Here is a 55,988-nt window from a genome sequence, read left to right on the forward strand (position 1 = left end):
CCCGCTGGGCGGCTCCCGTCAGGCGGTGACGGCTCGCGGCGCGCGCGCCAGGTAGCCGAGCAGGAACGCGGCGAGGGCTGCGACGGTGACGACCGCACCGGCCAGCGGCACCGCCACCGGACCGCCCGCCGCCAGCGCCAGCGTGCCGATCGGCGGGGCGATGGCGATCCCGACGTACATCGCGGTGGAGTACCACGAGAGGGCGAGCGCCGCGTTCTCCGGCTCCACGTGCACCAGCCGGTGCTGCACCGGGATGGCGATGGCGAACGCCGCGACGCCCCAGAGCGCGAAGACCACGACCGACGCGACGAACGACGCCTCCGTCGCCGCGAGCACGACCAGGGTGACCGCCTGCGCGGCGAGCGCGAACGTCGCCACCGCCCTGCTCCCGAACCGGTCGGTGAGCGGGCCGGCCACCGCGTTGCCCGCGACACCGGCGACGCCGTAGGCCAGCAGCAGGACCGCGAGCAGGGTCCCCGATCCGCCGGTGGAGGCGTGGGTCACCGCCGCCGAGAAGATGTAGACGATGTTGAAGCCCGCGATCATCAGCAGCGTGGTGGCGAGAGGGGCGACGATCCGCAGGTCGGCGAGCGGCGCGAGCCGCCGCCCCAGCGAGACCGCCGGCGGGACCGGCACCCCGTGCACCAGCAGCGGGATGGCGACCACGAGCACCGCGGCGAGCGCCACGATGCACCACAGGGCGAACCGCCAGCCGGCGAGTCCACCGAGCGCGGTTCCGAGCGGCGACCCGACCGCGGTCGCGAGAGTGAACCCCGCGCCCACGATCGCCAGCGCCTGCCCGCGCTTGCCCGGCCGGGCGAGCGACGCGGCGGCGGCGGTCGCCGTCGGCACGAGCGCGGCCCCGCCGAGGCCGGAGAACGTGCGGCCCGCGATGAACACGGTGAGGTTCGGGGCGAGCGCGGAGACGGCGGTGCCGAGGGCGAAGACCCCGAGGCCCGCGGCCATGAGGCCGGCGCGGGGAACCCGCGGCAGCAGGATGGAGACCGCCGGGGCGGCGACGGCCACGACGAGGCTGTACGTGGTGATGGACCAGCTGACCTGGGTAGGGGTCGCCCCCAGCCCGGTGGCGACGCGGGGCAGCAGCCCGGCGATCACGAAGGCGTTCGTGCCGACCACGAACAGCGCGAGTGCGAGCACCAGCAGCGCGGGGAGCGTCCTGCGGTACGATTGTTCGACGGATGTCATACCGTTAAGGTACGACTATTGTTCGATGATTGTCAAACAATTGGTGCGCATGACCGACTACCCCACCCCCGACATGTCCGAGGTCCAGCTCGTGGATGTGCTGCGCGCGGTCGGCGACCCCATCCGGCTGCAGATCGTGCGCGTGCTCGCCGACGGGCGCCCGCATCCGAAGACTCTCACGGAGTGGGGCGTCGACGTGCAGAAGTCGACCATGGCGCACCACTTCAAGGCGCTCCGCGAGGCCGGCGTCACGCGCACCATCGTGTCCGGCCGCACGCACGAGATCCAGCTGCGGCGCGACGAGCTCGACGCCCGGTTCCCCGGGCTCGTGGAGGCGCTGCTGCGAGGCTGACGACCTCAGCCGAGGGCTTCGTCGAGCTTCTGCTCGAGCTCCTCGAGGTCGAAGTAGTTGTTCACGACGATCACGTCCGCGTTGGTGCGGCCGATGCGATCCACCAGCTCGGGAGACGTGAGCACGACCTGGGCGTTCGCCGCCGCCTCCGTGATGTTGGCGGCGTCCGACGCGGTCACCTCGGCGTCGATGCCCAGCCGGTCGAGGACGCGCTCCGCGTTGACCTTCAGGATGCCCGACGTCCCGACGCCGACGCCGCAGATGGCGACGATCTTCACCGCGCCGTCTCCTCCTCGGTCAGCGTGAGGATGCGCTGCACCTCCGCGACATCGGTGGCCGCCGCGAGCGCCGGGATGGCCTCCGGGTCGTTGAAGACGTTGGCCAGCTCGGCCACGCTCGTCACGTGCGCCTCCGGCGTGGAGACGGCGAGACCGAGCACGACGGAGACGGGGTCGTTGTGGGGGTGACCGAAGACCACCGGCTCGTCCAGCGTGACGACGGACAGGCCGTCCGCGTTCACGTCGGGCCCCGGACGGGCGTGCGCGAGCGCGAGCCCCGGAGCGATCACGATGTACGCGCCGAACTCCTCGATCACCTGGATCATGCGCTGCCCGTACCCCTGCTCCGTGGCCCCGGAGCGCGCCAGCGCCTCCCCCGCCAGCTCGACCGCCTGGCGCCAGTCGACGGCGTGCGCGCCGACGGTGATGGCGGAATCAGGCAGCGGTGGCAGTGACATGAGTTCAGCGTAACGCCCGGTGGGTCAGGAACCCTCGAAACCTGCTGTGATGATCTCGGCCAGCTCTTCGCGCTCCTCGAGCGGCAGGAACGCGCCCGCGGCGGCGTTCAGCTGGAAGATCTCGAGGTCGGTCCGGTCGTACGCGAAGGCGTCCGCCAGCAGGCTCAGCTCGCGCGTGAGGGTCGTGCCGCTCATGAGCCGGTTGTCGGTGTTCACGGTGACCCGGAAGCCCAGCTGGTAGAGCAGGTCGAACGGGTGGTCGAGGATGTCGTCCCCCCAGGCCGCGATGGCGCCCGTCTGCAGGTTGGAGGTCGGGCTCGTCTCGAGCGCGATCTCGCGGTCCTTGACCCACTGCGACAGGGAGCCCAGCGTGACGTAGGTGTTCTCGTCGTCCTGGCGCTCGATCGTGATGTCCTCGGCCAGGCGGACGCCGTGGCCCAGGCGCAGGGCACGGCCGTCGAGGAGCGCGCTGCGGATGCTGTCCAGGCCGTCGGCCTCCCCCGCGTGCACGGTGGCCGGGAAGAACTCCGAGGCGAGGTAGTCGAACGCCGCGCGGTGGTTCGACGCCGGGAAACCGGCCTCGGGGCCGGCGATGTCGAAGCCGACGACGCCGCGGTCGCGGTGGCGGACGGCGAGCTCGGCGATCTCCAGGCCGCGGTCATTGTGACGCATTGCGGTCACCAGCTGGCCGACGCGGATGCGCCCACCGGCGCTGCGCACATCCTGGATGCCCTGCTCGATGCCCTCCTGCACGGCCTCCACCGTCTCGTCGAGCGAGAGCCCGCGCGTGAGGTGCTGCTCGGGGGCCCAGCGGATCTCGCCGTAGACGACGCCGTCCTCGCCGAGGTCCTGGACGAACTCGCGGGCGACGCGGCTCAGACCCTCACGGGTCTGCATGACCGCGGTCGTCAGGTCGAACGTCTTCAGGTACTCCACCAGCGAGCCGGAGTTCGACTTCTCGCCGAACCAGCGGCCCAGCTCCGCGGGGTCCTGCGCCGGGAGCTCGACGCCGGCCTGGTCGGCCAGCTCCAGCACGGTCGCCGGGCGGAGCCCGCCGTCGAGGTGGTCGTGGAGGGAGACCTTCGGAAGCGGACGGATCTCCGTGCCGTCGGCCAGCTCGTACTCGTTCCAGGCGTCGCTCATGGGATTCAGCCTAGGCGATGCGGTCGGCGATCAGCGGGCCGCGCTCGAAAGGGGTCCCTGCGGGCGCGATGCGGTACGCGCCCTGCAGCGCCTCCAGCGCGCGCTCGAAGCGGGCGGGCTCGTCGGCGGACAGCGTGAACAGCGGCTGGCCGGCGCGGACCTCGTCCCCCGGCTTCGCGTGCAGGTCGATGCCCGCGGCGTGCTGCACCGGGTCCTGCTTGCGGGCGCGGCCGGCGCCGAGGCGCCAGGCGGCGATGCCGAACGGCAGCGCCTGCTGCTCGACCAGCACGCCGTCGCTGTCGGCGACCACGGTGTGGGTCTCCTTGGCCACCGGGAGGGCCGCGTCGGGGTCGCCGCCCTGCGCGCGGATGACCTCGCGCCACTTGTCCATCGCGCGGCCGTCCTTCAGCGCCGCCTCGACGTCCTCGTCCGGGCGCCCGGCCAGCGTCAGCATCTCGCGGGCGAGGGCGACCGTCAGCTCGACGATGTCGGCGGGGCCGCCGCCGGCGAGCACCTCGACGGACTCACGGACCTCGTTCGCGTTGCCGATCGCGAGGCCGAGCGGCACGTTCATATCGGTCAGCAGCGCGGACGTCGCGACCCCGGCATCCCGGCCCAGCTCCACCATGGTGCGGGCGAGTTCGCGCGAGCGCTCGATGTCCTTGAGGAACGCTCCGGAGCCGAACTTCACGTCGAGCACCAGCGCACCGGTCCCCTCGGCGATCTTCTTGGACATGATCGAAGAGGCGATCAGCGGGATGGCCTCGACCGTCCCGGTGATGTCGCGCAGCGCGTACAGCTTGCCGTCCGCCGGGGCGAGACCCGAACCGGCGGCGCAGATGACGCCGCCCTCGTTGCGCAGCTGGGCGAACATCTCCTCGTTGCTGAGGTTGGCGCGCCAGCCGGGGATGCTCTCCAGCTTGTCCAGCGTCCCGCCGGTGTGGCCGAGGCCGCGGCCGGAGAGCTGCGGAACGGCCACCCCGAAGGTCGCGACCAGCGGCATCAGGGGCAGCGTGATCTTGTCGCCGACGCCTCCCGTGGAGTGCTTGTCCGCGGTCGGCTTGCCGAGCCCGGAGAAGTCCATCCGCTCGCCCGAGGCGATCATCGCGAGCGTGAGGTCCTTGATCTCGCGGCGCGTCATCCCGTTGAGGAAGATGGCCATCGTCATCGCCGACATCTGCTCGTCGCCGACGTACCCGCGGGTGTACGCATCCACGAGCCAGTCGATCTCGGCGGTGCTGAGCTCGCCGCGGTCGCGCTTGGTCCTGATCAGGTCGACGGCGTCGAACGCCTCGACCTCTCCTGCAAGATCGGTCACGAAGGTGTTCCTGTTCAGTCGTTCTCGTGCTCGGCCGCGTAGGCGGCGAGCTGGCGCGGCCCGAACGCGTCGGGCAGCACCTGGTCGATGGTGCGGATGCCGGAGACCGTCTCCAGCAGCATCCCCTCGGCCGAGTGCTCGTACAGCAGCTGGCGGCAGCGGCCGCACGGCATCAGGATGTCGCCGTCGCCGTTGACGCAGGTGAAGGCGACGAGGTGGCCGCCCCCGGTCATCGCGAGCGACGAGACCAGTCCGCACTCGGCGCACAGCGTCACGCCGTAGCTGGCGTTCTCGACGTTGCAGCCGCTGACGATCCGGCCGTCGTCGACGAGGGCCGCCGCACCGACCGGGAACTTCGAGTACGGGACGTACGCGTGGTGCATCGCCTCGGTCGCGGCGACGCGCAGCGCCTCCCAGTCGATCGCGTCGCTCATGCCTGCGGTTCCACCCCTGTCGCTCATGACTTGATGTACGGCTTGCCGTCGGCGGCGGGCGCCCGCGAGAGCCCGACCAGGCCGGCCACCGCGAAGATCGTCACGACGTACGGGAGCATGAGCATGAACTCGCTGGGCACCGGCGAGCCGATGATGCCGAGCACGTTCTGCAGGTTGGAGGCGAAGCCGAACAGCAGCGCCGCGAGGGTCGCCCGGATCGGGTCCCAGCGTCCGAAGATCACGGCCGCGAGGGCGATGAAGCCCTGACCGGCGGTCATCTCCTTCGAGAAGGCGCCGACCGATCCCAGCGTGAAGTACGCGCCGCCGAGCCCGGCGACGGCACCCGCGAGGGAGACGTTCCAGAACCGGGTGCTGTTGACGTTGATGCCCACGGTGTCCGCGGCCTCCGGGTGCTCGCCGACCGAGCGGAGGCGGAGGCCCCAGCGGGTCTTGAACAGCCCGAACCAGACCGCGAAGATCGCGATGTACATCAGGTACTCGATGATCGTCTGGCGGAACAGCACCGGGCCGATGATCGGGATGTCGCCGAGCACCGGGATGGGCCACTCCGGCAGGCGCGGCGGGTGGTTGAGCAGCTGCGGGTCGCCCGCGAGCACGGTGGAGTAGAGGAAGCTGGTGAGGCCGGTGACCAGCACGTTCAGCACGACGCCGACGATCACCTGGTCGACCAGGTACTTGATCGAGAACGCCGCGAGCACGAACGACACCAGCACACCGGCGATGAGCGCGGCGAGGAGGCCGACGACCCAGCTGCCGGTGAGCGTCGCGGTCATCGCGGAGACGAACGCTCCGGCGAGCAACTGGCCCTCGATGGCGACGTTCACCACACCGCCACGCTCGGAGATCACGCCGCCCAGGGCGCCGAACACGAGGGGCACGGAGAGGCTGATCGTGCCCAGCAGGAGCCCGGTGACGGGAACCGGCAGCTCGCCCGACCCCGCCCAGGCGAGGAAGGCGAACATGAACAGCGCGGCGAAGACGATGACCAGCCAGATCGGCGTCTTGCGGGCGCGGTACGAGTAGTACGCGCTGAGCGCCGTCAGCACGATCAGGAGGATGGTGACGATGGTCGTCGTGACGAAGGTGTCGACGGTGAGGTTCGCCAGCTTGATCGCGTCGGAGGTCTCCGAGAAGCGGAACGTGCTCTCTCCGTGCCGGGCGAAGCCGAAGAACAGCACGATGCTGATCACAACGAAGACGGCGAGGGCGATCGGGGCCTTCCAGGACCGGATCTCCGCCTTCTCGAGGACGATCGGCGACGAGTCGGGGACGACGGGGGCGGTGGTGGTCACTTGGCCTCCACCTCCTTCGTGACGATGGGACCCGGTCTCCGGGGCGCGCTCCCCGGCTCGGGCAGACGGAAGATCACGCGCACCAGCGGCGGCGCCGCGACGAAGAGGACGATGAGCGACTGCAGGATCAGCACGATGTCGATCGGGATGTCGTTGGCCGCCTGGATGGTGTAGCCGCCGGCCTTCAGGGCTCCGAAGAGCAGGCCGGCGATGAAGACGCCCCACGGCCGCGAGCGGCCGAGCAGCGCGACGGTGATCGCGTCGAAGCCGATGCCCGCATCCACACCGGAGCTGATGCCCGCCGGGAACACGCCCAGCGCCTGGCTGGCGCCCGCGAGGCCGACCAGGCCACCGGCGATGAGCATCGCGTAGACGTAGATGTTCTTGACGTTGATGCCCGCGACGCGTGCTGCGTTCGGGTTCTCGCCGACCGCGCGGAAGCGGAAGCCGAGGCCGGACCGGTTGATCAGCCACCACACGAACACCGTCGCGGCGATCACCAGGATGAAGGCCCAGGTGAGGTTGTACTGCTCGCCGAACAGCGGCGGGAACACCGCGTTCGGGTGCACGGCCGGCGCCTTCGGGTTGTTGGAGCCCGGCGCCTGCAGCAGCCCCTGCGTGCGCAGCATGTAGGCGATCAGATAGAAGGCGATGTAGTTGAGCATGATCGTGACGATCACCTCGTGCGCGCCGGTCCTCGCCTTCAGGAGGCCGACGATGCCGGCCCAGATCGCGCCGCCGACGATGCCGGCCACGATCGCCAGCACCAGGTGCACGACGGGGGGCAGGTCGAACGAGAAGCCCACCCAGGCGGAGGCCGCGGCGGCGATCAGGATCTGCCCCTGGCCGCCGATGTTGAACAGGCCCACGCGGAACGCCAGCGCGACGCCGAGGCCGCTGACGATCAGCGGGGTGGCGAACGTGAGCGTGTCGGTGAGCGGCCGGATGCCCGCGGAGAACGTCGGCCGGCGGAAGTTGTAGATCGCGCCCTGGAACATCGACACGTAGGCGTCGGACACCGAGGTCCAGATCGCCGAGAACGTGTCCCCGGGCCGCGCGAAGAAGTACCCGGCGGCCTTCTGGACGTCCGGGTCGGTGACCGCGATCAGCACGGCTCCGACGACCAGCGCCAGCACGACGGCCAGCACCGAGATGATCACCGGCCCGCTCATGATGTCGCGGACCGCCCTGCTCCAGCGCGAGGGCTCCTCGCCCCGGCCGGACGCGGGGGCCGGGGCTCCCGGCTCGACGGGCTGGGCCGGCGCGGTGTCGGTCCCGGTCATGCTGCTGCTCCTGCCTGCTCCGGCGACTCGCCGGCCATCATCAGGCCGAGGACGTCACGCGACGTGTCCCCCGGCACGATTCCTACGATCCCCCCGCGGTACATCACGGCGATCCGGTCGGCGAGGGCCGCGACCTCGTCGAGCTCGGTCGACACCACGATCACCGGGACGCCGGCGTCGCGGGTCTCGACGATGCGCTTGTGCACGAACTCGATCGATCCGACATCCAGACCGCGTGTCGGCTGCGCCGCGACGAACAGGCGCAGTTCGCGGCTGAGCTCACGGGCGAGCACCACCTTCTGCGCGTTGCCGCCGGAGAGCCGGCCGACCTTCGTGTCGATGGACTGGGTGCGCACGTCGAACTCGCGCACTTTCTCCTCGGCGAAGTCCTTCAGGTACGAGAACTGGATGTTGCCGCCCTTGACGAACGGATCCCCGGTCGACCGGTCGAGCATCAGGTTCTCCTGGATGCTGAACTCGCCGACCAGCCCGTCCTCGTTGCGGTCCTCCGGCACGAACCCGACGCCGGCGTCGAGCACCTTGCGCACGCTGTGACCCTGGATGGGCGTGCCGTCGAGGAGGATCTCGCCCTGCACGCGCGGCTGGAGGCCGATGATCGCCTCCGTCAGCTCGGTCTGCCCGTTGCCCTGGACGCCCGCGATGGCGAGGATCTCGCCGGCGCGCACCTCGAAGCTGACGTTGTTGACGACCAGCTGGCCGATCGGGTCGATCACCGAGAGATTCTTCACGACGAGTGCGGGGTCGCCGGGGGTGGCGACCTCCTTCTCGACCGTGAGCGAGACGGCGCGGCCGACCATCATCGAGGCGAGCTCGACGTTGGTCGCGGTCGGCTCGGCCTCGCCGATCACCTTGCCGAGGCGGATGACCGTGATGCGGTCGGCGACCTCACGCACCTCGCGGAGCTTGTGGGTGATGAAGATGATCGCGGTGCCCTGCTCCTTGAGCTGGCGCATGATCGCCATCAGCTCGTCGGTCTCCTGCGGGGTCAGCACAGCGGTCGGCTCGTCGAAGACGAGCACCTTGGCGTCCTGCGAGAGCGCCTTGATGATCTCGACGCGCTGCTGGACGCCGACCGGAAGGTCCTCCACCAGGGCGTCCGGGTCGACGTCGAAGCCGAACCGGGCGGAGATCTCGCGCACCTTCGCGCGGGCCGCGTTCAGGTCGAGGCGGCCGCCGAACTTCGTCTGCTCGTGGCCGAGCATGACGTTCTCCGCGACCGTGAAGACGGGGATGAGCATGAAGTGCTGGTGCACCATGCCGATGCCGGCCTTCATCGCGTCACCCGGACCCGCGAACCGCTGGACGACGTCGTCGAGCAGGATCTCGCCCTCGTCGGCCTGGTAGAAGCCGTAGAGCACGTTCATCAGGGTGGACTTGCCTGCGCCGTTCTCACCGAGCAGGCAGTGGATCTCGCCGGGTTCGACCGTGAGGTCGATGTGGTCGTTGGCGACCAGGGCACCGAACCGTTTGGTGATGCCGCGGAGTTCGAGCTTCATTCGGGTGGGTTCCTTCTCTTACTCGCCCGTGGGGAGCGCAGCGCCTTGTGGAGCACAGAGCCGTGTTACGGAGAGGGGCACGCGGAACGGCTGGTGGCCTCGTCGCGCCTCCTCACCCTACCTTTCTGCACATATGTCAGTGTGTGCTCAGATGAGCATCCCGGACAAGTGCGGAACGCAACGGGGAGGCCAGCCGTGGCTGACCTCCCCGTCGATGCGTTCTGGTCGCTGATTACTGCTTCGGCGACGAGGGCGACGTGACCTTGATCGAGCCGTCGATGATGCCGGCCTTGATCTTGTCGAGCTCGCCCTGCAGACCCGAGTCCACCTTCGACTCGAAGTCATGGAACGGCGCGATGCCGACGCCGTCGTTCTTCAGCGTGCCCACGTACGGGGTCGCGTCGAACTTGCCCTTGGCGGCCTGCGTGACGACGTCGTTGGTCGCCGGCTTCATGCCCTTCATGACCGAGGTGAGGAGCAGGTCCTTCACGGTCGGGTCGGACTCGTAGACGTCGGCGTCGACACCGATCATCGCGATCGGCTTGCCGGAGTCCTTGATCGCCTGAGCGGCCGACTGGTAGATCGGGCCGCCGACCGGCATGATGACGTCGGCGTTCTGGTCGATGATGCCCTGAGCCGTGTTCTTCGCGGTCTCGTTGGCGTCGAAGCCACCGGTGAAGGAGCCGTTCTGCTTGTCGACGTCCCAGCCGACGACCTTGACGGACTTGCCCTTCTGGTCGTTGAAGTACTTCACACCGTCGGCGAAGCCGTCCATGAAGATGGTGACCGTGGGGATCTGCATGCCGCCGAAGGTGCCGACGATGCCGGTCTTCGAGTAGCTGGCGGCGGCGTAGCCGGCCAGGAACGCGGCCTGGGCCGTGTCGAAGATGATCGGCTTGACGTTCTTCGCCTGGATCTCGTTGTCGTCGATGATCGCGAAGTCGACGTCCGGGTTCGCCTTCGCGGCCTTCTCCGTCGCGTCCTTGAGAAGGAAGCCGACCGTCACGACGAGGTTGCAGTTCGCGTTGACCATGCTGTCGATGTTCGGAGCGAAGTCGTTCTCGCTCTTCGACTCGGCCGACTTGTACTTCACGTTCAGCGACTTCGCGGCCTGCTGCAGACCCTCGTAGCCGAGCTGGTTGAACGAGTGGTCGTCGAATCCGCCGGAGTCGGAGACCATGCAGGGCTGGAAGTCGCTCTTCGCGGCGCCGCCGGACGAGCTGTCCGACGGGGCAGCCGAGCACGCGGCGAGCAGCGACATGACGCCGATCGCCGCCAGGCCGACGAGGCCGGCCTTACGGGCTGTGATTGTCAAGGTGATTCCTCCAAGATGCGTAGCCGCGCGGGTAATCGCAGGCTTCTGCGGTTCACGTTACCGAATGTGACGAACCACTCCGTTCGAAAATCCGGCTTCTTCATGCAAGCGTTACAAACGCTCACCCGGTTGGCACGTGCTCATTCGAGCGGGCTGTCACCCGTTCGGGAGGGGCCGGTTCAGAGCCAGCCCCGCCGCTTGAAGATCGAGTACAGCAGTCCGCTGAGGCCGACCATCGCGAGCACCGCGAGAGGGTAGCCCAGCGGCCACTCCAGCTCCGGCATGTGCGTGAAGTTCATGCCGTAGATGCTCGCGATCAGGGTCGGGGCGAACAGGATCGCCGCCCACGACGAGATCTTCTTGACCTCCTCGCCCTGCCGGTGGCTCGAGTGGGCCAGCCGGGTCATCTCCTCGTTCTGCCGCTCCGACACCAGCGTGGAGTTCACGGTGAGGATGTCGCGCAGCAGATAGCGGAACCCGTCCACCCGCTCGTTGACCTGGGTGAGGTGGTCGGCCACATCGCGGAGGCGCCGCTCCAGCTCCTGCGTCACCCCGTACTTCGCCGACCCGCGCTCGAGCGCGAGCATGACGGCCGAGAGGGGATGCGTCGCCCGCTGGAAGTCGATGACCTCGCGCGACAGCTCGTAGATGCGCCGCGACACCAGGGCGTCGCCGCCGAACACCTGCGTCTCGATCTCGTCGATGTCGTTGGCGAGACCGGCGACGACCGGGCTGTACGCATCCACGACGGCGTCGATGATCGCGTACAGGATGGCCTGCGGGCCGAGGGCGAGCAGCTCGGGCTCCCCCTCCATCCGCTGCCGCACGTGCGAGAGGTCGGGCGACTCGCTGTGCCGGACGGTGATGACGAAGTTGCGTCCGACGAAGAGGTGCAGCTCGCCGAAGTCGACCTCCTCGGGCGCGTCCAGGTAGTTGGCCGCCTTCAGCACGACGAAGAGCACGGTGTCGTACCGTTCCAGCTTCGGCCGCTGGTGGGCGACGATGGCGTCCTCGATCGCCAGCGGGTGCAGGTTGAACTCCTCCGACAGCGAGAGCAGCTCCTGCTCGCTCGGCCGGTAGAGGCCGATCCAGGCGACGCCGCCGGGGGTGCGGTCGAGCGCCGTGTAGGTCTCGGCGAGGGTGGTCGGCGAGGCGACCCGCACGCCGTCGGCGTAGATCGCGCTGTCGACCATGCTGCGCCGGCCGGGCGCGAGGTCGGTCTGCTGCCGCGCGACCGAGGCGGATGGAGGCTCGGCCCGGCGGGTCCTGGTCACGAAGGGCATGGGGATGCCGCGTCGATTCATGTTGGCCATCGGTCACCTCCGAGGGTCGCGAGAGTGCAAGGCGGGCGGCCCGCTGGGGCCACCTAACTGTACGCTCCCACCCCGCTGACGGCACTCAGGATGACGCGCTCGTAGTGACCGGTGAGCTCGCGGCAGATCACGTCCCAGCTGCGGCCGAGCACGGCCCGGCGTCCGGCTTCGCCCATCCGGCGGCGCAGCGCTCCGTCGTGGACGAGCATCGACACCGCCGCGCGGAGCGCCCGGTCGTCCGACGGCGGGAAGAGCAGCCCGTCGACACCGTGCTCGACGAGGTCGATCGGGCCGCCCGCCCGCGGGGCGACCACCGGGAGCCCGGAGGCGTGCGCCTCCTGCACCGTCTGACCGAAGGTCTCCTCGGAGCCCGTGTGCACGAACACGTCGAAGGCCGCGTAGGCCGCGGCGAGGTCGTCGCCGCCCAGCCGGCCGAGCCAGTGCACGTTGACGCCGCGCAGCTCGCGCGCGACCGCATCCCGCGACGGGCCGTCGCCGACGATGGCGACCGAGACGCCGCCGATCCCGCGCAGGGCCCGCAGCCGCTCCACCTGCTTCTCGGGGGCGATGCGGCCGACGTAGCCGACGACCGTCTCGCCGTCCGGCGACAGGCGCTCCCGGAGCGCGGCCGCCGCGGGCGTCCTCCTCTTATTGGGGTGGTAGCGCTCGAGGTCGACGCCGCGCCCCCAGCGGCCCACCCGGCTGACCCCGGCCGTGCGGAGGTCGTACTCGCTCGCCGCGGACGGAGCGAGCGTCAGGTCGGCGCCCTCGTGCACCCAGCGCACGTACTTCCACGCGATCGCCGAGGTGACCCCGAGGCCGTTGCGCCGGGCGAAGCCCGCGACGTCGGTCTGGTAGATCGCGACGGACGGGACGCCGAGCCGGTTGGCCGCGGCGATCGCCTGCGCGCCGAGGAAGAAGGGGGACGCCGCGTGCAGCACGTCCGGCCCGAACCCCGAGAGGATGCGCTGCACCTGCGGGCTCGGCAGCCCCACCGGGAACTGGCGGTAGGCGATCGACGGCACCTGGTGGATGCGGAAGCCGGCGTACTCGGCCGGGGCGCCCGCATCCGGGCAGATCACGATCGCCTCGTGACCCTCGGCCGCGAGGTGGTCCAGCACCCGCAGCACACTCGTCGTGACCCCGTTCACCGTGGGGAGGAAGCTCTCGCTGACCACCGCGACCCGCATGGCCTCACGCTAGGGTCGGCCGGTGTCGCGACTGTGAACGGCCGGTGTCCGGCACCGCTCGGTATCCTTTCGGCATGACGCAGCAGCGCAGGATCACCCAGGGGCCTCCCATCGACCGCTTCTACAGCGTGATCCCGGCCGGAGGCATCGGCTCCCGGCTGTGGCCGCTGTCGCGCGCGGACGCGCCCAAGTTCCTCCACGATCTGACCGGTTCCGGCCAGACGCTGCTCCGCGACACCTGGGACCGGCTGGCGCCGCTCTCCGGGGAGCAGCGCATCATGGTCGTCACCGGGCGCGCGCACCGGCTGGCCGTCGAGCGCCAGCTCCCCGACCTCGCCGACCCGAACGTCGTGCTGGAGTCGGAGCCGCGGGACTCGACCGCCGCGATCGGCCTGGCGGCCGCCATCCTGGAACGCCGGGAGCCCGGTGTGATCATCGGCTCGTTCGCCGCGGACCATGTCATCAAGAACCTGCCGCTGTTCCAGTCGGCCGTGCGCGAGGCCGCGGCCGCCGCGGAGGCCGGCTACATCACGACCATCGGCATCCGGCCGACGGAGCCCGCGGTCGGCTTCGGCTACATCCACTACGGCGACCGGCTGGAGATCGACGGCGCACCCAGCGCCCTGGCGGTGGACTCCTTCAAGGAGAAGCCGGACCTGGAGACCGCCGAGCGGTACCTCGCGAACGGCTCCTACCTCTGGAACGCCAGCATGTTCATCTCGCGCGCCGACCGGCTGCTCGAGGAGATCGGCCGCAACAAGCCGCAGCTCCACGCCGGGCTCCTCGAGCTCGCCGAGGCGTGGGACGACCCCGCCACCCGCGGGCCGGCGGTCGACCGCATCTGGCCGGGCCTGGAGAAGATCGCGATCGACTACACCGTCGCGGAGCCCGCCGCCGCGGCCGGCCGGCTCGCCGTCATCCCCGGCTACTTCGACTGGGACGACGTGGGCGACTTCGCCTCGCTCGCCAAGCTCAACTCCGGCGGCCGCAAGTCGGACCTCGCCATCCTCGGCGAGAACGCCCGCGTTCTCGCGGACTCGTCGAGCGGCATCGTGGTCAGCCAGAGCGGCCGGGTCATCAGCCTGATCGGGGTGAAGGACATCGTGGTCGTCGACACGCCCGACGCCCTGCTCGTCACCACGAGCGAGAACGCTCAGCGCGTGAAGTCGGTGGTGGATGCGCTGAAGATCACCGGGTCCACCGACGTGCTGTAGACCGGTCGGTCAGTCGACGACCGACGGGCCGTTCTGGATCTCCTGGACCAGCCGCGAGATCTCCTCCTGCGGCAGCTCGATGCCCGTCTCCGACAGCCGCTGCTTCAGCAGCCGCTCGCTGTCCTCCGACCCGCGCAGCTGCATGTCGGCGCGCACCTGCTCGACGATGCCCGCCACCTTCGACTGGTCGCTCGCATCGGTGGCGCCCTGCATGATCGGTTCGTCCTGGCTCATGGGGTGGACGGTACGCCCGGAGCCTCCCGGCGTACAGGCCGGGTTATCTCGACATCGAGATAACTGAGGTCACCCTAAGAGGCGTCCGATGCGCACGCGGCATAGACTTGCGCTGCGCTCACCGCGCCCCGATGAAGCGAATCGCAACCAGGGAGGGTTGTCCCGTGTCAGACCAAGCGACAGGGACGCTGCAGCCGGCCAAGACCCGGCCCGGCGGCACACTGTACCGAGGCCGCGAGGGGATGTGGTCGTGGGTCCTCCACCGCATCACCGGTGTGGCCATCTTCTTCTTCCTTCTCGTCCACATCCTGGACACGTCGCTCATCCGCGTGAGCCCCGAGGCCTACAACGCGGTGATCGGCACCTACAAGAACCCGATCATGGGATTCGGCGAGATGGCGCTCGTCGCGGCGATCATCTTCCACGCCTTCAACGGCATCCGGATCATCCTGATCGACTTCTGGAGCAAGGGCGTCAAGTACCAGAAGGTCATGTTCTGGATCGTCCTCGCCCTGTGGGTCATCCTGATGGCCGGCTTCGTGCCGACGCAGCTCATCCACATCTTCTCGGAGGTGAACTGACGTGACGACCATCGAGGCGCCGCGCACCCCCGCCGCCCGTTCCTCCCGTGGCAAGAACTGGGAGAAGTGGGGCTGGATCTACATGCGGTTCTCCGGCCTGATCCTGGTGGTCCTGATCTTCGGCCACCTGCTCATCAACCTGGTGCTGGGCGACGGCGTGAAGCAGATCGACTTCGCCTTCGTGGCCGGCAAGTACGCCACCCCGTTCTGGCAGGTCTGGGACCTGCTGATGCTGTGGCTCGCGCTCATCCACGGCGGCAACGGCATGCGGACGCTCGTCAACGACTACGCGTACAACCGCGTCGTCAACCGCATCCTCAAGTGGGCCATCCTGGCCGCGGTGGTGGTGCTGATCGTGCTCGGCACGCTCGTGATCTTCACCTTCGACCCCTGCCCCGCCGGCGCTGCGGCCTCCGACCTGCCGTCGTTCTGCCCGGCGCGCTGAACGAGCCCACGATCCTGACCCAGCGACGAATCGACACGGAAACCCTGTGACATCAGAAGCCATTGAATCCACCGTCATCGACGGCGTCCACTACCACGAGTTCGACATCGTCATCGTCGGCGCCGGCGGCGCCGGGATGCGCGCGGCGATCGAGGCGGGCCCCCACGCCCGCACGGCCGTGATCTCGAAGCTCTACCCCACCCGCTCGCACACGGGCGCGGCGCAGGGCGGCATGGCCGCGGCGCTCGCGAACGTCGAGGAGGACAGCTGGGAGTGGCACACCTTCGACACGGTGAAGGGCGGCGACTACCTGGTCGACCAGGACGCGGCGGAGATCCTCGCCAAGGAGGCCATCGACGCGGTCATCGACCTCGAGAACATGGGCCTGCCGTTCAACCGCACACCCGAGGGCAAGATCGACCAGCGCCGCTTCGGCGGCCACACCCGCGACCACGGCAAGGCGCCGGTCCGCCGGGCCTGTTACGCCGCCGACCGCACCGGCCACATGATCCTGCAGACGCTGTTCCAGAACTGCGTGAAGCTCGGCATCAACTTCTTCAACGAGTTCTACGTGCTCGACGTGATCATGAACGAGGTGGACGGGGTCCCCCAGCCCGCCGGCGTCGTCGCCTACGAGCTGTCCACCGGCGAGCTGCACGTCTTTCACTCGAAGGCGATCATCTTCGCGACCGGCGGCTTCGGCAAGATCTTCAAGACCACCTCCAACGCCCACACGCTGACCGGCGACGGCGTCGGCATCATCTGGCGCAAGGGGCTGCCGCTGGAGGACATGGAGTTCTTCCAGTTCCACCCGACCGGCCTGGCCGGCCTGGGCATCCTCCTCACCGAGGGCGCCCGCGGCGAGGGCGCCATCCTCCGCAACGCGTCCGGCGAGCGGTTCATGGAGCGCTACGCCCCGACCATCAAAGACCTCGCGCCGCGCGACATCGTCGCCCGGTGCATGGTGCAGGAGGTCGCGGAGGGCCGCGGCGCCGGACCGCACAAGGACTACGTGCTGCTCGACTGCACGCACCTGGGCGCCGAGGTGCTCGAGACCAAGCTCCCCGACATCACGGAGTTCGCCCGCACCTACCTCGGCGTCGACCCCGTGGTCGAGCCGGTCCCGGTGATGCCCACCGCGCACTACGCCATGGGCGGCATCCCGACCAACACGGCCGCTGAGGTGCTGCGCGACAACACGACGGTCGTCCCCGGCCTCTACGCCGCCGGCGAGTGCGCCTGCGTCTCCGTGCACGGCTCCAACCGCCTGGGCACGAACTCGCTGCTCGACATCAACGTCTTCGGCAAGCGCGCGGGCAACAACGCGGTCGAGTACGTCAAGACCGCCGAGTTCGTCCCGCTGCCGGAGGACCCGGCCGGCGCGGTCCGCAGCATGATCGGCGACCTCCGCGGCTCCACCGGGACCGAGCGCATCGCCGCCATCCGCAAGGAGCTGCAGGACGAGATGGACCGGAACGCCCAGGTGTTCCGCACCGACGAGTCCCTCGCCAAGGTCACCGAGACCATCCACCAGCTGCGCGAGCGCTACCGCAACGTGCAGGTGCAGGACAAGGGCAAGCGCTACAACACCGACCTGCTGGAGGCCGTCGAGCTCGGCTTCCTGCTCGACCTCGCCGAGGTCGTCGTCTACTCCGCGCGCAACCGCAAGGAGTCCCGCGGCGGCCACATGCGCGACGACTTCCCGAAGCGCGACGACGAGAACTACATGAAGCACACGATGGCCTACCTCACCGGCGACCCGCACTCGTCCGATGCGGCAGACCACATCACGCTCGACTGGAAGCCGGTCGTGGTGACCCGCTACCAGCCGATGGAGAGGAAGTACTGATGTCGAACGCCGTGCTCGAGACTCCCCCGGCCCCCGAGGCCCCGGTCGAGTCGTTCACCGTGACGCTCATTATCCGCCGTTTCGACCCGGATGTGGACAGCGAGCCGCGCTGGCAGGACTTCGACGTCGAGCTGTTCCCGACCGACCGCATCCTCGACGCCCTGCACAAGATCAAGTGGGAGCAGGACGGCTCGCTCACCTTCCGCCGCTCGTGCGCCCACGGCATCTGCGGATCCGACGCCATGCGCATCAACGGCCGCAACCGCCTCGCCTGCAAGACGCTGATCAAGGACCTCGACATCTCGAAGCCGATCTACGTCGAGGCGATCAAGGGCCTGCCGCTCGAGAAGGACCTCATCGTCGACATGGAGCCGTTCTTCGAGTCGTACCGCGAGGTGCAGCCGTTCCTCGTCGCCAACTCCAAGCCCGAGAAGGGCAAGGAGCGCGTCCAGTCGGTCGCCGACCGCGCCCGCTTCGACGACACCACCAAGTGCATCCTGTGCGCCGCGTGCACCTCGTCGTGCCCGGTGTTCTGGACCGACGGCCAGTACTTCGGCCCGGCCGCGATCGTCAACGCGCACCGCTTCATCTTCGACTCGCGCGACGACAACTCGCAGGTGCGCCTCGACATCCTCAACGACAAGGAGGGCGTGTGGCGCTGCCGCACGACCTTCAACTGCACCGACGCGTGCCCCCGCGGCATCCAGGTCACGCAGGCGATCGCCGAGGTGAAGCAGGCCATCATGCGCGGCAAGCGCTGATCGCCCCGACCTCCAGATAGAGAGCCCTGAGCGCATGCGCGCTCAGGGCTCTCGTCATAGAAGTCGGAGTGGCATCGTCTTTCACAGTGACACCGCGAGGAGAGCCTCGCCGCCTCACCTAAGGAAGACCGCCATGCCCTCAGCCCATGACTTCGTCCTGACCACGGACCACGAGACCGGACGTCGTGTCATCGCGTCCGCCCTCGAAGGTCAAGGATTCACCGTCTCGCAGACTCCGACGGGAGGATTTCTGGCTAGACGCGGCAGCACGGCGATGACCGTTCTGCTGGGTGGATGGGCGGGAGACCGGTTCCAGGTGTCGTTCGTGGTCGATTTCTTCGTGGATGGTGAGAACCGGATGGTCGCTCGCCTCAACCGCGACATGACGTCCGGCGCGCTCAAGGGCGGCGCCATCGGAGCGGCAAAGGTGAACTCGGCCTTCCAGGAGACCGCGAACGCACTCCACGCAGTCCTGCACGGTAACGCCATGCTCCTCGCGAGCCAACCGCGGTGACTCGGGGCCAATCGCCCGAGGTACGCGGCACTCGCGGTTCGTCGCGCTGCATCTCCGAGGGGCGCGGCCGCTCGCTATCCTGACGGCGTGGCCAAGAAGTCCCGAGGCGAGCCCTCCCCGCCGGACCCGGAGCTTCAGCGCGCCGCGGGGAACGTGGAGGCGGGCGCCGACGAGTCGCTGAAGGAACGCCTGGTGGAGCGCGCGGATCCGCTGGTCCGCCGGTTCGAGCGTCCCGTCGCCCGGGTCTCGGGGTGGGCCAAGTGGGTGAAGGCGCTGCGACCGTACCGCGTGTACATCAACTACTCGTACTCGGACGGCAACCTGCGCGCCGCCGGGATCGGCTACCAGTCGCTGTTCGCCGTGTTCGCCGCCGTCTGGGTCGGCTTCTCGGTCGCGAGCTACTGGCTCTCCGGCAACGAGGCGGTGTTCGACGCCCTCATCGCCCTGATCAACCGCGCGGTGCCCGGCCTCATCGAGACCAGCGCCACCGTCGGGGTGATCCCGCAGGAGCAGCTGCGCAACGCGTCCTCCTTCGGCTGGACGGGCGTCATCGCCGCCATCGGACTGATCTGGACCGCGATCGGCTGGCTCTACTACACGCGGCAGGCGGTGCGCGCGGTGTTCCGGCTGAGCCGCGACACCACCAGTTACGTGCTCCAGAAGGTGCGCGACCTGGGCCTGGCGCTGGTCTTCGGCGTCCTGTTCTTCATCTCCGCGCTGCTCACCATCGTGAGCACGCAGGCGCTGACACTCCTCCTCGACCTGACCGGGCTCTCGTCCGACTCGTTCTGGACCAACGCCGTCGCCCGTTTCTCGGGTCTCGTCGTGTCGGTCGCGCTCAACATCGTGACCCTGGGGGCGATGTTCCGGGTCATGTCGCGCGTCGCCATCCCGTGGCGCAACCTGTTCTTCGGCGCCTTGCTCGGCGCGCTCGTGCTCGCCGGGCTGAGCGCCCTCGGCGGCCTGCTGCTCCGCGGCGCCTACAGGAACCCGCTGCTGGCGACCTTCGCCGTCTTCATCGGTCTGCTGCTCTGGTTCAACCTCATCTCGCGCGTGATCCTGTTGTCGGCCTCGTGGATCGCGATCGGGATGTTCGACCGCGGTCTCTCGCCGCGCGCCGTCACACCGGAGCAGGCCGCGGCGGAGCGCGCCGCCGCCGAGCACGAGGCACGCGTGCTCGTCGCCCGGTCGGAGCTGGCGCAGGCGCAGGACGAGCTGGCGACGGTGAGCTGGTACGCGCGCCTCCCGGCGCAGCGCCGTGTCGCGCGGGCGGAGCAGCGGCTCGACGACCTCCTCGACGGCGACCCGCTCGGCCGATCCGGTGTCGCCGGCCCCCGGTAGGCTGGAGGCATGCCCACGAGCCCCCTGCGCATCGCGACGATCAACGCCAACGGCATCCGTGCCGCGTTCCGCAAGGGCATGGGATCGTGGCTCGAGGGGCGCGACGTCGACATCCTCGCGATCCAGGAGGTGCGGGCGTCGACGGAGGACCTGCAGGGCCTCCTCGGCGAGGAGTGGGATGTCGTCCACGACCCCGCGACGGCCAAGGGCCGCGCGGGCGTCGCGATCGCCAGCCGGCACCGCGCGTCCATCCACCGGGTGGAGCTCGGGCCGACCGACTTCGACAGCGCCGGGCGCTGGCTCGAGGCCGACTACGAGGTCGACGGCACGGTGGTCACCGTCGTGAGCGCCTACGTGCACTCCGGCGAGGCCGGCACCGAGAAGCAGACCGAGAAGTACCGCTTCCTCGACGCGATGGAGGCCCGGCTGCCCGAGCTGCAGAAGCACAACGAGCTCGCGGTCGTCATGGGCGACCTCAACGTCGGTCACCGCACGCTCGACATCCGCAACTGGAAGGGCAACGTCAAGCGCGCCGGCTTCCTGCCGGAGGAGCGCGCCTACTTCGACCGCTTCCTGGGCGCCGAGGGCGAGGCCGGGTACAACGACGGCGCCGGGCTCGGCTGGGTCGACGTCGTCCGCAGGCATGCGGGCGAGGTCGAGGGGCCGTACACGTGGTGGTCGTGGCGCGGCAAAGCGTTCGACAACGATTCGGGCTGGCGCATCGACTACCAGCTCGCCACCCCCGCCCTCGCGGCACGAGTGAAGGACGTCGCGGTGGACCGCGCGGCCGCCTACGACGAGCGATGGTCCGACCACACCCCCGTGGTCGTCGACTACGCGCTCTGACGGCATCCCGCATCCACCCCTCACACTCTCGAAAGCAGATCATGACAACCAAGCCCCGCCTCTACTCGGGCATGCAGCCCTCGGCCGACTCCCTGCACCTCGGCAACTACATCGGAGCCCTCCTGCAGTGGAAGGAGCTCCAGAGCAGCCACGACGCCTTCTTCTCCGTCGTCGACCTGCACGCCATCACCGTGTCGCAGGACCCGGAGGAGCTGCGCGAGAAGACCCGCCGGACGGCCACGCAGTACATCGCGGCCGGCATCGACCCGGACGCCTCCACGCTCTACGTGCAGTCGCACGTCCCGGCCCACGCGCAGCTGGCCTGGGTGCTGAACACGATCACCGGCTTCGGCGAGGCGTCGCGCATGACGCAGTTCAAGGACAAGTCGGCCAAGCAGGGCTCCGAGGCGACCTCGGTCGGGCTGTTCGCCTACCCGGTGCTCATGGCCGCCGACATCCTGTTGTACGAGACCGAGGTGGTCCCGGTCGGCGACGACCAGCGCCAGCATGTCGAGCTGACGCGCGACCTCGCCGAGCGGTTCAACAGCCGGTTCGGGCAGACATTCGTCGTGCCGCAGGCGATGATCCTGAAGGACAGCGCCCGCATCTACGACCTGCAGAACCCCGAGTCGAAGATGTCCAAGTCGGCCGAGTCCGGCGCGGGCATCGTGTGGATGCTCGACGAGCCTGACGTGACGCGCAAGAAGATCATGCGCGCCGTCACCGACACCGACGGCGTCGTGGCGTTCGACCGCGAGGGCAAGCCCGGAATCTCCAACCTGCTGAGCATCTACGCCGCCCTGACCGGCCGGTCGATCGAGTCCATCGAGCTCGAGTACGAGGGCAAGGGCTACGGCGACTTCAAGAAGGGGCTCGTCGAGGTCGTGGTGGAGGAGTTCGCCCCCGTGCGGCAGCGCGCGCTCGACCTGCTGGCCGACCCGGGAGAGCTCGACCGCATCCTGGCCGTCAACGCCGACCGGGCGAGCGAGGTGGCCGAGGCCACGCTCGAGCGCGCGTACGAGCGGGTGGGCTTCCTCCGCCGGGGCCGCTGATGCCGCATCCCGTCGAGCTGCGCGGCGACCGGGTCGTGCTGTCCACACCCACGGAGGCGGACATCGACCGCATCGCCGAGGTGTGCAGCGACCCGGCCATCGCGCGCTGGACGACCGTGCCCGCCCCGTACCTCCACCGGCACGCGGTCGGGTTCGTGACGAAGGTGGTCCCGGACGGCTGGGCGAGCGGACGGGTCTGCACCTGGGCGGTCCGCGACGACGCAGCGCTGGTCGGCATGATCAGCATCGGCGACATCCACGGGCACCAGGGCGAGATCGGCTACTGGCTTGCACCCGAGGCTCGCGGCCGCGGCGTGATGTCGGAGGCCGCGCGCCTGGTGATCGACTACGGGTTCGCCCCGGCGCCGCAGGGTCTCGCCCTGCAGCGGATGGTGTGGCGGGCGCTGGTCGGCAACGCCGCCAGCGCCGCGGTCGCGCGCCGCGCCGGTTTCCGCTGGGAGGGCGTCGTGCCGAAGGGCGCCGAGCAGCGCGGCGAGCGGTTCGACGAGTGGCGCGGCAGCATGGGTCGGGACGACCCGCGGCAGCCCGCCGGCGACTGGCCGGACGTCTCCTTCGTCCAGGCTCCGCTGTGACGGCGGCGACACCTCCCCGGGTCGTGCTCTTCGATCTGGACGACACGCTGTTCGCGCACCGGGCGGCGGTGGAGTCCGGCATCCTCCGCTACGCCGAGACGCTCGGCGCTCCGTACGGCGCGCTCGAGGCCGAGGAGCTGACCTCCATCTGGCACGACCTCGAGGAGGAGCACTACCACTCCTACCTCGCCGGCCGGCTCGACTTCGAGGGCCAGCGCCAGGCTCGCGCCCGTGACTTCGCGGCCCGCCACGGTGTCGCGCTGACCGACGAGCAGGCCAGCGCCTGGTTCGCCGACTACTTCGAGCACTACGTCGCGGCGTGGTCGCTGCACGACGACACCACCGCCGCCCTGGATGCGCTGGAGCGCGCCATCCCCGGTGTCCGCTTCGGGCTCATCACCAACGGCGACCTCGCGTTCCAGCGCCGCAAGGTGGAGGCCGTCGGCCTGGATGCGCGGATGGAGCACCTCATCGCCTCCGGCGAGCTGGGCGTGGCGAAGCCCGACCCGGCGATCTTCCGGGCCGCCTGCGCCGCCTTCAGCGTCACCGAGGCAGAGGCGGCCTACGTCGGCGACCGGCTGCGGACGGACGCCATCGGCGCCGCTCAGGCCGGGCTCACGGGCGTGTGGCTGAACCGGCGCGACGCGGTGCCCTCCCCGGACGACGAGAGGGATGCGATGCTCGCCGGCGTCAGCACGATCCGGTCGCTCGACGAGCTGGCGCCGCTGCTCGCCTGAGCGGACGGCGAAGCGCCGCCCGGCGAGGCCGGACGGCGCTTCGTGAGGCGGACTGCTCAGGCGTTGCGGACGTCGTCGTCGACCCAGTCGAAGGTCTTGGTGACAGCCTTCTTCCAGAGCCGCAGCTGACGCTCGCGCTCCTCCGGCTCCATGTTCGGAGTCCAGCGGCTGTCCTCCTGCCAGTTCTTGCGCAGGTCGTCGAGGTCCGACCAGAAGCCGACCGCGAGGCCCGCGGCGTACGCTGCGCCGAGCGCGGTGGTCTCGGCGACCACCGGACGCACCACCGGCACACCGAGGATGTCGGCCTGGAACTGCATGAGCGTGTTGTTGGCGATCATGCCGCCGTCCACCTTGAGCTCCTGCAGGTCCACGCCGGAGTCCGCGTTGACCGCGTCCAGCACCTCGCGCGTCTGGAAGGCCGTGGCCTCCAGCACCGCGCGGGCGATGTGACCCTTGTTGACGTACCGCGTGAGGCCCACGAGGGCGCCACGCGCATCCGACCGCCAGTACGGCGCGAACAGGCCCGAGAACGCCGGCACGAAGTACGCACCGCCGTTGTCGTCGACGGTCTTGGCAAGGTCCTCGATCTCCGGCGCGCTGGAGATGATGCCGAGGTTGTCGCGCAGCCACTGCACCAACGAACCGGTGACAGCGATCGAGCCCTCGAGCGCGTAGTGCGGAGCGTCGTCGCCGAGCTTGTAGCCCAGCGTCGTCAGCAGACCGTTCTTCGAGTGGACGATCTCCTCCCCCGTGTTGAAGATGAGGAAGTTGCCCGTGCCGTAGGTGTTCTTGGACTCGCCCGGATCGAACGCCGCCTGACCGAACGTCGCGGCCTGCTGGTCGCCGAGGATGCCCGCGACGGGCACCTCGCGGAGCAGGCTGGACGACTCGACCTGGCCGTAGACCTCGGACGAGCTCTTGATCTCCGGGAGCATCGACTTCGGCACGCCGAACGCCTCGAGGATGTCGTCGCGCCAGGTCAGCGTCTCGAGGTCCATGAACATGGTGCGGGACGCGTTGGTCACGTCGGTGACGTGGACGCCGCCGTCGGGACCGCCGGTGAGGTTCCAGAGCACCCAGGCGTCGGTGTTGCCGAAGAGCAGGTCGCCCGCCTCGGCGCGCTCGCGCGCTCCTTCGACGTTCTCGAGGATCCAGGTGATCTTGGTTCCGGAGAAGTAGGTCGCCAGCGGGAGGCCGACGATCGACTTGAAGCGCTCGACGCCGCCGTCGGCGGCGAGCCGGTCGACGATCGGCTGGGTGCGGGTGTCCTGCCAGACGATGGCGTTGTAGACGGGCTCACCCGTGTTCTTGTCCCAGACCACCGCGGTCTCGCGCTGGTTGGTGATGCCGACCGCCGCGATGTCGTGGCGGGTGAGGTCGGCCTTGGAGAGCGCCTGGCCGATCACTTCGCGGGTGTTGTTCCAGATCTCGACCGGGTTGTGCTCGACCCACCCTGCCTTCGGGAAGATCTGCTCGTGCTCCAGCTGTCCGGTCGAGACGATCGACCCGGACTTGTCGAAGATGATCGCCCGGGTGCTGGTCGTGCCCTGATCGATGGCGACGACGTAGTCGGCCATAGGTAACTCCTTTGTTCTTTGGGGGTGGAACGGGAAGGGGCCGGCGGGATTCCTCCCGGCCGGCCCCCGGTGTCACTTGAGGATGGGGAGCAGGAGAAGCGCGAGCCATCCGGCGAGGAGGCCGCCGATGATCGGTCCGACCACCGGGACCCAGGAGTACGCCCAGTCGCTCGAGCCCTTGCCCTTGATCGGGAGGAAGGCGTGGGCGATGCGCGGACCGAGGTCACGGGCCGGGTTGATGGCGTATCCGGTCGGACCACCGAGGCTGGCACCGATGCCGACCACGAGCAGGGCGACGGGCAGAGCGCCGAGGGCAGCGAGTCCGGCTGCCTGACCGGGCTGGTGGCCGAAGGCGATCACCACGAAGACCAGCACGAAGGTGCCGATGATCTCGGTGACCAGGTTCCAGCCGTAGCTGCGGATGGCAGGACCGGTCGAGAAGACGCCCAGCTTGTTGGCGGGGTCGGGCTCCTCGTCGAAGTGCCGCTTGTACGCCAGGAACGTCAGGACGGCGCCGATGATGGCACCGATCAGCTGAGCCAGGATGTACAGCAGCACCGTGATGAAGTTCACCGGCACGAGGGTGCCCGCCGCCGCGGAGCCGAACGCCTTGGCGCCGTTGGCGACGAGACCGAGCGTCACGGCGGGGTTGAGGTGCGCACCGGAGTTGTAGGCGACGATCACACCGGCGAAGACCGCGAGGCCCCAACCGAAGTTGACCATCAGGAACCCGCCGTTGAAGCCCTTGTTCTTGATGAGGGCGACGTTCGCCACGACACCGGTACCGAGGAGGAGCAGCATCGCTGTGCCCACGAGCTCGGACAGGAAATCTACACCGATATTGTCCACGTTGACCTTCCAGTTGTTCAGTTGACGCGCACCCTGTTGTGCGTTCTGGTGTGGTTATCGTCAGGGTGAGCCCTTGAACGCTATTGCGGTCGCGCTCGCCTTGACAAGAACCGTGTCATGCACGTTCGTGCATTATCGAACAGCCGCGGCTTCGCTCCCGTCCCCCGACTTGAGCTGCACCCGATGGGCGTCGGCGAGGTCCGCTACGAACGAATCTTCCTCCTCCGCCCGCTGGTTTGGCGACCATCCGAGCGCGTTTGCCGCGATTTCGCCGATCTCGTGCACCAGAGCGGGTGTCACGGAACCGGTGAAGGCCAGGCTGGTGCGCCGCAGGAAGAGGTCGCCGAGGTGCACCACGTGCTCCGAGCGCACCAGGTGGTCGATCTCCGCGCGGGAGTATCCGGGGGCGGCGGCGAGCGGTGCGTCCTCCCCGTCCCAGCCGGCGATCGCATCCAGCACGAACGTGGCCTTGGTGCCGTACCGGTTCAGCAGCACGGCAGCGCGCTCGGCGCCCACGTCCGCCCCGTAGCGGGCGATCCAGTCGCGCTCCGTCTGCGGGGTGGTCGGGAAGCCCGCGCCGCCGCCGATCGGCAGGCCGAGGGTCTGCACGGTGCGCTTCACTCCGAGGGCGTCGAGGGTCTCGTTCGCGAGGTGCTCGCTCAGCGCACGGAAGGTCGTCCACTTGCCGCCGACCAGGCTCAGCACGGTGGTGTCGCCGAGGCCGGCGATCGTGCCGGGCACGATGCGGTAGTCGCGGGAGACGAAGCCCGGCGCGGTGTCGTCGTGGTGCGGGAGCGGGCGGACGCCGGAGAAGGTGTAGACGATCTGCTCGCGGGTGACCGGGATGCCTGGGAAAACGTGCGCGACCAGTTCGATGAAGTAGTCGATCTCGTCCTCGGTGATCACCGCGCGCTCCGACATGTCGGCGTCGATGTCGGTGGTGCCGACCATGACCCGGCCCTTGAGCGGGTAGATCAGCACGATGCGGCCGTCGTTGTTCTCGAAGAACATCTCGCGGCCCTTGCACGCCTCGAGCAGTTCGCGGTTGTCGAGCACGATGTGCGAGCCCTTGGTGCCGCCCATGTAGCGCGTCGCGGATCCGAGGGCCTCGTTGGTCAGGTCGGTCCACGGTCCGGAGGCGTTCACCACGACGTCCGCGGTGATGGCGAACTCCTCGCCCGTCTCGCGGTCGCGGACGAGCACGCCGCCGTCGCGGGTGCCGATCGCCTCGACGTAGTTGACGGCGCGGGCGTGGGGGCCGGCGGCGAGGCCGTCGGCGAGCACGTCGAGCGCCAGGCGCTCCGGGTCGTGCACCGAGGCGTCGAAGTAGGTGGCGGTGTATTTGAGACCCGGGTTGAGCGCCGGGAGGATCTCGAGGGACTTCTTGCGCCCGTGGAAGCTGTGCCGCGGCACCGAGCCTCCGTCGCGCGAGAAGGAGTCGTAGATGGTGAGGCCGGTCTTGATGAGGAACGCGCCGCGCTCCTTCGGCTTCCCCTGCTTGTGCGTGAGGAAACGGAGCGGGGCGGCCAGGATGCCCGAGAAGGTCGAGAAGATCGGGATGGTCGTCTCGAGCGGCTTCACGTAGTGCGGGGCGATCTTCAGCAGGCCGTTGCGCTCGGTGACCGACTCCTTGACGAGCCGGAACTCGCCGTTCTCGAGGTAGCGGATGCCGCCGTGGATCATGTGGCTGGAGGCCGCCGACGCGCCGGACACGAAGTCGTTGCGCTCGACGAGGACGACGTCGACGCCCTGGAGCGCCAGGTCGCGGAAGGTGCCGAGGCCGTTGATGCCGCCGCCGACGACGAGCACCTGTGCTCGGGGGCGTTCGCGGAGGCGCTGGACCTCGGTGCGGGTGTTCGACTTCGTCGTCACGATTCTCTCCTGTGCTTCTGTCTTGCGGATGCCGTGTGGTTATAGTCTTCGTGGCAGCACAACTTCGATCAAGCGCCCTGCACATACGTGCAGCACCGGATCGGTCCCGAGAAGCCGTCACACCGAAGAAGGCCCCCCAATGCCCCAGCCCGACACCGAGCACCTGCCCGAGAAGGTCCGCGATGCCCTCAAGGCCGGCCACCTCTATTACATGCAGGACCTGACGATGGAGGCGATCGCGCACGAGATGCACACGTCGCGCTCGTCGGTGTCGCGGCTGCTCAGCTATGCGCGCTCGTCCGGTCTGGTGACCATCCAGATCGCCGAACCGCACGAAGGTGCAACGCGCATCCAGCAGACGATCCACGAGCGCTTCGGCATCGCGGCGCACATCGTCCCCATGCCGAGCGCGATCAGCGACGTCGACCGGCTGGAGCGCGTCGCGATCTCCGCCGCGCGCATCCTCGACCGCTTCATCGACTCCAACCAGACCGTCGGCATCGCCTGGGGCTCGACGATGAGCGCCCTGAGCCGGCACCTCATCCCGAAGGAGCTGCACAACGTCGAGTTCGTGCAGCTGAACGGTGCAGGCAACACGTACACGACGGGCGTGCTCTACGCGTCGGAGATCCTGCGCCGGTTCGGCGACACCTACTCGGGCACGATCCAAGAGTTCCCCGTCCCGGCGCTCTTCGACGACCCGCAGACGAAGATCGCGATGTGGCGCGAGCGCAGCACCCGTCGCATCCTCGACATCCAGGAGCGGATGGACGTCGCGCTGTTCGGCCTCGGCTCGCCGTTCTCGGAGGTGCGCTCGCACGTCTACGCCGGCGGGTACCTCGACCAGGCCGACTACGCGTCGCTGGACGACTCGGGCGTCGTGGGCGACGTCGCGACCGTGTTCTTCCGCGAGGACGGCAGCCACCACGGCATCCCTCTGAACGAGCGGGCCAGCGGCCCGGACATCGACCTCATCAAGCGCGTGCCCCGCCGCGTCTGCATCGTGTCGGGCCCATCGAAGGTGCACAGCCTCCGGGGCGCCCTCGCCGCCGGGCTGATCACAGACCTCATCGTCGACGAGGGGACCGCCCGCGCCCTCGTGCAGCTGACCCAGCCGGTCGCCCCGGCGGCGGAGGCCGCAGAGGCGGCCTGACCGCGCTCCTACGCCGCCGCCCGCCGTCATCCGGCGTCGCACGACGCCCGGGAATAGTCGGCGCGCGTGCGCGTTGATCTAGACTCGACAACGAAATACGTGCTCCGGGGTCGGTGAGAGTCCGAACCGGCGGTGATAGTCCGCGAGCGGTGCGCCCAGGCGCCCTGCTGAGCCGGTGGAATTCCGGCACCGACGGTAATGCGTGCAGGCGACAGCCCTCGCGCTCAGTCCGGATGGGAGGAAGCACGGTGGGCGGCTCACGCGAGCCTGCGCCCACGCGACCCCGGCGACACGTCTCGACGAGAGACAGGATGGCAACCGGATGACGTGGGACGCCGCAATGCGCACGGCGCTCGAACTCGCCGCCAACGGGCCTGCGACGGGCGTGAACCCGCGCGTCGGCTGCGTCCTCCTCGACGCCGAGGGGGGCATCCTCGCCGAAGGCTGGCATCGCGGTGTCGGCACGCCGCACGCCGAGGTGGATGCGCTGAGCAAGCTGCCCGAGGGCGGAGCCCGCGGCGCGACCGCCGTCGTCACCCTCGAGCCCTGCAACCACTGGGGTCATACGGGCCCCTGCTCCGAAGCGCTCATCGCGGCCGGCGTCTCCCGCGTGGTCTTCGGCACCGACGACCCCGGGCACCACTCCGGCGGAGGCGCCGAGCGCCTGCGCGAGGCCGGCGTCGAGGTGGTCGCGGGCGTGCTGCGCGACGAGATCGACGTCTTCCTCGGCGACTGGCTGACCGCCGCCCGGCTCGGCCGCCCGTACATCGTGGTCAAGTGGGCGAGCAGCCTGGACGGCCGCGCGGCGGCCGCGGACGGCAGCAGCAAGTGGATCACCGGAGCGGCGGCGCGGCAGCGCGTGCACGAGCAGCGGGAGGCGTCCGACGCGATCGTGGTCGGAACCGGCACGGTGCTCGCCGACGACCCGAGCCTGACCGCTCGGGGCGACGCCGGCGAGCTGATGGGCACGCAGCCCACGCCCGTCGTCATCGGCACCCGCGCGGTGCCCAAGGACGCCGCAGTCTTCTCGCACCCGAACCCGGTGGTCTTCGAGGGGACGCACGACCTGCACGAGGCCGTCGCCGACCTGCACCAGCGCGGCTTCCGGCGGGTGTACGTCGAAGGCGGGCCGACCCTCGCCAGCGCGTTCATCGCCGCCGGCCTCGTCGACGAGTACGCGATCTACCTCGCCCCGACCCTGCTCGGCGGCCCCCGGGTCGCGATCGGCGACATCGGGGTCGGGAGCATCGGCGAGCAGCGCCGGCTCCGCATCCTCGACATCGAACGGCTCGGCGGCGACCTGCTCGTGCGCGCCGTGCCCGTCCCGGCGCCGGCCCTGCGCGCAGACCGCGCGCCGGCCGGCGAGCACGTCCCCGTCGACGTCGGCGGGGCCGACATCTTCCCAACACCCCCGATCCCCGCACCCCCGATCCCCACCGGCCAGGAGGGCTGACATGTTCACCGGAATCATCGAAGAGCTCGGCGAGATCACGGCGGTCGAGCGCAGCGCCGACGCCGCCCGCGTGACCGTGCGCGGCCCGCTCGCCGTCAGCGACGCCCGCCACGGCGACTCCATCTCGGTGAGCGGCGTGTGCCTCACCGTGATCGACAGCGACGCCGAGAGCTTCACCGCGGACGTCATGGCCGAGACCCTCGCCATCAGCACCCTCGACGATGTGCAGCCCGGCCGCCGGGTCAACCTGGAGCGCGCCGCGCAGGTCGGCGACCGCCTGGGCGGCCACATCGTCCAGGGCCACATCGACGGCACCGCGACCGTGCTCTCGGTGACCGACGGAAGCGCCTGGCGCGTCGTGCGGCTCTCCCTCGACCCGGAGCACGCGCCGCTCGTCGCGCGCAAGGGCTCCATCGCCATCGACGGCGTCTCCCTCACGGTCAGCGAGGTCGGCGGCGGCCGCGAGGACGGCTGGTTCGAGGTGTCCCTGATCCCGGAGACCCTCGCCGCCACCACGCTCGGGGACCGCGTCCCGGGCGATCGCGTCAACATCGAGACGGACATCCTCGCCCGTCATGTCGAGCGCATGCTGGCGCTCGAACCGGCCGCGTTCGGCGCGGCCCTGAGCGAACGGAGCTCCTCATGAGCCTGGCCACCATCCCCGAGGCCCTGTCCGAGCTGCGCGCCGGCCGGCCGGTCATCGTGGTGGACAACGAGAGCCGCGAGAACGAAGGCGATGTCGTCCTGGCCGCCGAGCTGGCGAGCCAGGAGTGGATCGCCTGGACGGTGAAGAACTCCTCCGGCTTCATCTGCGCGCCGATGACCAACGAGATCGCGGACCGCCTGGAGCTGCCGGTCATGGTCGCCCACAACGAGGACGCGCGCGGCACCAACTACACCGTGAGCGTGGATGCGGCCGACCGGCTCTCCACCGGCATCAGCGCCGCCGACCGCGCGCACACACTGCGCGTGCTCGCCGACCTCGACTCGACGCCGTCGAGCCTGCACCGGCCGGGCCACATCCTCCCCCTGCGCGCCGTCGAGGGCGGTGTGCGCGAGCGCGACGGGCACACCGAGGCCGCGGTGGACCTGCTGAAGCTCGCCGGGATGACCCCCGTCGGGGCGATCGCGGAGATCGTCGCCGACGACGGCGAGATGATGCGCCTGCCCGGTCTCATCGACCTCGGTCAGCGCGAGGGCGTCCTCGTGGTCACGATCGAGTCGCTCATCGCCTACCTGCAGGAGTTCCACTGCGACCAGCCTCTGGAGACGGTGACGCCCATCCCGGAGACGTCGCGGGTGATCTTCGAGGTGGAGACCACTGTTCCGACCACCCACGGGCCGTTCCGGATGCGCGCCTACCGCGACCGCATGACCGGCGCCGACCACGTGGCGATCGTCGCAGGCACCCCGCAGCGCGACGGCACGCTGGTGCGCGTGCACTCGGAGTGCCTGACCGGCGAAGCCTTCGGGTCGCTGAAGTGCGAGTGCGGGCCTCAGCTCGACGCCGCTATGGACACCATCCAGCGCGAAGGCGGCGTGGTGGTGTACCTGCGCGGCCACGAGGGACGCGGCATCGGCCTGATCAACAAGCTGCGCGCCTACAAGCTCCAGGAGGAGGGCCTCGACACCCTCGACGCCAACCTCGCCCTCGGCCTGCCGATCGACGCCCGCGACTACGGGGCGGCCACGGCCATCCTGCAGGATCTCGGCATCGAGTCGGTGCGCCTGCTCACCAACAACCCGGAGAAGGTGCGCCAGCTGGAGGAGCACGGCATCGAGGTCGAGGAGCGCGTGCCCCTCGTCGTCGGCGTCGGCGCCTTCAACGAGGGCTACCTTGAGACCAAGCGCGACCGGATGGGTCACGCGATCGGGGACATCGACCCGGTGTCCGCGACGAACGAGACGGCCGCGGGGATCGCGGCGGGGAGGACCACACGATGAGCGGAGCGGGAGCACCGGACGCGCAGGAGCGGATCGACGGGAGCGGCCTGACCGTCGTCGTCGTCGCCGGCAGCTGGCACGAGACGATCAGCGAGGCGCTCATCGCGGGCGCCCAGCGGACGCTGGACGCCTCCGGCGCCACCCACTCGCTGGTCCGCGTACCGGGCAGCTTCGAGCTGCCGGTGGTGAGCAAGGCCGCGCTCGAGGCGGGCGCGGACGCGGTGGTCGCGCTCGGCGTCATCATCCGCGGCGGGACGCCGCACTTCGAGTACGTCTCCGCCGCCGCGACGGACGGCCTCACCCGCGTCGCCCTCGACACCGGCAAGCCGGTCGGCTTCGGCGTGCTCACGCTCGACGACGAGGCCCAGGGCATCGACCGCTCCGGCCTGCCCGGCTCCAAGGAGGACAAGGGCGCCGAGGCGGCCCACGCCGCTCTCGCGACCGCGGTGGCCCTGCGCGAACTGCGCGGCTGACACCGCAGGCCCGACGGCGGTCCGGTCGCTTCGGCGGCCGGACCGCCGTCGTCTATGCCCTCCAGGGCATGTGCTGCAGCGCCCAGGTGTTCCCGTCGGGGTCGGCGAACCACGCGTAGAACACGCCGCCCATGTCCTGGACGGGCGACACGTCGATGCCGCGCTCGACGAGGGCGGCGCGGGCCGCCTCGATGTCGGCGACCACGAGGTGCAGACCGCGCACGGAGCCCGGCTCCGACGGCGCCTGACCGATGCCGGCCGTCATCGTGATCGAGCAGTACGATCCGGGCGGGGTCAGCTGCACGACGCGCACACCGTCGGCGGGCCGCACATCCACATCCAGCGTGAAGCCGGCCTGGTCGCGGTAGAAGCCGATGGACCGGTCGATGTCGGACACCGGCAGCATCACCAGTTCGAGCATCATCGCCCCGGCGGGGACGGGCGGGGTCGGGTTCTCGGTCATGATGCCTCCTGGTCGGTGCTGAGCGCCGCGGGTCCGCGGCGCACCGGGTAGCGCAGGTGCAGCACGCGCTCCCCCGGGATCACGACGTCCGGGTCGTCGAGCACGAGCGGTGCGCCCGTGAACGACCCGAAGTACCGCCTGCCGCGGCCGAACACGGCGGGCACCACATCCATCGCGACGTAGTCGATGAGTCCGAGCGCGAGCGCCTGACCGCCGATGTCGCCGGCCGTGACGCCGACCTCGCCGTCGCCGGCGAGCTGCTGCGCGAGTGCGACGGCGCCCTCCACCGAGTCGACGAAGTGGTACGACGCCTCCGGGTGCCAGCCGTCGGGCTTGGGGCGATGCGAGACGACCACCACGTGGTCGCTCGCCGGCGGGTGGCCCTGCCAGCCGTCGGTGAGGTCGAACAGCCTGCGCCCGATGACGAGCGCGCTCTGCCGCGACCACATCCCGCTCACGTAGTCGACCGACGCGGCCGAGACGCGGAACGGCCCGCTGTGCACCTCGGGATGGTCCTCGACGTCCAGGGGATGGTCGCCGCCGAAGTACCAGTCGTGCAGCGGCCCGACGTCGTCGTGCTCGTCGGCGATGAAGCCGTCGAGCGACGCCACCGCATGGAGGTACGTCGTGCCCACGGCGTTACGCCCGGCCCGGGCGGAGCAGCAGCTCGTCGAGCTTCTCGTATCCCTCGCGCATACCGGTCTCCATCCCGCTCTGGATCATCTGCTCCAGAGCCTCGCGGGAGGTCATGACCGAGCGCCCGGACAGGCGGGTGCGGCCGCCGGGGAGTGCCTCGAAGCGCATCCGCTCCAGGCTCACCTCGCCCGGCGCGCCGAGGTACTCGAAGGTCTGGATGATCTGCGCATCCTCTTCGACGGTGTGGAACGTGCCCCGGAACGCGTAGACCGAGCCGTCGCTGTCGTGCGACTCGTAGGCCCACACGCCACCGGTGCGGAAATCCCACTCGGTGATGACGTTGCGCAGGCGGCGCGGGCCGATCCACTGCGCGAACAGCTCGGGATCGGCGTAGGCCCGGAATACGGCCTCGACGGGGGCATCGAACTCGCGGGTGAGGTCGGCGTAGGACGTGCCCTCGACCGCCTCGATGGTGACGGGGTTGCTCATGATTCCTTCTCCTTCACGGAGTGCTTGCTTTCTTCGAGGACGGCGTCGAGCCGGCGGAACTGCGCCTCCGCCTCGAGCCGGTAGCGGTCGATCCACGAGGTGAGCCGCTCGAGAGCGGCGGCCTCCAGGTGGACCGGCCGGCGCTGAGCCTCTCGGCTGCGCCAGACGAGGCCGGCCGTCTCGAGCACGCTGATGTGCTTGGAGACCGCCTGAAGCGAGATGGCGAACGGCTCGGCGAGCTCGTTCACGGTCGCCGGCCCTCGGCTCAGCCGGGCGATGATCGCCCGGCGGACGGGGTCGGCCAGGGCCGCGAACGCCCGGTCGAGCGCTTCCTCATCCCGCATCGTCAACCTCTCGGTTTATCAACCAATCTGTTGAATACAACGATAAGACGAATGAGCGCGGAGCACAAGCCTCGCGCAGCGAGAAACTACGGCTTCCAGACCATGAGGACGACGACCGCCACGAGCAGCAGGCTGGCGACACCCGACCCGGCTGCGATCTGCGGGTAACGGGAGGCGGTGCCGTCGCGCAGTGCCTCCCCCGCTCGGCGCATCGCGGGCACGACGACGAACAGCGTCAGCCCGAGGGCGACGACGTAGAGGATGATCGACCACAGGATCCACGGCGTCGTGACGCTCAGGTCGTACTTCTTGTCGGCCAGCCCCATCACGCCGAAGCCGAACAGGACGACCAGCAGCGAGAGCAGCGACAGCAGATTCGTCGACTTCGCGAGCGTCTCCACCTGCCGGGCGTCGCCGGCGCGGACGGCGCGCATGGCCGTCATCGGGAGGATGGCCATCGGCCCGACGATGAAGACGGCGGTGACCACGTGCAGGACGGCGAAGAGCGTTTCCATGCCCTCAGCGTACCGAGCGGCCCCGATTCGGCGGACTCCCCGACCACGCATAGGGTAGAAGGTGCGCCACAAGCGCTTTCCGTCCTCCCCGCCCCCGCGCGCTCTCCGCCCGACCGACGCCGCGCACGAACCGCGGGCGTCCCTCGCACTCCGGAAGCCCTTCACACGCATGTCTACGACGGCCCCCGTCACCACCACCCCCGCGACCGCGAACACCCGCGGCCGGGTCATCCTCGCCAGCCTCATCGGCACGTCCATCGAGTTCTACGACTTCTACGTCTATGCGACCGCGGCCGTGCTGGTCTTCCCCTCGCTGTTCTTCACCAGTGAGGACCCGACCACCGCGCTGCTCTCGTCGTTCGCCGTCTTCGGCGTCGCCTTCATCGCGCGGCCGGTCGGCTCCATCCTGTTCGGCCACTTCGGCGACCGCATCGGCCGCAAGGGCACGCTCGTCGGCTCGCTGCTCACCATGGGAATCGCCACGGTGCTCATCGGCTGCCTGCCCACCGCTCAGGTGCCTGGGTGGGAGTTCTGGGCGCCCTTCCTGCTCGTGGTGATGCGCTTCTGCCAGGGCCTCGGCCTCGGCGGCGAGTGGAGCGGCGCGGCCCTCCTCGCCACCGAGAACGCGCCCGCGGGCAAGCGCGCCATCTACGGGACGTTCCCGCAGCTCGGCGCCCCGATCGGCTTCATCGTCGCCAACGTGCTGTTCCTCATCCTGAGCCTGACGATCTCGCCCGAAGCCTTCGCGGCGTGGGGCTGGCGCATCCCGTTCCTGCTGAGCGCCGTGCTCGTGATCGTCGGGCTGTACGTGCGGCTCAAGCTGGTCGAGACTCCCGCCTTCCAGAAGGTGGTCGACACCGGCGAGGTCGCGAACCTGCCGCTCGCCCGCGTCTTCCGCACCAGCTGGTGGCAGATCGTGCTGGGCACGTTCATCATGCTCGCGACCTACGTGCTGTTCTACCTGATGACCGCGTTCACCCTGACCTACGGAACCACCGCGGCCACCCCGGAGCAGGCGCAGGCCGCCGCCGAGAAAGCCGGCAAGACGTTCTCGGCCGCAACCTTCGTGCCCGGCCTCGGCTACAGCCGCAACGACTTCCTGGTGATGCTCATCATCGGCGTCGTGTTCTTCGGTGTCTTCACCCTCGTCGCCGGTCCGCTGGCGGAGCGCTTCGGGCGGCGCAAGACGCTCATCTCGGTCACGATCGGCATCATCATCTTCGGGCTGCTGTTCGTGCCGCTGTTCGCCGGCGGAACCGTCGGGACCATGGCGCTGCTCATCATCGGCTTCACCCTGATGGGCCTCACGTTCGGCCCGATGGGCGCCGAGCTGCCGGAGCTGTTCCCGACCAACGTCCGCTACACCGGCTCGGCGATCTCCTACAACCTGTCCAGCGTGCTGGGCGCGGCCGTCGCGCCGACGATCGCTGTGTGGCTGTGGACCAGCGCCCACGGCAGCACCGTCTGGGTCGGTGTCTACCTGTCGCTGGCCGGAGTGCTGACGCTCATCGCGCTGCTGCTGTCGAAGGAGACCCGCGACGTCGACTTCACCGACAACGTGAGCTGACGCTTCGCCCTCTCGGGCGACGCTCTCGGGCCGCGCTCTCGGGCCGCCGAGTGGTGACATGTCGTCGCAATCCCCACGGGATTCGCGCAACGACTCACTACTCGGCGGCCCTTTCGCATGTCGGAGGAGCTCAGTCGAGGAAGAGCGCGCGGAGCCGGCGGGTGGTGAGGACGAGCCCCAGCACCACCATCACGGCGAAGTACAGCACGTGCCAGAGCATCCCGGGATCCACCTGTCCCGTCGTCAGGCCGCGCACGAGTTCGACGCCGTGCCACAGGGGCAGCGCCTTGATGATCACCTGCACCGGTTCGGGATAGACGGTGATCGGGTAGAACGTCGCCGAGAGCAGGAACATGGGCAGCAGGATGAAGTTGATCCAGTCCATCTGCTGGAACGTCTTCATGTAACTGGTGACACCCATCCCGAAGCTGGCGAAGCCGAAGGCGATGAGCAGCACGGCCGGCAGCGCGAGGAGCGCCCACCACGACAAGTTGAGCCCGAGCGCCTGCATCACCAGCATGAAGCCGAGCGCGTAGAGCGCACCGCGCAGCAGCGCCAGCAGGATCTCGCCCAGCGCGACATCGAGCGGCCCGAGCGAGGTGGCCAGCATCCCCTCGTACAGCTTGGCGAAGTGCATCTTGAAGAACACGTTCCACGTCGAGTCGTAGACGGCGCCGTTCATCGCCGCGGTCGCGAGCAGCGCGGGAGCGATGAACGCCGCGTACGGCACGGTCTGGCCCGACGACGTGGTGATGTCCCCCACCAGCCCGCCGAAGCCGATGCCGAGCGAGAGCAGGTAGAAGATCGGCTCGAAGAAGCCGGACACGATCACCAGCCAGTTGGTGCTGCGCGTCGCCGACCAGCCGCGCTGCATCACCGAGCGCGCGTTGCCCGCATAGAGCGCACGCATCGGCCGCTGCCGTGGAGCGGAGGCGGCGGTGCGCTGGTCGGTGGCGGTCACTTGTTCAGCCTCCGGGCGGCGATGCGCCGGCCCCACCGCCAGAACACCACGAAGAGAACGAGCAGGTAGAGGACGTGCACCACCGACAGCCAGAGCGGCTCGCTCATGCCGTAGGTGAACACGCGCGACAGTTCCGTCGAATGCCAGAGGGGCGAGATCCATCCGATCCACTGCAGGTAGACGGGCATGTTCGCCAGCGGGAAGAACGTGCCGGAGAACAGCGACATCGGCAGCAGCACGAAGCGCATCAGCATCGCGATCTGCCCGGTGTCCTGCTCGAGCGTGGCCACGTACGCCATGATCGGCGCCCCGAACGCGAGCCCGCCGAGTGTGCCGATCAGGATGCTGACCCACCCCCACGGGCTCGGCGCCGCCCCGAACAGCACGGTGAAGACGAAGTACACGGTGCAGGTGCCCAGCAGCCGGGCGACGACCGAGATGATGATCCCGTCGATGATCTGCCCGGGCGCGATGGGCGACGCGTTGATGCCGAAGAAGGTCGGGTTCCACTTGAACCCGAGCATGATCGGGTACGTGAACTCCTCGCTCGCGACGGTCACGCCCGCCGTGCAGAGCAGGGCGGGGGCGACGAAGGCCAGGTAGCTGACCCCGTCGACCGCGTTCGGCCCGAGGTTGGCGCTGACCAGGCTGCCGAGGCCGAGGCCCATCGCGAGCAGGTACAGCAGCGGGTTGCCGAAGCCGGTGACCAGCAGCGTCTGCAGGTACGACCGCATGACGCGGAAGCGGTGCTCGGCGACGTACCAGGCTCCGAAGCGCCGCGGCCGGCCCGCGGCCGCGAGCGCGGCGCGCGCATCGGCGCCCGGCCCGTGCTCGTCTCCGGCGCCGCCCGAGGCGCCGGCCGGCCCCGCGGGCCCGACGATCGCGCTCATCCGATCGGCCTCATTCGATCAGGCTCCGTCCGGTCAGCCGCAGGAAGACATCCTCGAGGCTCGATCGCCGCACCAGGCTGGTGAGGGGGTGCAGTCCGCGCTCGGCGATCCGGACCAGCTCGGCCTCGCCGTCGTCGCTGTAGACGAGGATGCGGTCGGGCAGTACCTCGATGCGATCGCCGATGCCGTCGAGCCCCTCGGCCACCTCCGCGTTGCGCTCCGACCCGAACCGCACCTCGAGCACCTCGCGCGTCGAGTACTCGCGGATCAGCGCGGCCGGCGACCCCTCCGCCATGATGGCGCCCTTGTCGACGACGACCAGCCGGTCGCACAGCTGCTCCGCCTCATCCATGTAGTGCGTCGTCAGGACCAGCGTCGTGCCCTGCTCCTTGAGACGGAACAGCCGGTCCCAGAGGATGTGGCGCGCCTGCGGGTCGAGACCGGTCGTGGGCTCGTCGAGCAGCAGGATGCGCGGGTCGTTGATCAGCGCCCGCGCGATCGTGAGCCGCCGCTTCATGCCGCCGGAGAGGTCGTCGACCTTCGCCTTCGCCTTGTCCTCGAGCTGGGCGAAGGCGAGCAGCTCGTCCGCCCGCGCACGCACTCGTGCCGACGGCAGCCCGAAGTAGCGGCCGTAGACGATGAGGTTGTCGCGCACGCGCAGCTCGGTGTCGAGGTTGTCGGCCTGCGGCACCACGCCCAGCTGCGAGCGGATCTCCGGCCCGTACCGGTCGGGGTCGAGGCCCAGGATGCTGAGGTCGCCCGCCGAGCGGGTGGAGACGGCGCCGATCATCCGCATCGTCGTGGATTTGCCCGCGCCGTTGGGCCCGAGCAGTCCGAACGACTCCCCCGGCTCGACCTCGAAGCTGATGCCGTCGACGGCCGGGAAGTCCTTGTACTTCTTGACCAGGTCGCGGGCGGCGATGACGGGCGGCATAGTTCTGCACTGTAGCCGCGACCACGGACATTTGGGGGTGGGATGCTGTCAACGCGACCTGCCAGCTGATCGCCCTGGCGCTAGGTGTCAGCAAACAGGCAGTTCACAAGAAGTACGGTCGGAGCTGACGGCACCGCCGCCTCCGACGCCCCTTCCTCCCCCGAACGGAGCCACCGTCATGTCGACCACCTCCACCGCCTCCCCGCGCCGCCGTCGCGGCTTCGGCCGTCCCGCCGACGACGCCGGGCCCCGCGCGAGGTTCTCCCAGCTGCTGCCCTACCTGCTCGAGCACAAGCGGGTGCTGTCCGTCGTCGTCGTGCTCAGCATCCTGGGCGCAGCCGCGAGCCTCGCCCAGCCGCTGCTCGTCAGCCAGGTGATCGACCTCGTCGGCAAGCAGCAGCCGCTGAACGGCCTCGTCTGGGGGCTCGTCGCCCTGGTCGTGGTGTCGGCCCTCATCTCCGGCTACCAGCACTACCTGCTGCAGCGGACGGGCGAAGGCGTGGTGCTCTCGTCGCGGCGCAAGCTGGTCGGACGGATGCTGCGCCTGCCGATCAGCGAGTTCGACACGCGGCGCACCGGTGACCTCGTCTCGCGGGTCGGCTCCGACACCACGCTGCTGCGCGCCGTGCTGACCCAGGGCCTCGTGGAGGCGATCGGCGGCGCCCTGACGTTCATCGGCGCGCTCATCGCGATGCTCATCATCGATCCCGTGCTCCTCGGGCTCACCGTGCTCGTCGTCGCGATCTCGGTCGTGACCGTCGTGCTGCTCTCCGGGCGCATCCGCGTCGCGAGCCAGAAGGCGCAGAACAAGGTCGGCGATCTCGCCGCCGCCGTCGAGCGGGCGATCAGCTCGGTGCGGACCATCCGGGCGGCGAACGCCACAGAGCGCGAGATCGCGGCGGTGGACGAGGACGCCACGGGAGCGTGGCGGATGGGCATCCAGGTCGCGAAGATCTCCGCCCTCGTCGTGCCGGTGGCGGGGATCGCGATGCAGGTGTCGTTCCTCGTCGTGCTGGGCGTCGGCGGCTTCCGGGTCGCCAGCGGCGCCATCACGATCGCGAACCTGGTGGCGTTCATCCTGTTCCTGTTCATGATGATCCTGCCGCTCGGGCAGGCCTTCGGCGCCATCGCCGCCGTGAACTCGGCGCTCGGTGCGCTGGGGCGCATCCAGGAGATCCTCGACCTGCCCGCCGAGGACCAGCACGACCGCGACATCGCCCCGCTCGCCATGACGGTCGGAGCGGCCAACGAGGGGCTCGCCCCCGAAGCGCCGGCGATCGAGTTCGTGGACGTGCGGTTCGCGTACCCGGAGGGTGCGGGAGAGGACGGGTCCGCGGACTCCGCCCCCGCTCCCGCTGGGCGGGCTGGCGCCGGCCGGGTGGACGCCGAACCGTCCCCCGAGCGTCTGGCGTTCGAGGCGCTGACCGGCGCGGACGTCGTCGCGGAGGCCGAGGCCGCCGCCGGTGCGGGATCGGATGCGGCGCAGGCGCGGCACGGCGGCGTGCTGCACGGGGTCAGCTTCCGCGTGCCGCGCGGCAAGCGCACGGCGCTGGTCGGGCCGTCCGGGGCGGGCAAGTCGACCATCCTCGCCCTCGTCGAGCGGTTCTACGACCCGCAGGGCGGCGAGGTGCGGTTCGGCGGGATGGATGTGCGCACCCTCGACCGCGTCGCGCTCCGCTCGCAGATCGGCTACGTCGAGCAGGATGCGCCTGTGCTGGCTGGAACGCTGCGCGACAACCTGACGCTGGCGGCTCCGGATGCGAGCGACGAGCAGTGCATCGACGTGCTGCACGCCGTCAACCTCACCGAGGTGCTGGAGCGCAACGAGCTCGGGCTCAGCGCGCAGGTCGGCGAGGACGGCATCATGCTCTCCGGCGGCGAGCGTCAGCGTCTCGCGATCGCCCGGGCGCTGCTCGCCGCGCCTCCGGTGCTGCTGCTGGACGAGTCCACGTCGAGCCTCGACGGGCGCAACGAGCAGCTGATGCGGGAGGCGATCGACGCGGTCGCCGAGGACAGGACGCTCCTCGTGATCGCGCACCGCCTGTCCACCGTCGTCGACTCGGACCAGATCGTGGTGCTCGACCACGGCCGCGTCATCGGCACCGGCACCCACTCCGAACTCGTCGAGACGACCCCCCTCTACCGCGACCTCGCCAAGCACCAGCTCCTCGTCTGACCCCTCCCCCCTCCGTCGAGTACACGAAAAGTGCACGCGAATCGGGCGATTCGCGTGCACTTTTCGCGTACTCGATGAAGGGGCGCTCGACGGTGGGGCCCCGCCGCGGAGGGACGGGTCAGGCGCGGAGGTGGTAGCGGAGGGACGCGAGCTCGGCGCGGAGGGCGGCGGGGACGCGCGTGCCGAAGCGGTCGAAGAACTCGTCCGTGAGGTCGCACTCGGCCAGCCAGCTGGACCGGTCGACCTCGAACAGCGCCTCCACGTCCTCCGCCGGGAGGTCCAGTCCGTCGAGGTCGAGGTCCTCCACCCGCGGCAGCCGCCCGATGGGCGTCTCGACGCTGCCCGCCGTGCCCTCCACCCGGCGCGCGATCCACTCGATCACGCGCGCATTCTCGCTGAACCCGGGCCACAGGAAGCGCCCGTCGTCACCGCGACGGAACCAGTTCACCTGGAAGACCTCGGGAGCGTCCGCGCCCAGCGCCTCCCCCACCTCGAGCCAGTGCGCCCAGTGGTCGGCCATGTTGTACCCGCAGAACGGCAGCATCGCGAACGGGTCGCGCCGCAGCTCGCCGACGGTGCCCTCGGCGGCGGCCGTCCGCTCGGAGGAGATCGTCGCACCGAGGAACACGCCGTGCCGCCAGTCGCGCGCCTGCGCCACGAGCGGCACGTTGGTCGCGCGGCGTCCGCCGAACAGGATCGCGTCGATCGGCACGCCGTCGAAGGCGTCCCAGTCGTCGGCGATGGACGGGCACTGCGCGGCGCTCACGGTGAAGCGGGAGTTCGGATGCGCGGCCGGGCGACCGCTCCCGGGCGTCCAGTCCTTCCCCTCCCAGTCGATCAGGTGCGCCGGGGGCTCGTCGGTCAGCCCCTCCCACCAGACGTCTCCGTCGTCGCGCAGTGCCACGTTGGTGAAGATCGTGTTGCCCCACAGGGTGTCGACCGCGGTGCGGTTCGTGCTCTCGCCGGTCCCGGGCGCGACTCCGAAGAAGCCCGCCTCCGGGTTGATCGCCCGCAAGCGGCCGTCCGGACCCGGCCGCAGCCACGCGATGTCGTCGCCGATCGTCTCGACCGTCCAGCCGGGGATGCTCGGTTGCAGCATCGCGAGGTTCGTCTTGCCGCACGCGGAGGGGAACGCCGCCGCGAAGTGGAAGGCGCGCCCCTCGGGCGAGGTCACCTTGATGATGAGCATGTGCTCGGCCAGCCAGCCCTCGTCGCGCGCCATCACCGACGCGATGCGCAGCGCGAAGCACTTCTTGGCCAGGATGGCGTTGCCGCCGTATCCCGAGCCGTACGACCAGATCTCGCGTGTCTCCGGGAACTGGACGATGTACTTCGTGGTGTCGCACGGCCACGGCACGTCGTCGCGGGCGACGCCGTCCGCATCGATCAGCGGGTAGCCGACGCTGTGCACGGTCGGCACCCACGGCTGCCCGGCGTCGATCAGGTCGAGCACCGTCTCCGTGACGCGGGTCATCATCCCGAGGCTTACCGCGACGTACGCCGAATCCGTGAGCTGGATGCCGACCTGCGAGAGCGGACCGCCGACCGGGCCCATCGAGAACGGCACGACGTACATCGTGCGGCCGCGCATGCTGCCGGCGAAGACGCCGCGCAGCTCGGCGCGCATGCTCTCGGGCTCCCGCCAGTTGTTGGTCGGTCCGGCGTCGGACTCGTCGACCGAGCAGATGAATGTGCGGTCCTCGACGCGGGCCACGTCGCCCGGGTCGGTGCGCGCGAGGAAGCTGTTCGGCCGCCACTCCGGGTTCAGGCGGATGAGCTTGCCTTCGGCGACGAGCTGCTTGGTGAGGCGGTCGGCCTCCCCCAGCGATCCGTCGCACCAGACGACCTCGGCGGGCTGCGTGAGGGCGGCGATGTCGTCGACCCAGGCGCGCACGGCGGCGATGCCGCCGGACGGGGCGGTGTCGGTCAGGGGCAGCTCGGCGATGCTCATGGCGGAGTCCTTTTCGTGGAAAGAAGCGGCGATACATCCAGCATCCGCGACCTTCGGCCGCTTGCACCCAGAGATTTCGCTTCAAGAATCGTGATTCTTTCGCTAACGTGAAGCCATGAGCACTCCCGTGGACACCGGCGACATCGACGTCGCCACGCTCGGCCACCGCATCCGGCACTTCCGCACGCGGCGAGGTATGACGCTTGACGACCTGGGGGCCGCGGCAGGGGTCGCCCCGAGCCAGCTGTCGCTGATCGAGAACGGCAAGCGCGAGCCCCGCATCTCGCTGCTCAGCGCGCTGGCGAGCGCTCTCGGCGTGCAGCCGGCCGACCTGCTCTCGGCCGAGCCGCCGGACGAGCGTGCAGCCCTCGAGATCGAACTGGCCCGGGCGCAGCGCGGCCCGCTGTACGCGTCTCTCGGTCTGCCCGCGGTGAAGCCGACGAAAGGCACCCCGACGGAGACGCTGCGCTCCCTCGTCGGACTGCACCGGGAGCTCAGCCGCCGCGCCAGTGAGGCGATCGCCACACCGGAGGAGGCGCGCAGGGCCAACACCGAGCTGCGCGAGCGGATGCGCGGCGAGAACAACTACATCCCCGAGATCGAGGAGCTCGCGGAGCAGCAGGTGCGCGAATCCGGGCACGTGCGCGGGGCGCTCACCCACCGCGAGGTCAGCGTGATGGCGGAACGGCTCGGCTTCGAGCTGATCTACGTCAACGACCTCCCCCGGTCGGCGCGGTCGATCACCGACCTCGAGAACGGGCGGATCTACCTGCCGCCGGCGTCCATCCCCGGCGGTCACGGCCTCCGCTCGATGGCCCTGCAGGCGATGGCGCACCGGCTGCTCGGGCACACGCGCCCCGCCTCCTACGCCGACTTCCTGCGCCAGCGGCTGGAGATCAACTACTTCGCGGCCTGTTGCCTGATGCCGCGCGAGGCCGCCGTCGGCTTCCTCCAGCAGGCGAAGAAGGACAAGGACCTCGCGGTCGAGGACTTCCGCGACGCCTTCGGTGTGACCCACGAGGCGGCGGCGCTGCGGTTGACGAACCTGGCGACGAGTCACCTGGACATGACGATGCACTTCCTCCGGGTCGGCGACGACGGCGCCCTCTACAAGGGGTACGAGAACGACGGGCTGCCGCTGCCGACGGATGTGACCGGCTCGATCGAAGGGCAGGTCGTGTGCCGCAAGTGGGGAGCGCGCACCGCCTTCACGCACACCAACCGCACCACGGAGCTGTACCAGTACACCGACACCCCCGCCGGGACGTACTGGTGCGCGACCCAGACCGGGACCACCGCCGAGGGCGGCTTCTCGATCACCGTCGGCGTCCCGTTCGACGAGGCGAAGTGGTTCCGGGGCCGCGAGACGACGGACCGGGCGGAGTCGCGCTGCCCCGACGAGTCGTGCTGCAAGCGCCCGCCGGCCGACCTCTCCGGGCGCTGGGCGGGCAAGGCGTGGCCGAGCGCGCGGCTGCACGCGCACATCCTGTCGCCGCTGCCCTCCGGTTCGTTCCCGGGCGTCGACGACTCGGACGTTTACGCCTTCCTGGAGGCGCACTCCGGCGCGTGACGCGGCGCACATTCGTGACGAATGTCGCCTGCCCGCGCCCCTAACGCGACATTCGGCACGAATGTCCCGCGGGGTGTGGGCCGACATTCGGCACGAATGTCGCCCTCCCGCCCCCGTTTCGCGACATTCGGCACGAATGTCGCGGGGCGCAGCTGGCGGCTACTTGGGCTGCATGCGGATCGCGCCGTCGAGGCGGATCGTCTCCCCGTTGAGCATGGGGTTCTCGACGATCGCGCGCACCAGCGCCGCGTACTCCGCCGGCCGCCCGAGCCGTGAGGGATGCGGCACCTGCGCGGCCAGTGAGTCCTGCGCCGCCTGCGGCAGCCCCGCCATCATGGGCGTCTCGAAGATGCCGGGCGCGATCGTCATCACGCGGATGAGGCTGCGCGCGAACTCCCGCGCCAACGGCAACGTCATGGCCGCCACCCCGCCCTTGGATGCCGAATAGGCCGGCTGTCCGATCTGCCCGTCGAATGCGGCGACGGATGCCGTGTTCACGATGACGCCGCGTTCCTCGCCGACGGGCTCGGTCTGCGCGATGGCGGCCGCCGCGAGCCGGACGACGTTGAACGTGCCCACCAGGTTGACCCGGATCACCCGCTCGAAATGCTCCAGCGGGATGAGTCCGTCGCGGCCGATGACCTTCTCCGCCGTTGCGATGCCGGCGCAGTTGACGACCACCCGGAGCGGAGCGAGCCCGGAGGCCGTGTCGACGGCCGCCTGCACCTGCTCCTCATCGGTCACGTCCGCCGCGACGAACCGGGCTGTCGGTCCGAGGGCTATCGCCGCCTTCTCCCCCTCCGACCGCGGGAGGTCGAGGATGACGACGTGAGCGCCCGCCTCGGTGAGCGCGTGGGCGGTCGCGTTGCCGAGTCCGCTCGCCCCGCCGGTGACGAGGGCCGAGCATCCGTCGAGCTGCATGGTTCTCCTTCGTTTCGCGTGGATCCCCGGTCGTCCGGGAAGGTCATTTCGAGAAGGCGCAGGTCAGCGCAGCACTTCGATCAGCGTCGCGTTCGCCGTGCCGCCGCCCTCGCACATCGTCTGGAGGCCGTACCGTCCGCCCCGCGCCTCCACCTCGTTGAGCAGGGTCGCGAGGAGGCGCGTGCCGGACGAACCCAGCGCGTGCCCGAGGGCGATGGCCCCGCCGCGCGGGTTCAGCTTGGACGCGTCGGCGCCGAACTCCTGCTGCCACAGCAGCGGGATGGGCGCGAACGCCTCGTTCACCTCGTACGCGTCGATCTCGTCGAGCGAGACGCCACTGCGGTCGAGCAGCTTGCGCGTCGCGGGCAGGATGCCGGTCAGCATCAGCAACGGGTCGCTCCCCGCGACCGCGAACGAGTGGAAGCGCGCGCGAGGGTGCAGGCCCAGCCGCTTCGCGGCGTCCGCACTCATGATCAGCGCGGCCGACGCCCCGTCGGTGAGGGGCGACGAGTTGCCCGCTGTGATCCGCCACTCCAGCTGCGGAAACCGCTGGGCCAGCCGCTCGGTGCGGAACACCGGCTGCAGCTGCGCGAGCTTCTCCGGGGTCGTGCCGGGCCGGATGGTCTCGTCGGCGATGACACTGCCCGAGTCGGGCGTCGGCACGGCGATCAGCTCTCCGTCGTAGGCGCCGTTCGCCGCCGACCAGGCGGCGCGGCCGTGCGACTCGGCCGCGTAGTCGTCCAGCTGCGCGCGGCTGAACCCCCAGCGGTCGGCGATGAGCTCCGCCGCGACGCCCTGGTTCACCAGCCCGTCGGGATACCGCCCGGCGAGCAGCTCGCCGCCGAGCCGGGCGCCCTGCACGTTGGACCCCATCGGCGCCCGGCTCATCGACTCCACGCCGCACGCGATGACGACGTCGTAGGCCCCGGAGATCACGCCCTGCGCGGCGAACGCGGCCGCCTGCTGGCTGGACCCGCACTGGCGGTCGATCGTCACCGCCGGCACGCTCTCGGGGAATCCCGCGCTGAGCACGGCCGTGCGCGTGATGTTGCCGGCTTGCTCGCCCGACTGGGTGACGCATCCGCCGATCACGTCGTCGATCACGGCCGTGTCGATCCCCGTCCGCCCCACCAGCTCGAGCAGCACGCCGGCGAGGAGGTCGGCCGGGTGGATGTCGGACAGCTCCCCGTCCGGCTTCCCCCGGCCCGACGGGGTGCGGACGACGTCGACGATGACCGCTTCTGCGTTGGCCACGTCAGGCTCCGAACGGGTTCGGCGTGAGCGTGTACTTGGTGTTGAGGTACTCGTGGATGCCCTCGAAGCCGCCCTCGCGTCCGAGCCCGGACTGCTTCACCCCGCCGAAGGGTGCTGCCGCATTGGAGACCACGCCGACGTTCAAGCCCATCATCCCGGTCTCCAACCGTTCGATCATCCGCTGGCCCCGCGCCAGATCCTTGGTGAAGACGTACGAGACGAGCCCGTACTCGGTGTCATTCGCGAGCCGCACCGCCTCGTCCTCGTCGGAGAACCGCACGATCGAGAGGACCGGTCCGAAGATCTCCTGCCGCAGGATCTCGCTGCCGGCCCGCACGTCCGTAACCACCGTCGGCTCGAAGAACGTCCCGGTGCCCTCGACGCGCGAGCCGCCGGTGAGCACGGACGCGCCGCGGGTGACCGCATCCTGGAGCAGCTCGGACGCCTTGTCGATGGCGCCCTCGTTGATGAGCGGGCCGATGGTGACGCCCTCCTCGGTCCCGCGTCCGACCTTCAGGCCGTTCACCCGCTCGGTCACGCGCCGGGCGAACTCGTCGGCGACCGCCTCGTGCACGATGAACCGGTTGGCGGCCGTGCAGGCCTCGCCGATGTTGCGGAACTTGGCGAGCATGGCGCCGTCGACCGCCTTGTCGAGGTCCGCGTCGTCGAAGATCACGAAGGGCGCGTTGCCACCGAGTTCCATGGAGGTGCGGAGCACGTTCTCGGAAGCCTGCTGCAGCAGCTTCCTGCCGACCTCGGTCGAGCCGGTGAACGAGAGCTTCCGGAGGCGCGGGTCCGCGATGATGGGTGCGGACACCTTGCCGGACGTGGTCGTCGTGACGACGTTGAGCACACCGCCCGGGAGGCCAGCATCCTCGAGGAGCTTCGCGAAGTAGAGGGTCGTGAGCGGCGTCAGTTCGGCCGGCTTGATGACGACCGTGCAGCCCGCGGCGAGCGCCGGGGCGATCTTCCGGGTCGCCATCGCCAGCGGGAAGTTCCAGGGCGTGATGAGGAAGCACGGGCCGACGGGATGCTGCGACACGATCATCCGCCCGGTGCCCTCCGGATTGGCGCCGTACCGCCCGGTGATGCGCACGGCCTCCTCGGAGAACCAGCGCAGGAACTCGCCGCCGTAGGTGACCTCGCCGCTGGCCTCCGCGAGCGGCTTGCCCATCTCGAGCGTCATCAGCAGCGCGAACTCGTCGCGCCGCTCCTGCAGCAGGTCGAACGCGCGGCGCAGGATCTCGCCGCGCTGCCGGGCCGGCGTGGCCGCCCAGTCGTCGGCGGCCGCGACCGCCGCGTCGAGCGCGCGGATGCCGTCCTCGGGGGATGCGTCCGCGATCTCGGCGATCCGGTTCCCGGTCGCCGGATCGTAGACGGGGAACGTGCCCGCCGATCCGGTCGTCCACTCGCCGCCGATGTACAGCCCGTCCGGCACGCGCTCCAGCAGAGCCTTCTCATCCATCAGTCGTGTCCCTCCTCGTTCGTCCGGTCGTCGTCCGGTGCCACGGCCGCCTGCACCAGCGGCACGGTCCGGTGGTCGATCATGGTGGTCAGCGCGATCACCGTGGTGGTGCGCGCCACGGCGCGGTCGCCGCCGATGCGGTCGATGACGCGCTGCAGGTCGCTGTTGGACCGCGCGGCCACCCGGACCATGAGGTCGCCAGGCCCGGTCACGCGGTGCACCTCCAGGATCTCGGGGATTTCGCGCAGGTGCTCGACGATCGCCGCATCCCAGCCCTCCTCGCCCGGCGCGAGCTCGACGGTCACGAAACCGGTCACCGGGAACCCGAGCTGTTCGGTGTCGACGGTCGGCGCGAAGTCGCGCACGACGCCGGACCGCTGCAGCCGGTCCAGCCGCGCCTGAACGGTCCCACGCGCGACCCCCAGCCGCCGCGACGCCTCGAACACGCCCAGCCGCGGCTCCGCGGCCAGCAACGCGATCAGCTCGGCGTCGAGCTTGTCGACCATGCGGCCCTCCTTCGGTCCTCGCACATCGTACGACGCACGGTACGCGCGAAGCGCACGCTGACCGAAGCTCTCAGGAACGGGCGGGCAGGGTGTGCGGGCAGTGTGCGGGCAGGGTGTGCGGGCATCTGTGGCATCGGCCGTTCGCGCCGCCGTGCCTCACGCCGTGAGGAACGGCACCGCCGCCTGCTTGAACCCGCGCGCGCTCAGCGTCGTGACGTGGTTCCGCTTCGGGAGCACGGCCAGTTCGGCGCCCAGGAGCCGCGCCGCCTCGTCGGCGCCCTCGGTCACGGGATCCACCTCGCCGACCACCAGCATCGTGGGCACGGTGCTGGCGAGCGGGAGCGGGTGGGTCGCCATCCCCGCTGCGCACGCCGCGAGGGCCTCGCGGTCGACGCCCGGCGCCTCACGGAGCGAGGCGAGCAGCGGCGCCAGGGGGCTCGCCGGGTCGAGGGTGCCCACCCCGTCGCGCAGCGCCCCCTGCACGGCGGAGACGCCCCAGCGGGCGAACTGCTCCACCGTCCCCACTCCCCCGACCACGAGGCGGCGGACGCGGTGCGGGGCGAGCGCCACCAGCGCGAGCGCGACCCAGCTGCCCATCGAGTAGCCGATGGCATCAACCTGCTCCACCTCCTGCTCGTCGAGCACGGCGAGCAGGTCCTGGGCGAGCAGCTCGGGCGAGTACGCGTCGGGGTCGTGGGGCGCGTCGCTTCCGCCGTGCCCGCGCAGGTCGGGGACGATCGCTCCGCGGCCCGCCTCGGCGAGCGCCGCCACCCATCCCGTCGCCTCCCAGGTGAGGGAGCCGGTGGTCGCGAAGCCGTGCACGAGCAGCACCGGAGCGGGGCCGGGGTGCCGGTCGACGTGGATGTGCGTCATGACGCCACTCTGCCATGCCGGCCGCCGAGGACCGGCCACCGACCGCGAGCCGGCGCCGCTACGACGACACCTCTGCCCGCGCCTCGTGCGTCCGGTCCTTCCACAGCTTCGACGGCCACCAGATCCCGCGCCCGATGTCGTAGGAGGCGGCCGGCACCAGCAGCGTCCGGACGATCACCGTGTCGAGCAGCACACCGAACGCGACGATGAACGCGATCTGCACCAGGAACAGGATGGGGATGACCGCGAGCGCCGCGAACGTCGCCGCCAGCACGACGCCGGCCGACGTGATGACGCTGCCGGTGAGGCCGAGCCCGCGCAGGATCCCGGGCCGCGTCCCGATGCGCAGCGACTCCTCGCGCACCCGGGTCATCAGGAAGATGTTGTAGTCCACTCCCAGTGCGACCAGGAACACGAACCCGAACAGCGGCACGGCCGCGTCGGCGCCCGGGAACCCGAAGACGTCGTTGAAGACGAGGGCGGAGACGCCGAGCGCGGCCGCGTACGACAGCACGACGCTGCCGATGAGCAGCACCGGCGCGAGGATGGACCGCAACAGCAGCATGAGGATCACCAGGATCACCGCGAGCACGATCGGGATGATCTTGGCCAGGTCGCTCTGCGCCGTCTCGTTCGTGTCCAGCGCGATCGCGGTGACGCCTCCCACCAGCACCGAGCCGTCCGTCGACAGCGAGCTGCGCAGGTCCTTGACGACCGCCTCGGCCTTGGCGGAGTCCGGCTCCGCCGCGAGCGTCGCCTGGATGAGCACGTGCCCGTCCTTCACGACGGGTTCCGCCTCCACCCCGGGCTGAGGGCGCCCGCCGCCGGTGTAGAAGTCGGCCGAGGCGATGCCGTCGGCCTCCTTGGTCGCGGCGAGCACGGCATCCCCCTGTGCTTCGGGGGCGACGATCAGGACGGGAGATCCGGACCCGGCATCGAAGTGCTTCGCGACAACCGCCTGGCCGTCCACGGCGTCCGACTGCGACAGGATGACGTCCGTCTGCTGCACGCCGTTCGCCTTCAGCTGGGTCAGCCCCAGAGCGCAGGCGGCGAGGAGGACCAGGGAGACGATCCACGTGACCCGGGGACGGCGGGCGATGAGTCCGCCGATCCGACGCCAGAGTCCGTGCACACCCTCGAGGCCGGCGAGCGTCGCTCCGGTCTCGCGCGGGTGCGGCTTGCCGCCCACGACCGGACGGAACGGCCAGAACGCGGCGCGCCCGAAGATGCCGAGCAGGGCAGGCAGCAGGGTCAGGGCGGAGAGCAGGGAGAACACGATGCCGATCGCCGCGATCGGGCCGAGGCTCTTGTTGGAGTTCAGGTCGGAGAACAGCAGGCAGAGCAGGGCCAGGATGACGGTGGCACCGGAGGCGACGATCGGCTCGAGCGCCGCCTTCCACGCCCGCAGGATCGCGACCCACCGCGATTCCTCCTGCTCCAGCACCTCGCGGTACCGGGCGACGAGCAGCAGCGAGTAGTCGGTCGCGGCGCCGATCACGAGGATGGACAGGATGCCCTGGCTCTGGCCGGACAGCTTGATCCAGCCCCACAGCGCGAACAGGTAGACGATCAGGATCGCGGCGCACAGCGCGAAGATCGACGTGAACAGTACGAGGAACGGCAGGAGCAACGCCCGGTAGACCAGCAACAGGATGACGAACACGGCAGCGACGGCGACGAGGAGCAGGATGCCGTCGATCCCGCCGAAGGCGTTGACGAGGTCGGCGGTGAGCCCGGCCGGTCCGGTCACCCAGGCCCGCGTGCCCTCGGGGACGTTCTGGTCCACCACCGAGCGCAGGTCGGCGACGACCGTCTTCACCTCGTCCGTGTTGGAGATGGGGACGATGTACTCGACCGCGAGACCGTCCTCGGAGGGAATGGGCCCCGCCACGCTGGTGCTCGCGCCCTCCGCCGGCGCCTGGACGCCATCCACCTCGCCCAGCTTGGTGCCGAGGTCGGCGTAGGTCGTGCCGAGTTCGCTCTTGGGGATCGCGGTCTTGGACTCCACCACAACGATCGCCGGGATGGACCCCGAGTCGGTGAAGCGCTTCTGCCAGTCCTGTACCTCGGTCGCCTCAGCACTCGCGGGCAGGAAGGCCGCCTGATCGTTGCTCGAGACGCCGGAGAGCTTGCCGAACGTCGGACCGCCGAGGCCGGCGAGCACGAGCCAGACGAGGACGAGCAGCGTCGGGATGAGGATGCGAAGCCAGCGGGCCGGTGGGCGGACCGTCTTCTGCTGGTCTCCGACGTTTCTCGACACTTCGCCTCCTGATTACTAGATGAGCTAGCAATCAGCATAGCGTGACCCGCCTAAGGCGTCCACGCCCGTCCTCGTATGAGCGGCGTGGGACCAGGGCTCAGTCGACGAGCTCGGCTCCCGCCGCAGCCAACTCCGCGAGAGCAGCGTCCGAGGTCTCCGGAGCCACCCCCGCGACGAGCCGTCGGAGCACACGGACGCGCCGCCCGTCGGCCAGCGCGTCCAGGGCGGACGCCCGCACGCAGTAGTCGGTCGCGATGCCCGCCACATCCACCTCGGCGATGCCGTGACGATCGAGCACCTGCTGTACCGTGTCGCCCGAGCCGGTGCGGCCCTCGAACACCGAGTAGGCCGGAACGCCCCGGCCCTTGTGGACGTGGTGGGTGACCCGCGAGGTGTCGAACGCCGGGTGGTAGTCCGCACCGGCGCTGCCGGCGACGCAGTGCACCGGCCAGCTGCTCTGGAAGTCGGGCTCGCCGTCCGCCGCGAAGTGACCGCCGTTGTCGTTGTCGCCGTCGTGCCAGTCGCGGCTCGCCACGATCACGTCGTAGTCGTCCGCGTTGGCCGCGAGGTAGTCGCTGATCGCCTGCGCGACGGCGGCGCCTCCCGTGACCCCGAGCGCGCCGCCCTCGGTGAAGTCGTTCTGCACATCCACGACGAAGAGCGCCCTGCCCATGCTGTCCTTCCGATCGTCACGAGGGCCGGCCGTCCGGCTCAACCGTTGGAGAGATTGTCCCCGCACTTGTAGAAGCCGGCGACGAGGCTGTCGATCGCCTGCTTGGCGTTGTCGCCGACGTTGCCCAGGGCGAACACGGCGAACGTGAGCGGTGTTCCGTCCGCGGCGTTCACGATCCCGGAAAGCGTGTACCCGTGGTCGATCCAGCCGGTCTTGGCGAACACGGCTCCCCGCGCGACGCTGCTCGACCCCGTGAAGCGGTTGTAGCCCGGCCCGAGCGTCCCCGACTTCCCGGCGACCGGCAGGCCGTCGTAGACGACGCCGAGCCCGTTCTGGCGGTTCAGCACCTTGATGAAGAGCTGGGTGAGGTACGAGGGCGGAACCGCGTTGTCGGCGCTGAGCCCGGAACCGTCGGCGATGTGGATGCCCGAGGTGTCGATCCCGTAGCCTTTCAGTCCCGCGAGGACGCCGGCGTTCAGGGCGTCGAACGTGTTGCCCGCGCCGTTCTTGATCGCGACGAGGCGCGCCAGCTCCTCCATGATCGTGTTGTCGGAGACGCGCATGGCCTGGTCGATCAGGGTGGTGACCGGCTGCGACTGCACCACGCCCAGCTGGCGGGCGCCGGCGGGGGCGACCCCCTGGCTGACTCCCACGCTGGTGCCGAGGTACTGCTGGAAGTACTGCACCGCGCGCGATACCGGGTCGGTGCTCCGCGGCGACTCGACGGCCGTCGGGTCGTCCCGGTCGCCGTCGACCATGAGCGCCGTCATGTACGGGGTCGAGCCCTCGACGACGCGCTCCTCGCGCTCGTCCCAGCTGGGCTGCCAGAACGGGGCGCCGAACAGGGTCGCGTCCACGACGATGGAGGTGATCGGCTGGCCGCCCATCGCCTGCTTCACCTGGTTGGCGAGGTCCTGGATCTTCGGCGCTCCGGTGTAGAAGGACGCCTGTCCGGCGGGCAGGCGCGATAGGGTCACGTCTCCGCCGCCGACGATCACGACCTGGCCCGGCGTACTGCCGGCGACGACGGTCGTGGGGACGCGGTAGTCCGGCCCCAGGGTCGCCAGCGCCGCTGCCGACGTGAGCGTCTTCAGCACCGAGGCCGTCGGGCCCGGCTTCACGCCGTTGCGGTCGAAGAGGGTCTGGCCGGTCTTCGCGTTGACGACCTGCGCCTCCAGCGAGCCGAGGCGTCCGTCGGCGGCCAGACCTGCGACCGAGCAGGTGCGCACGCGGGTCGCCGCGGCCTGGTTGGCGGGGACCGGCCGCGCGGGATCGACGGTCGGCGTCGGGGTGGGCGTGGCCGACGCGGTGCGCGTGGGGGTCGGCGTGCCGGTCGGCGCGATGCCGACGGCGGCGGCGGGCGCCCCGATCGTGGCGCCCAGCGCGACGCTGCCGGTGCCCAGCAGGACGAACGCGACGGCTCCCGCCGCGGCGATCCACGTCTTCGGGTGCTTGCGGATGGCCGTCATCACACCCGCTCCGAATCCGGCGACACCCGCGGGCCGCGCGGCGGCGCGGCGACCGGACCCCGTGGTCGTCGGCGGCTCCGACGCGGCCGAGCTGTCGGCGGGCGGAGCCGAGCTGTCAGCGGGCGGAGTGGGAGGGATCGGCGTGGTGGACGGGTCGGGCCCGACGTCCGGCTGGTCCGATTCGTGCATCCGGGTATGTTACCCGGGCTTTCTGAATGCTGCTACGAGCGCTTCTTCTTGTGGAGCGCGTCCGGTTTGTGCACAGCCTCCTTGCCGCTCTTGTCGCTCTTCACGAGGTACTGCGGGTCGTCCTTCGACGCCTTCACCGTGCGTCCGGCCGCCTCGGTGTCCGAGGTGATCTTCTTCTCGACCTCGCCCGGCACATCGACCCCGTGCGAGGACCATTCGACGTGGTCGCCGCGCTTCAGTTCATCCGCCATGCCCGCAGCCAACCACGAGTCGGCAGCCGGCGCGAGGGATCACGGGACGGCGGAGACGAGGAAGTTGTCGAAGCGGACGGTCACCGGTGTGTCCGTCGCGGTCGCGGAGAGGTACGCCCGCAGGGCGACCCCGCCCGCGGCCTGCAGCCCGCTCGTGGAGTCCGTCGTGCTCACCTGCCACGCGGCGGGCTCGGCCTGGGTCGCCGACCACACCTTCACCTTGAGCGTGGTCGGCGAGGTGCCGACGGCCTGGATCCGGATGGCGATCGGCTGGCCCGCCGTGTACGTCAGACCGGACACCGGGACGGACTGCACGGACGTCCCGTTGATGAGGAGCTGCGCCTGGACGGCTCCGCTGGAGCTCAGCCACGCCCGCCCCTCATAGCTCGAGGATCCGGCCTGACGGCCGATGACCGAGCCGAAGATCCCGCCCCCGGTCGGGCCCACATCCGTCGTGAAGGTGACGGTGGAATCCGTGCGCGTGGACGAGACGCCGGAGAGCGTCTCCGTCTTGCTGGAACCGGCGGGGTCGTTCATCTGCCCGGCGCCCGAGGCGACCGAGTAGAACGAGGTCGTACCGGAGGCCGTCCAGCCGCCACCGACGTCCGCGGATCCCCAGCCGTTCGAGACGGTGCGCCCGAACGCGTCCCTGGCGAGCGTCGTCCCGGAGGTCGCCGCGACCGTGACCTGCCGGGTCGTGGTGGCAGTCGCGCCGGCGTTGTCGCGTACCGTCAGGGTGATCGTGTACGTGCCCGCCGCGGCGTAGGTGTGGCCTGCGCTCACTCCTGTCGCGGTCCCGCCGTCGCCGAAGTTCCACGAGTACGACGAGATCGTGCCGTCCGGGTCGCTCGACGCACTTCCATCGACCGAGACCGCCAGCCCGTTCGCTCCGGCGGTGAACGATGCCGTCGGTGGCTGGTTCGTGCCGCCTCCGGCGATGGTCACGCGGTTGCCCACCCGCGAGATCCGGTTCCCATCCGGGTCGGTCACCGTGAGGGTGTAGGTGTGCGCGCTGCCGTTGGC

At 70.1% G+C, this 55,988-nt stretch carries 55 protein-coding genes and 1 riboswitch (1 of these 56 only partly in view); of the genes, 20 read left to right on the top strand and 35 right to left on the bottom strand.

Translation table 11 applies throughout. The features are described from left to right. Positions 1-18: 18 nt before the first annotated feature. Positions 19-1,206 carry an MFS transporter gene (locus ACTJI1_RS09240; protein ID WP_440742395.1) on the bottom strand — a complete coding sequence of 396 codons (1,188 nt, stop codon included), beginning with the start codon at positions 1,204-1,206 and terminating at the stop codon, positions 19-21. Between the two features lie 49 nt (positions 1,207-1,255). On the opposite strand from ACTJI1_RS09240, the gene ACTJI1_RS09245 reads away from it, so the two are divergent. Continuing rightward, complete coding sequence (locus tag ACTJI1_RS09245; protein WP_440742396.1) at positions 1,256-1,558, top strand: ArsR/SmtB family transcription factor; 303 nt, start codon at positions 1,256-1,258, stop codon at positions 1,556-1,558. Positions 1,559-1,563: 5 nt separating this feature from the next. On the opposite strand, the gene ACTJI1_RS09250 is transcribed toward ACTJI1_RS09245, so the two are convergent. The 11 genes from ACTJI1_RS09250 to ACTJI1_RS09300 form a co-directional block, all read right to left on the bottom strand. Further along, positions 1,564-1,836, bottom strand: a complete 273-nt coding sequence (locus ACTJI1_RS09250; RefSeq protein WP_440742397.1) for a PTS sugar transporter subunit IIB — start codon at positions 1,834-1,836, stop codon at positions 1,564-1,566. Then, on the bottom strand, positions 1,833-2,294 hold the full coding sequence (locus tag ACTJI1_RS09255; protein ID WP_310134582.1) for a PTS sugar transporter subunit IIA: 462 nt from the start codon (positions 2,292-2,294) through the stop codon (positions 1,833-1,835). The genes ACTJI1_RS09250 and ACTJI1_RS09255 overlap by 4 nt, the downstream gene beginning before the upstream one ends. 24 nt (positions 2,295-2,318) lie before the next feature. Continuing rightward, a complete protein-coding gene (locus tag ACTJI1_RS09260) occupies positions 2,319-3,437 on the bottom strand; it encodes an adenosine deaminase (protein WP_440742398.1) in 1,119 nt (372 codons plus the stop codon). A 10-nt stretch (positions 3,438-3,447) separates the two neighbouring features. Beyond that, positions 3,448-4,755: a thymidine phosphorylase gene (locus tag ACTJI1_RS09265; RefSeq protein ID WP_310134580.1), complete on the bottom strand. Its 1,308-nt coding sequence runs from the start codon at positions 4,753-4,755 to the stop codon at positions 3,448-3,450. A gap of 14 nt (positions 4,756-4,769) precedes the next feature. Further along, positions 4,770-5,189 carry a cytidine deaminase gene (locus ACTJI1_RS09270; protein ID WP_310135083.1) on the bottom strand — a complete coding sequence of 140 codons (420 nt, stop codon included), beginning with the start codon at positions 5,187-5,189 and terminating at the stop codon, positions 4,770-4,772. A gap of 23 nt (positions 5,190-5,212) precedes the next feature. Continuing rightward, positions 5,213-6,502, bottom strand: coding sequence for an ABC transporter permease (locus tag ACTJI1_RS09275; RefSeq protein ID WP_310134579.1), 1,290 nt, complete (start codon positions 6,500-6,502; stop codon positions 5,213-5,215). After that, positions 6,499-7,785, bottom strand: coding sequence for an ABC transporter permease (locus ACTJI1_RS09280; protein ID WP_440742399.1), 1,287 nt, complete (start codon positions 7,783-7,785; stop codon positions 6,499-6,501). Before ACTJI1_RS09280 ends, ACTJI1_RS09275 begins: the two co-directional genes overlap by 4 nt. Continuing rightward, complete coding sequence (locus tag ACTJI1_RS09285; RefSeq protein WP_440742400.1) at positions 7,782-9,302, bottom strand: ABC transporter ATP-binding protein; 1,521 nt, start codon at positions 9,300-9,302, stop codon at positions 7,782-7,784. The genes ACTJI1_RS09280 and ACTJI1_RS09285 overlap by 4 nt, the downstream gene beginning before the upstream one ends. Before the next feature lie 232 nt (positions 9,303-9,534). After that, on the bottom strand, positions 9,535-10,617 hold the full coding sequence (locus ACTJI1_RS09290; RefSeq protein ID WP_310134574.1) for a BMP family lipoprotein: 1,083 nt from the start codon (positions 10,615-10,617) through the stop codon (positions 9,535-9,537). Positions 10,618-10,796: 179 nt separating this feature from the next. Then, positions 10,797-11,930: a magnesium and cobalt transport protein CorA gene (locus ACTJI1_RS09295; protein ID WP_440742401.1), complete on the bottom strand. Its 1,134-nt coding sequence runs from the start codon at positions 11,928-11,930 to the stop codon at positions 10,797-10,799. 53 nt (positions 11,931-11,983) lie between these two features. Continuing rightward, the gene (locus ACTJI1_RS09300) at positions 11,984-13,120 is read right to left on the bottom strand and encodes a glycosyltransferase family 4 protein (RefSeq protein ID WP_310134572.1); all 1,137 of its coding nucleotides are present in this window, start codon (positions 13,118-13,120) and stop codon (positions 11,984-11,986) included. 74 nt (positions 13,121-13,194) lie between these two features. On the opposite strand from ACTJI1_RS09300, the gene ACTJI1_RS09305 reads away from it, so the two are divergent. Beyond that, complete coding sequence (locus tag ACTJI1_RS09305; protein ID WP_310134570.1) at positions 13,195-14,334, top strand: mannose-1-phosphate guanylyltransferase; 1,140 nt, start codon at positions 13,195-13,197, stop codon at positions 14,332-14,334. Positions 14,335-14,343: 9 nt separating this feature from the next. Here ACTJI1_RS09305 and ACTJI1_RS09310 read toward each other — a convergent pair whose 3' ends face one another. Continuing rightward, positions 14,344-14,568: a hypothetical protein gene (locus tag ACTJI1_RS09310; protein ID WP_310134566.1), complete on the bottom strand. Its 225-nt coding sequence runs from the start codon at positions 14,566-14,568 to the stop codon at positions 14,344-14,346. Positions 14,569-14,756: 188 nt separating this feature from the next. Between ACTJI1_RS09310 and sdhC the strand changes: the two genes are divergently transcribed. The 10 genes from sdhC (at position 14,757) to ACTJI1_RS09360 (ending at position 23,287) form a co-directional block, all read left to right on the top strand. Further along, positions 14,757-15,149, top strand: coding sequence for a succinate dehydrogenase, cytochrome b556 subunit (gene sdhC, locus ACTJI1_RS09315; protein ID WP_396427128.1), 393 nt, complete (start codon positions 14,757-14,759; stop codon positions 15,147-15,149). 1 nt (position 15,150) lies between these two features. Further along, entirely contained in the window at positions 15,151-15,594 is a 444-nt protein-coding gene (locus ACTJI1_RS09320) for a succinate dehydrogenase hydrophobic membrane anchor subunit (protein ID WP_310134563.1), read from the top strand. A 46-nt stretch (positions 15,595-15,640) separates the two neighbouring features. Next, complete coding sequence (sdhA, locus tag ACTJI1_RS09325; RefSeq protein ID WP_310134561.1) at positions 15,641-17,443, top strand: succinate dehydrogenase flavoprotein subunit; 1,803 nt, start codon at positions 15,641-15,643, stop codon at positions 17,441-17,443. Further along, positions 17,443-18,204: a succinate dehydrogenase iron-sulfur subunit gene (locus ACTJI1_RS09330; RefSeq protein WP_310134558.1), complete on the top strand. Its 762-nt coding sequence runs from the start codon at positions 17,443-17,445 to the stop codon at positions 18,202-18,204. Before sdhA ends, ACTJI1_RS09330 begins: the two co-directional genes overlap by 1 nt. A gap of 133 nt (positions 18,205-18,337) precedes the next feature. Continuing rightward, positions 18,338-18,718 carry a hypothetical protein gene (locus ACTJI1_RS09335; RefSeq protein WP_440742402.1) on the top strand — a complete coding sequence of 127 codons (381 nt, stop codon included), beginning with the start codon at positions 18,338-18,340 and terminating at the stop codon, positions 18,716-18,718. 87 nt (positions 18,719-18,805) lie between these two features. Further along, a complete protein-coding gene (locus tag ACTJI1_RS09340) occupies positions 18,806-20,059 on the top strand; it encodes a YihY/virulence factor BrkB family protein (protein ID WP_440742403.1) in 1,254 nt (417 codons plus the stop codon). Between the two features lie 9 nt (positions 20,060-20,068). Next, positions 20,069-20,905, top strand: coding sequence for an exodeoxyribonuclease III (locus ACTJI1_RS09345; protein ID WP_440742404.1), 837 nt, complete (start codon positions 20,069-20,071; stop codon positions 20,903-20,905). A 41-nt stretch (positions 20,906-20,946) separates the two neighbouring features. Beyond that, positions 20,947-21,957 carry a tryptophan--tRNA ligase gene (trpS, locus tag ACTJI1_RS09350; protein ID WP_440742405.1) on the top strand — a complete coding sequence of 337 codons (1,011 nt, stop codon included), beginning with the start codon at positions 20,947-20,949 and terminating at the stop codon, positions 21,955-21,957. Next, positions 21,957-22,550, top strand: coding sequence for a GNAT family N-acetyltransferase (locus ACTJI1_RS09355; protein ID WP_440742406.1), 594 nt, complete (start codon positions 21,957-21,959; stop codon positions 22,548-22,550). The genes trpS and ACTJI1_RS09355 overlap by 1 nt, the downstream gene beginning before the upstream one ends. Continuing rightward, complete coding sequence (locus tag ACTJI1_RS09360) at positions 22,547-23,287, top strand: HAD family hydrolase (RefSeq protein ID WP_440742407.1); 741 nt, start codon at positions 22,547-22,549, stop codon at positions 23,285-23,287. The genes ACTJI1_RS09355 and ACTJI1_RS09360 overlap by 4 nt, the downstream gene beginning before the upstream one ends. Positions 23,288-23,343: 56 nt before the next feature. On the opposite strand, the gene glpK is transcribed toward ACTJI1_RS09360, so the two are convergent. The 3 genes from glpK to ACTJI1_RS09375 all read right to left on the bottom strand — a co-directional run bounded on the left by glpK (position 23,344) and on the right by ACTJI1_RS09375 (position 27,585). After that, positions 23,344-24,864, bottom strand: a complete 1,521-nt coding sequence (glpK, locus tag ACTJI1_RS09365; protein WP_310134544.1) for a glycerol kinase GlpK — start codon at positions 24,862-24,864, stop codon at positions 23,344-23,346. Between the two features lie 72 nt (positions 24,865-24,936). After that, positions 24,937-25,665: an MIP/aquaporin family protein gene (locus ACTJI1_RS09370; RefSeq protein ID WP_396427127.1), complete on the bottom strand. Its 729-nt coding sequence runs from the start codon at positions 25,663-25,665 to the stop codon at positions 24,937-24,939. A 180-nt stretch (positions 25,666-25,845) separates the two neighbouring features. Further along, positions 25,846-27,585 carry an FAD-dependent oxidoreductase gene (locus ACTJI1_RS09375; protein WP_440742408.1) on the bottom strand — a complete coding sequence of 580 codons (1,740 nt, stop codon included), beginning with the start codon at positions 27,583-27,585 and terminating at the stop codon, positions 25,846-25,848. Between the two features lie 139 nt (positions 27,586-27,724). Here ACTJI1_RS09375 and ACTJI1_RS09380 point away from each other — a divergent pair, with 139 nt between their 5' ends. The 5 genes from ACTJI1_RS09380 to ribH all read left to right on the top strand — a co-directional run bounded on the left by ACTJI1_RS09380 (position 27,725) and on the right by ribH (position 32,608). Next, entirely contained in the window at positions 27,725-28,738 is a 1,014-nt protein-coding gene (locus tag ACTJI1_RS09380) for a sugar-binding transcriptional regulator (protein ID WP_310134536.1), read from the top strand. 96 nt (positions 28,739-28,834) lie between these two features. Further along, a riboswitch (FMN riboswitch) is annotated at positions 28,835-28,988 on the top strand. A gap of 72 nt (positions 28,989-29,060) precedes the next feature. Continuing rightward, complete coding sequence (ribD, locus tag ACTJI1_RS09385; RefSeq protein WP_440742409.1) at positions 29,061-30,191, top strand: bifunctional diaminohydroxyphosphoribosylaminopyrimidine deaminase/5-amino-6-(5-phosphoribosylamino)uracil reductase RibD; 1,131 nt, start codon at positions 29,061-29,063, stop codon at positions 30,189-30,191. Between the two features lies 1 nt (position 30,192). After that, entirely contained in the window at positions 30,193-30,837 is a 645-nt protein-coding gene (locus ACTJI1_RS09390; protein ID WP_310134529.1) for a riboflavin synthase, read from the top strand. Next, positions 30,834-32,135 carry a GTP cyclohydrolase II gene (gene ribA / locus ACTJI1_RS09395; protein WP_440742410.1) on the top strand — a complete coding sequence of 434 codons (1,302 nt, stop codon included), beginning with the start codon at positions 30,834-30,836 and terminating at the stop codon, positions 32,133-32,135. Before ACTJI1_RS09390 ends, ribA begins: the two co-directional genes overlap by 4 nt. After that, positions 32,132-32,608, top strand: a complete 477-nt coding sequence (gene ribH, locus ACTJI1_RS09400) for a 6,7-dimethyl-8-ribityllumazine synthase (protein ID WP_440742411.1) — start codon at positions 32,132-32,134, stop codon at positions 32,606-32,608. Before ribA ends, ribH begins: the two co-directional genes overlap by 4 nt. 52 nt (positions 32,609-32,660) lie before the next feature. Here ribH and ACTJI1_RS09405 read toward each other — a convergent pair whose 3' ends face one another. The 5 genes from ACTJI1_RS09405 to ACTJI1_RS09425 all read right to left on the bottom strand — a co-directional run bounded on the left by ACTJI1_RS09405 (position 32,661) and on the right by ACTJI1_RS09425 (position 35,055). After that, positions 32,661-33,071, bottom strand: a complete 411-nt coding sequence (locus tag ACTJI1_RS09405; RefSeq protein WP_440742412.1) for a VOC family protein — start codon at positions 33,069-33,071, stop codon at positions 32,661-32,663. Further along, positions 33,068-33,706, bottom strand: coding sequence for a dihydrofolate reductase family protein (locus ACTJI1_RS09410; RefSeq protein ID WP_440742413.1), 639 nt, complete (start codon positions 33,704-33,706; stop codon positions 33,068-33,070). The genes ACTJI1_RS09405 and ACTJI1_RS09410 overlap by 4 nt, the downstream gene beginning before the upstream one ends. Before the next feature lie 4 nt (positions 33,707-33,710). Continuing rightward, positions 33,711-34,196 carry an SRPBCC family protein gene (locus ACTJI1_RS09415; protein WP_440742414.1) on the bottom strand — a complete coding sequence of 162 codons (486 nt, stop codon included), beginning with the start codon at positions 34,194-34,196 and terminating at the stop codon, positions 33,711-33,713. After that, entirely contained in the window at positions 34,193-34,540 is a 348-nt protein-coding gene (locus ACTJI1_RS09420) for an ArsR/SmtB family transcription factor (RefSeq protein WP_310134514.1), read from the bottom strand. Before ACTJI1_RS09420 ends, ACTJI1_RS09415 begins: the two co-directional genes overlap by 4 nt. 86 nt (positions 34,541-34,626) lie before the next feature. Beyond that, complete coding sequence (locus tag ACTJI1_RS09425) at positions 34,627-35,055, bottom strand: DUF2269 family protein (protein ID WP_440742415.1); 429 nt, start codon at positions 35,053-35,055, stop codon at positions 34,627-34,629. A 169-nt stretch (positions 35,056-35,224) separates the two neighbouring features. Between ACTJI1_RS09425 and ACTJI1_RS09430 the strand changes: the two genes are divergently transcribed. Further along, positions 35,225-36,622: an MFS transporter gene (locus ACTJI1_RS09430; protein WP_440742416.1), complete on the top strand. Its 1,398-nt coding sequence runs from the start codon at positions 35,225-35,227 to the stop codon at positions 36,620-36,622. Positions 36,623-36,752: 130 nt separating this feature from the next. Here the strand turns inward: ACTJI1_RS09430 and ACTJI1_RS09435 are convergent, their stop codons facing one another. Genes ACTJI1_RS09435 through ACTJI1_RS09445 form a run of 3 tightly spaced genes read right to left on the bottom strand, consistent with a single transcriptional unit; the run spans position 36,753 to position 39,407 of the window. Next, positions 36,753-37,532, bottom strand: coding sequence for an ABC transporter permease (locus tag ACTJI1_RS09435; RefSeq protein WP_310135081.1), 780 nt, complete (start codon positions 37,530-37,532; stop codon positions 36,753-36,755). 47 nt (positions 37,533-37,579) lie between these two features. Beyond that, entirely contained in the window at positions 37,580-38,473 is an 894-nt protein-coding gene (locus tag ACTJI1_RS09440) for an ABC transporter permease (RefSeq protein WP_440742417.1), read from the bottom strand. A 10-nt stretch (positions 38,474-38,483) separates the two neighbouring features. After that, positions 38,484-39,407, bottom strand: a complete 924-nt coding sequence (locus tag ACTJI1_RS09445) for an ABC transporter ATP-binding protein (RefSeq protein ID WP_440742418.1) — start codon at positions 39,405-39,407, stop codon at positions 38,484-38,486. A 178-nt stretch (positions 39,408-39,585) separates the two neighbouring features. Between ACTJI1_RS09445 and ACTJI1_RS09450 the strand changes: the two genes are divergently transcribed. Then, a complete protein-coding gene (locus ACTJI1_RS09450; protein WP_440742419.1) occupies positions 39,586-41,583 on the top strand; it encodes an ABC transporter ATP-binding protein in 1,998 nt (665 codons plus the stop codon). A gap of 118 nt (positions 41,584-41,701) precedes the next feature. Here ACTJI1_RS09450 and ACTJI1_RS09455 read toward each other — a convergent pair whose 3' ends face one another. Next, entirely contained in the window at positions 41,702-43,534 is a 1,833-nt protein-coding gene (locus ACTJI1_RS09455) for a phosphoenolpyruvate carboxykinase (GTP) (RefSeq protein WP_440742420.1), read from the bottom strand. 115 nt (positions 43,535-43,649) lie between these two features. Here ACTJI1_RS09455 and ACTJI1_RS09460 point away from each other — a divergent pair, with 115 nt between their 5' ends. Beyond that, a complete protein-coding gene (locus tag ACTJI1_RS09460; RefSeq protein ID WP_310134495.1) occupies positions 43,650-45,104 on the top strand; it encodes a helix-turn-helix domain-containing protein in 1,455 nt (484 codons plus the stop codon). 159 nt (positions 45,105-45,263) lie between these two features. On the opposite strand, the gene ACTJI1_RS09465 is transcribed toward ACTJI1_RS09460, so the two are convergent. The 10 genes from ACTJI1_RS09465 to ACTJI1_RS09510 form a co-directional block, all read right to left on the bottom strand. Further along, entirely contained in the window at positions 45,264-46,025 is a 762-nt protein-coding gene (locus ACTJI1_RS09465) for a 3-hydroxyacyl-CoA dehydrogenase (RefSeq protein ID WP_440742421.1), read from the bottom strand. Positions 46,026-46,088: 63 nt separating this feature from the next. After that, the gene (locus ACTJI1_RS09470; RefSeq protein ID WP_440742422.1) at positions 46,089-47,279 is read right to left on the bottom strand and encodes a thiolase family protein; all 1,191 of its coding nucleotides are present in this window, start codon (positions 47,277-47,279) and stop codon (positions 46,089-46,091) included. 1 nt (position 47,280) lies between these two features. Next, positions 47,281-48,744 carry an NAD-dependent succinate-semialdehyde dehydrogenase gene (locus tag ACTJI1_RS09475; RefSeq protein WP_310134488.1) on the bottom strand — a complete coding sequence of 488 codons (1,464 nt, stop codon included), beginning with the start codon at positions 48,742-48,744 and terminating at the stop codon, positions 47,281-47,283. Then, positions 48,744-49,250 (bottom strand): Lrp/AsnC family transcriptional regulator, encoded by a 507-nt coding sequence (locus tag ACTJI1_RS09480; RefSeq protein ID WP_440742423.1) that lies wholly within the window; start codon positions 49,248-49,250, stop codon positions 48,744-48,746. Before ACTJI1_RS09480 ends, ACTJI1_RS09475 begins: the two co-directional genes overlap by 1 nt. 156 nt (positions 49,251-49,406) lie before the next feature. After that, the gene (locus ACTJI1_RS09485; protein WP_440742424.1) at positions 49,407-50,123 is read right to left on the bottom strand and encodes an alpha/beta fold hydrolase; all 717 of its coding nucleotides are present in this window, start codon (positions 50,121-50,123) and stop codon (positions 49,407-49,409) included. Between the two features lie 58 nt (positions 50,124-50,181). Further along, entirely contained in the window at positions 50,182-52,383 is a 2,202-nt protein-coding gene (locus ACTJI1_RS09490; RefSeq protein ID WP_440742425.1) for an MMPL family transporter, read from the bottom strand. A 97-nt stretch (positions 52,384-52,480) separates the two neighbouring features. Next, on the bottom strand, positions 52,481-53,056 hold the full coding sequence (locus ACTJI1_RS09495; RefSeq protein WP_440742426.1) for an isochorismatase family protein: 576 nt from the start codon (positions 53,054-53,056) through the stop codon (positions 52,481-52,483). 38 nt (positions 53,057-53,094) lie between these two features. Continuing rightward, on the bottom strand, positions 53,095-54,714 hold the full coding sequence (locus ACTJI1_RS09500) for a D-alanyl-D-alanine carboxypeptidase/D-alanyl-D-alanine-endopeptidase (protein WP_440742427.1): 1,620 nt from the start codon (positions 54,712-54,714) through the stop codon (positions 53,095-53,097). Positions 54,715-54,746: 32 nt separating this feature from the next. Next, entirely contained in the window at positions 54,747-54,965 is a 219-nt protein-coding gene (locus ACTJI1_RS09505) for a DUF2945 domain-containing protein (protein WP_440742428.1), read from the bottom strand. Between the two features lie 39 nt (positions 54,966-55,004). Then, positions 55,005-55,988, bottom strand: partial view of a PKD domain-containing protein gene (locus ACTJI1_RS09510; protein ID WP_440742429.1) — the 3' end only. 1,575 nt of this gene lie beyond the right edge of the window; the window shows 984 of its 2,559 coding nt (coding positions 1,576-2,559); its start codon lies off the right edge, out of view — the gene reads right to left on this strand; it ends in the stop codon at positions 55,005-55,007.

The sequence above is a fragment of the Leifsonia sp. 22587 genome (assembly GCF_052044215.1).
Classification (GTDB): Bacteria; Actinomycetota; Actinomycetes; order Actinomycetales; family Microbacteriaceae; genus Leifsonia; species Leifsonia shinshuensis_C.

What these genes read in the sequence shown, in the direction of transcription:
- ACTJI1_RS09495 (WP_440742426.1), bottom strand. Translation starts at nt 53,056, where the DNA reads ATGGGCAGGGCGCTCTTCGTCGTGGATGTGCAGAACGACTTCACCGAG.
- ACTJI1_RS09260 (WP_440742398.1), bottom strand. Translation starts at nt 3,437, where the DNA reads ATGAGCGACGCCTGGAACGAGTACGAGCTGGCCGACGGCACGGAGATC.
- ACTJI1_RS09305 (WP_310134570.1), top strand. Translation starts at nt 13,195, where the DNA reads ATGACGCAGCAGCGCAGGATCACCCAGGGGCCTCCCATCGACCGCTTC.
- ACTJI1_RS09280 (WP_440742399.1), bottom strand. Translation starts at nt 7,785, where the DNA reads ATGACCGGGACCGACACCGCGCCGGCCCAGCCCGTCGAGCCGGGAGCC.
- ribD (WP_440742409.1), top strand. Translation starts at nt 29,061, where the DNA reads ATGACGTGGGACGCCGCAATGCGCACGGCGCTCGAACTCGCCGCCAAC.
- ACTJI1_RS09440 (WP_440742417.1), bottom strand. Translation starts at nt 38,473, where the DNA reads ATGAGCGCGATCGTCGGGCCCGCGGGGCCGGCCGGCGCCTCGGGCGGC.
- ACTJI1_RS09295 (WP_440742401.1), bottom strand. Translation starts at nt 11,930, where the DNA reads ATGGCCAACATGAATCGACGCGGCATCCCCATGCCCTTCGTGACCAGG.
- ACTJI1_RS09465 (WP_440742421.1), bottom strand. Translation starts at nt 46,025, where the DNA reads ATGCAGCTCGACGGATGCTCGGCCCTCGTCACCGGCGGGGCGAGCGGA.
- ACTJI1_RS09480 (WP_440742423.1), bottom strand. Translation starts at nt 49,250, where the DNA reads ATGGTCGACAAGCTCGACGCCGAGCTGATCGCGTTGCTGGCCGCGGAG.
- ACTJI1_RS09270 (WP_310135083.1), bottom strand. Translation starts at nt 5,189, where the DNA reads ATGAGCGACGCGATCGACTGGGAGGCGCTGCGCGTCGCCGCGACCGAG.
- ACTJI1_RS09300 (WP_310134572.1), bottom strand. Translation starts at nt 13,120, where the DNA reads ATGCGGGTCGCGGTGGTCAGCGAGAGCTTCCTCCCCACGGTGAACGGG.
- ACTJI1_RS09475 (WP_310134488.1), bottom strand. Translation starts at nt 48,744, where the DNA reads ATGGATGAGAAGGCTCTGCTGGAGCGCGTGCCGGACGGGCTGTACATC.
- ACTJI1_RS09505 (WP_440742428.1), bottom strand. Translation starts at nt 54,965, where the DNA reads ATGGCGGATGAACTGAAGCGCGGCGACCACGTCGAATGGTCCTCGCAC.
- ACTJI1_RS09485 (WP_440742424.1), bottom strand. Translation starts at nt 50,123, where the DNA reads ATGACGCACATCCACGTCGACCGGCACCCCGGCCCCGCTCCGGTGCTG.
- ACTJI1_RS09255 (WP_310134582.1), bottom strand. Translation starts at nt 2,294, where the DNA reads ATGTCACTGCCACCGCTGCCTGATTCCGCCATCACCGTCGGCGCGCAC.
- ACTJI1_RS09455 (WP_440742420.1), bottom strand. Translation starts at nt 43,534, where the DNA reads ATGAGCATCGCCGAGCTGCCCCTGACCGACACCGCCCCGTCCGGCGGC.
- ACTJI1_RS09240 (WP_440742395.1), bottom strand. Translation starts at nt 1,206, where the DNA reads ATGACATCCGTCGAACAATCGTACCGCAGGACGCTCCCCGCGCTGCTG.
- trpS (WP_440742405.1), top strand. Translation starts at nt 20,947, where the DNA reads ATGACAACCAAGCCCCGCCTCTACTCGGGCATGCAGCCCTCGGCCGAC.
- ACTJI1_RS09415 (WP_440742414.1), bottom strand. Translation starts at nt 34,196, where the DNA reads ATGAGCAACCCCGTCACCATCGAGGCGGTCGAGGGCACGTCCTACGCC.
- ACTJI1_RS09285 (WP_440742400.1), bottom strand. Translation starts at nt 9,302, where the DNA reads ATGAAGCTCGAACTCCGCGGCATCACCAAACGGTTCGGTGCCCTGGTC.
- ACTJI1_RS09405 (WP_440742412.1), bottom strand. Translation starts at nt 33,071, where the DNA reads ATGACCGAGAACCCGACCCCGCCCGTCCCCGCCGGGGCGATGATGCTC.
- ACTJI1_RS09335 (WP_440742402.1), top strand. Translation starts at nt 18,338, where the DNA reads ATGCCCTCAGCCCATGACTTCGTCCTGACCACGGACCACGAGACCGGA.
- ACTJI1_RS09245 (WP_440742396.1), top strand. Translation starts at nt 1,256, where the DNA reads ATGACCGACTACCCCACCCCCGACATGTCCGAGGTCCAGCTCGTGGAT.
- glpK (WP_310134544.1), bottom strand. Translation starts at nt 24,864, where the DNA reads ATGGCCGACTACGTCGTCGCCATCGATCAGGGCACGACCAGCACCCGG.
- ACTJI1_RS09425 (WP_440742415.1), bottom strand. Translation starts at nt 35,055, where the DNA reads ATGGAAACGCTCTTCGCCGTCCTGCACGTGGTCACCGCCGTCTTCATC.
- ACTJI1_RS09355 (WP_440742406.1), top strand. Translation starts at nt 21,957, where the DNA reads ATGCCGCATCCCGTCGAGCTGCGCGGCGACCGGGTCGTGCTGTCCACA.
- ACTJI1_RS09330 (WP_310134558.1), top strand. Translation starts at nt 17,443, where the DNA reads ATGTCGAACGCCGTGCTCGAGACTCCCCCGGCCCCCGAGGCCCCGGTC.
- ACTJI1_RS09390 (WP_310134529.1), top strand. Translation starts at nt 30,193, where the DNA reads ATGTTCACCGGAATCATCGAAGAGCTCGGCGAGATCACGGCGGTCGAG.
- ACTJI1_RS09435 (WP_310135081.1), bottom strand. Translation starts at nt 37,532, where the DNA reads ATGCGTGCGCTCTATGCGGGCAACGCGCGCTCGGTGATGCAGCGCGGC.
- ACTJI1_RS09370 (WP_396427127.1), bottom strand. Translation starts at nt 25,665, where the DNA reads ATGCTGCTCCTCCTCGGTACCGGTGTCGTGGCGAACGTCGCCCTCATC.
- ribH (WP_440742411.1), top strand. Translation starts at nt 32,132, where the DNA reads ATGAGCGGAGCGGGAGCACCGGACGCGCAGGAGCGGATCGACGGGAGC.
- ACTJI1_RS09500 (WP_440742427.1), bottom strand. Translation starts at nt 54,714, where the DNA reads ATGCACGAATCGGACCAGCCGGACGTCGGGCCCGACCCGTCCACCACG.
- ACTJI1_RS09450 (WP_440742419.1), top strand. Translation starts at nt 39,586, where the DNA reads ATGTCGACCACCTCCACCGCCTCCCCGCGCCGCCGTCGCGGCTTCGGC.
- ACTJI1_RS09430 (WP_440742416.1), top strand. Translation starts at nt 35,225, where the DNA reads ATGTCTACGACGGCCCCCGTCACCACCACCCCCGCGACCGCGAACACC.
- ACTJI1_RS09345 (WP_440742404.1), top strand. Translation starts at nt 20,069, where the DNA reads ATGCCCACGAGCCCCCTGCGCATCGCGACGATCAACGCCAACGGCATC.
- ACTJI1_RS09310 (WP_310134566.1), bottom strand. Translation starts at nt 14,568, where the DNA reads ATGAGCCAGGACGAACCGATCATGCAGGGCGCCACCGATGCGAGCGAC.
- ACTJI1_RS09445 (WP_440742418.1), bottom strand. Translation starts at nt 39,407, where the DNA reads ATGCCGCCCGTCATCGCCGCCCGCGACCTGGTCAAGAAGTACAAGGAC.
- ACTJI1_RS09420 (WP_310134514.1), bottom strand. Translation starts at nt 34,540, where the DNA reads ATGCGGGATGAGGAAGCGCTCGACCGGGCGTTCGCGGCCCTGGCCGAC.
- ribA (WP_440742410.1), top strand. Translation starts at nt 30,834, where the DNA reads ATGAGCCTGGCCACCATCCCCGAGGCCCTGTCCGAGCTGCGCGCCGGC.
- ACTJI1_RS09380 (WP_310134536.1), top strand. Translation starts at nt 27,725, where the DNA reads ATGCCCCAGCCCGACACCGAGCACCTGCCCGAGAAGGTCCGCGATGCC.
- ACTJI1_RS09460 (WP_310134495.1), top strand. Translation starts at nt 43,650, where the DNA reads ATGAGCACTCCCGTGGACACCGGCGACATCGACGTCGCCACGCTCGGC.